Origin of the sequence: Glycomyces endophyticus (genome assembly GCF_039531525.1) — a bacterium.
Classification (GTDB): domain Bacteria; phylum Actinomycetota; class Actinomycetes; order Mycobacteriales; family Micromonosporaceae; genus Glycomyces; species Glycomyces endophyticus.
In genome coordinates this window covers 361,912-417,438 of record NZ_BAAAQF010000004.1, presented here as the reverse complement: position 1 = coordinate 417,438, position 55,527 = coordinate 361,912, and the positions used below count along the sequence as shown (strand labels likewise).

Below are 55,527 nucleotides of genomic sequence, written 5' to 3'. Positions count from 1 at the left end.
CTCACCCGCGGCGTCCACCGCCACCGCCGGCCCCCGCCCCGACCGCAGCGCCAGCTCCTCCAGCGCCGCCGCCAGCCGGAACGGCTCGGCGTCGGCCCGCATCGTCCGCACCGACGCCCGCACCTCCTCCAGCGCCCGCTGCGCCGAACGCCGCGCGTCCGCCACGGCCGCGTCGGCGACCGCCCCGTCGCGCTCCCGGTACGCCTCGGCCTTCTCCAGCAGCACGCTGATCGCCGTCAGGTGGTGCCCCAGCCCGTCGTGGATGTCCCGCGCCAGCCGCCCCCGCTCCGCGGCCGCGGACAGGTCCGCGACCTGGTCGGCGTAGGCCCGCAACCGCGCGTGCGAGGCCTCCACGCGCCCGCGCTGGCGCTGCTCCTCGACCGCGACCGACGCCATCGCGACCGCGAGCACCAGCCCGATCGCGAACATGAGCACGTCGGCGACGGCCTCGGTCCGGCCGTGCCAGTCCGGATCCGCGATCTGGAACCCGACCACCATGCCGCCCAGGCACACCGCACCGACGGTGACGCTCGCCGCCGGGCCCAGCACGAAGTACGCGCCGAACGGCAGCAGCAGGAGCAGCACCCGCGACAGACCCGACCCGTCCGCCGCCGCGACCACCAGGAACAGTCCCAGCCGCACGGCCAGCAGGAGCGAGCCGGGCAGCGCCGGCGACCCGGACGGCCAGCGGCGGCGCTCGAGCAGCTCGACCGCGACCAGCGCCGCCAGGGCCGCCGCGAACGGCACCGCGCGCGTGTCGCCCAGGCCCCGGGCGCCCGCGTAGGCGCCCGCGGCGGCGACGGCCGCGTACAGGGCCGGCGACACCCACGGCACCGGGACGGCGGGGAGCCCGTCGGGACGACGGAGCACTCGGGGGAGGGGCATGACCGCAGGATATGCAGCGCAACGGGACCGGTCAACCTGCCGGAGGGCACGTGCCGCCGGGCACCCCCGCCGGTGCCTCCTGGCCGCCGGTCCGGCCCCGCGGCACTGTCCCTGCGGCGGCGGCGTCCCTAGCGTCGAGGGCATGAACGCATCGCTTCGCATCGGCGCCGCCACCGGCGCCGCCTCCGGCATCCTCATCGCCGCCGCGTCCTCCGTGGAGGCCGTCACCGGCGAGATCCCCGCGACCGGCCTCGCCCTCGGCGTCGCCCCGGCGCTCGGCCTGCCCCTGATCGTCGCCCTCCACCTCGGCCACCGCGGCGCCGCCCGCACGCTCGGCTCGGTCGCTTACGGGCTCAACCTGGTCGGCCTCGGCCTGTTCGGCGGCGCGGCCTTCGCCCTCAACCTGGTCCTCGTCCACCTCGACCCCGCCGTCACCGCGGACCTCCCCGGCGCCGCGAGGGCCGCGCTCCTCGGCAGCGCCCTCGTCTTCAGCGCCGGAACGGTCCTGTTCGGCGTCGCGATGCTCAGGGCCGGGGTCTATCCGCGCGTGCCGGTCGCCGTGTACGCCTTCGCGTTCCCGCTCATCGCCCTGCTCGCGCCCCTGCCCGACACCCTGTTCGTCAGCGCCGTGCACGTCGTCAGCGGCGCCGCACTCGTCTGGCTCGCGCACGCGGTGCACGCCGGACCGGCGGCCGCGGGGAGCGATCCCGGCCGCGCCTGACCGGGGGGCCCGCGTCAGTCCGGGTGGGAATCGGTTTCGCTAGTATGTGCGGAACCGCCGCTCTCCGCAGAGGGACGGTACGTCTCCCGCACCCGTTGCCGCGTCGTCGTTCGCAGGCGAGTCGTCACCCGGTGCGCGATGGTCATAATCCTGTTAGGAAGGCGACGCAGTGGCGAAGAAGACCGTGGTCACGTTGTTCGACGACATCGACGGGAGTGAAGGGGCCGAGACGATCGAGTTCGGCATCGACGGCTACCTCTACAGCGTCGACCTCTCGAAGGCCCACGCCGAGGAGCTGCGGGACCGCCTCACGGCCTACCGCGAGTTCGGCACCGAGCTGGGCCGCTACCACGCCAGCAAGGTCCTCCCGGTCAAGAGCCGGGGCACCACCTCCCGCGACGACCGCGACCGCAACCGCGACATCCGCCGCTGGGCCGAGGAGCACGACCTCCCCGTCAAGGCCCGCGGCAAGCTCCCCGACGGCGTGGTCGCCCGCTACAACGAGGCCCACTCCTAGATCATCACCACTGGGCGAGGCTGAACGCGGCTAGGAAGCCGAGGACCGCGATCAGCCCCGTCCACAGCCTCGCGTCCTCGAACGCCTCGGGGATCATCGTGTCGGCGATCATCGCCAGGATCGCGCCCGCCGCGAGCGCGGTGATCGCCGCCAGCAGCGCGTCGGGGGCGTCGCCGAGGAACGCGTACCCCGCGGCGGCCGCGAGGCCGCTCGCGAGCGCGATCGCGCTCCACAGCCCGAACACGTAGGCGCGCCCGCGCCCGGCCCGCCGCATGCCCGCGGCGCTGGAGAGCCCCTCGGGCACGTTGCTCACGAACACGGCCGCGACGGTGGCGGCGCTGACCGGGCCCCCGCCGAGCAGGCTGGTGCCGATGACGATCGACTCGGGGACGCCGTCGAGCAGGGCCCCGAGCGCGATCGCGGTGCCGGAGCCTGGATGGTCGCCCTCGCCGGGCTGCTGCGTCCCCGAGCGCTTGCGGTGCCGCGCGCCGCGGCGCGCGAGGGCCACGTTCGACAGCGTGTACGCGAGCGCCCCGGCGACCGCCCCGAGCGCGGTCGGCGCGAGGCCGCCGCGCTCGTTCGCGTCGGCGATCAGATCGAACGAGACGGCCGACAACAGCACCCCGGACCCGAACGCCATGATCCCGGCGATCGCCGTCTGCGGCACCTTGACCAGGTAGCCGACGAGCGCCCCGGCGACCAGGGCCGCCCCGGCCAGCAGCCCCCACCCGCCCGCGCTCAGCCAGCCGGGCACCGGGACTCCGCTTTCGTCATGCGCGCCAGTCTAAGGCCGCGAGCGTCTGCGAGGGCTCCGTTCGGTGCCCGCCCTGCGACCCGCGGCGGCGGAGTCCCTGAATTGCCGTGCGGCCCCGATTCGGCGGCTGCCGCACGGTTCACCCCGGGCCGCTTCGGCATCGCGGGACTCGGCGCGAGCGCCGCCGGCTCGCGGCCGCAGAACGCCTCCGACGCCACCGCCGGCTTCCCGTCCACGCCGCGAGCGCGCACGTCAGCCCGACGCCAGCCATTCCAGCCCCGGACCCTCCAGTTCGGACAGCGCCACCCGCCTGCCCGAGGTCGCCAGCAGCAGCGCCAGAGCGGAGCCGCGCACCTCGGGGCCCTCGCCGATCACGAGGTCCGCGTCCGTCGCCCGCAGGCTGAGGCCCGCGACGAGCGCTTTCGCGCCGCCCATCGAGGCGGACATGCCGGTGTGGGTGCGCAGGGCCCCGACGACCGCGGCCGGGTCGTAGGCGTGCTCGATCCCCAAGGGCCGCCGGATGTCCTCGCCGTGCACGACCTCCTCGACCAGGCGCGTGCCGAGCGGTCCGGGCGGAGCCGTCGTGCGGGGCCCGGCCGCGCGGAGCCGCGCGAGCGTCTCCCGCGGGCTCGCGCCGCGCTCGCGCTCGATGCCGCGGGCGTTCTGGCGGTCGAAGTCGAACCGGGCCCGGACCATGTCGATGAGGAAGCCCGGCCGCGTGGCCCGCGCCGAGTCCGCCAGGTGGGCGGCCACGTCGCGGACCGTCCACCCCGCGCACAGGGACGGCTCGTCCCACTGCGCGTCGTCGAGCAGCGCCAGGTCCTCGGCGAGCGCCGCGCGCTCGGCGTGGACCAGCGGCCAGACCTCGCTCCTCATCGCCCGCCCCTACTGCTCGAGGACGTCGCGCAGAGCCGCGGCGAACTCATCGGGCTTGCCGGTCTGGCCGTACTCGCCGCCGAGGAACGCGCCGTGGTCGCCGGGGAGCACCGCGGGCTCCAGGCCGAGCCGGTCGGCGACGGCCCGGCCGCCGCGCGCGGCGAACGTGTCGCCCGAGTCGGCGCCGACCGCGACCACGATGCGGGTCGGGGCGGCGCGCAGCGCCTTGAAGTCGTGCTCGTACGCGCCGCACGTGACCATGTTCTGGCCAAGCAGCGCGTCGTCGCGGGCGCCGTCGTCGTCGGCGGGGAGCCCGAACGCGGCCGGGTCGGGCGCGGGCCGCTCCAGGTACTCGGGGGTCAGCGGCCCGTCGTGGGACACGAGGCCGAGGAACTTCGCCATGGCCGGGCCGAAGCCGGCGGCCAGGTACGTGTCGCGGATGTCCTTGGTGACCGCCAAGGCCACCTCGCGCTCGGGCAGGGCGCTCGCGGCGGGCGGCTCGTGCGCGACGAGGGTCCGCACCAGGTCGGGCCGGTTCGCGACCAGCACCAGGGCGTTCACCGCGCCACCGCTGCTCGCGAACACGTCCACCGGCCCGCCGACGGCCTCGATCACGCGCCGCAGGTCGTCGGCGTGCTCCTCGGGCGTCGACTCGGCGGCCCCGTCGGTGCGCCGGCTCCGCTCGGACCCGCGCGGGTCGTAGGTGACCACGCGCCGGTCGGGAAAGTGCGAGGCGAGCGTGGTGAAGCCCGCGGCGGCCATCGGCGAGCCGATGACCAGCAGGGTCGGCCCGTCGCCATCACGGACGTCGTAGTGCAGCTCGGCTCCGGGCGCGTCCAGTGTGAACGTCTTCGGCTCGGTCATGGCGTCTCCTCGATTCCAGTGGGTTCCTGGGGATAGGACGAGACTGGACGACTGGAATCATCGCCGTGCGGGAATCCCCGATCCGGGACGGGCTGACGGGGGGCGGCCCGCCCGGGCAGAATCGAACCGAGCCGAGGAGGGCGAACGATGAACGTCAACGTGGACCGCTCGAGCGTCGCGATGGGCGACGACGTGTACCCGCACGCCGAGACCGTGGACCTGCCGGAGTCGAGCACGATCGCGGAGGCCGTCGCCTACCTGCGGCAGCGCAAGTTCCTCGCGCAGATCGCCGGCGGCCGCGCCACCTGGGTCCTGGAGGTGAACGGCCGGCCCACCGCCGTCGTCGCGCAGCAGTGGGCCGAGCCGAAGTTCATCACCGAACCCGGCGAGCGGCTCGGCTCCCTGGGCACCGAGGTCGCGCTCATGTTCAAGTACCGGGCGCAGATCGACCCCGACGACCTCTACGACACCCTGTCGCAGTAGCCGCCGGGGCCGCGTACGATGGTGCTTGCGGGCCACCGTTTTGACCCGGCTCCGGTCGGCGAGCGGTGGCCCGTTTCGCATGCGCGGCAACCGCAGTCGCAGCCGCACCCCGGACGCCGTCACGAACGCGCTCGCGGCCGCCGCCCGTCTCCCGCCCTCAACCGGCGAGCACCACCAGCCGCCCGGTCGCGCGGGTCATCGCCACGTACCGGTCCACCGCCCCCTCGATGCCGTCCCCGAACGCGTCGGGATCGACCACGACCACCAGGTCGAACTCCAGTCCCTTCGACAGCTCGGGCGTGAGCGAGCGGACCCGCGGGCGCGCCGCGAAGCCCTCGCCGCCGATGACGCAGGCCGTGCCCTCCGGGTGCTCCTCCAGCCACTCCTCAAGCAGCCCTTCCAGATCGGCCAGCGTGCCGCGCCCGACCGGAACGCCGCCGCGGCGCACCGAGGTCGGCACGTTGGCGTCGGGCAGCGCGGCCCTGATGACCCGCTCGGCCTCGACCATGACCTCCTCGGGCGTGCGGTAGTTGATGCTCAGCGAGGCGGTCTCGATGCGGCCCATGCCGACCCGCTCCAGCCGCTCCGTCCACGACTCGGTGAAGCCGTGCCGCGCCTGGGCCCGGTCCCCGACGATCGTGAAGGACCGCGAGGGGCAGCGCTGGAGCAGCATCTGCCACTCGGCGTCCGTCAGCTCCTGCGCCTCGTCGACCACGATGTGCGCGAACGGGCCCGCGAGCAGGTCCGGGTCGGCGGTCTCGAGGTCCTCGTAGTGGACCAGGGCGTCCTGGAGGTCGGCGCCGTGGAGCATGACCATGCCCTCCACGTCGCCGTCGTCGGCTTCGAGGAGGTCGCCCACGACCTTGTCGATCACCTCCCGCTCGGCGGCGATCTCGGCCTCCCGGCGGCGGGCCCGGCGCGAGGACTCGGGGTCGCCGAGGCGCCGGCGGGCCGCGTCGAGCAGCGGGAGGTCGGACGCGGTCCACGCGAACGGGTCCTCGCGCTGGAGCCGCGTGACCTCGTCGTCGCCGAGGTGCGGGGCGCACCACTTGAGGAACTCCGGGGAGGCCCAGAACGCCGCGACGAGGTCGGCCGGCTCGATGAGCGGCCACGCCTTGTCGAAGGCCGCCACCAGCTCCCGGTTGCGGGCGAGGTCGCGGCGCAGCGGCCCCTCGGCGGCGTCCGCGTCCTCGGGGAGCTTCGCGAGCACGATCGCCGCGAGCTCCCGCCACACCAGGTCGCGCGCCTCGTTGTGCGCGGTCCCGGCCTCGGCCGCGCCGAACGCCTCGGCCCAGTCCGCCGCGCCGAGGTACACGTCGCCCCACGGGGTCCCGACCTCCATGCCCCGCTTCGGCGGCAGCTCGTAGCGGCGCGCGGCGGGCTCGACCGCCCGCACCAGCGCCGCCGACGCCTTGAGCCGCGCCGTCTCGGGGTCGTCCTCGGCGGGCGCGTCGGCGCCGCCGGGCACGAGGTCGCGCAGCGTGCAGGTCTGCACCCCCTCCTCGCCGAGGCTCGGCAGCACGTCGGAGACGTACGCCAGGTACGGGTCGCTGGGGCCGACCACGAGCACGTCGCCGCGGTGGTGGCCCAGGCGCGGATCGGAGTACAGCAGGTAGGCCGCGCGGTGCAGCGCCACCACGGTCTTCCCGGTGCCGGGCCCGCCGTCCACCACGAGCGCGCCGGCCGACCCCGCCCGGATGATCGCGTCCTGGTCGGACTGGATGGTGCCCAGCACGTCCCGCATCCGCTCGGACCGCTCGGTGCCGAGGCTCGCGATGAACGCGGACTGGTCGTCGAGCGCCGCGGCGTGGCCGGTGAAGGCGTCCGCGGTGAACGCCTCGTCCCAGTAGTCGGTGATCCGCCCGTCCGTCCACCGGAACCTGCGGCGGCTCTCCAGGCCCATCGGGTCGGCGTGCGTCGCACCGAAGAACGGCTCGGCGGCGGGGGAGCGCCAGTCGACCAGCAGCCGCCGGCCCTGGCCGTCGATGAGCCCGATCCGGCCGATGTAGACGGTGCCGCCATCGCGGTCGACCGCCTGGCCCAGGCACAGGTCGAGCCCGTACCGGCGCAGGGTCGCGATGCGGGCGGTGATCCGGTGGATCTCGCGGTCGCGGTCGGCCGCGTGCTGGCCCGTGCCGCCCGGTGCGCGGCGCGCGGCCGCGAGCTGGTCGGACAGGTCCGCGATCGAGGTCTCCAGGCTCGCGGCGATGGCCGCGAAGTGCCGCTCGTCAGCGGCGATGAGCGCCGGGTCCGCCTTGGCGGCCAGGCGTTCGGGCAGGTCGAAGGCGCTCTCGTGCGGTGCGTTCATACATCGGTCCCTTCGATCAGCATCTGCGCGGTCCTCGCCGCGCCGTCGGTCGTGATCCGCGCGCCGACCTCGGCGGCCCGCGCGGCCGTCTCGGGCGCGAGCGCCGTCGCCACGGCCCGCGCCATCGCTTCCGCGTCGGGCACGGCCCGGTCGAGGCCCGCGCCGATCCCGAGCGCGGCGACCCGGCCGGCCCAGTACGGCTGGTCGGCGATCTGCGGGACCACGATCTGCGGCGTACCGGCGAGCGCGGCCTTGTGAGTGGTGCCGGCGCCCCCGTGGTGCACGACGGCGGCCATGCGGGAGAACAGCTTCCGGTGGTTGCTCTCGCCGACGGCGAAGGCGTCGCCGCCGGTCGCGGCGAGACCGGCCCAGCCGCGCGAGACGACGACGCGGCGGCCGCGGGCGCGCACCGCCTCGATCGCCGTCGCGGCGGCGTCCTTCCCCGCCTGCCAGGGCATCGACCCGAAGCCGACGTACACGGGCGGGTCGCCCGCGTCGAGGAACGCCTCCAGGTCCGCCGGGAGCGGCCGCTCGTCCGGCACGAACCACGCGCCGGTCTGCACCGCCGCGTACCCCGGGGCCGGGGGCCACGGCCCCAGGACCGGGTCGGCGGCGAGCCAGGGCCGGTCGGTGAGGATGTAGCCGCGCACGTCGCGGACGGGCGCGAGGCCGAGTCCGGCGCGGCGGGCGTTCAGGGCCGGGCCGTACAGGGCCCGCAGGTTCTCGTCGTCGATCTCCCACAGCACCCGGTTGTCGGTCTCGCCCTCGGGGAACGGCTTCCCGGGGCGCCCGTGCGGCCGGATCAGCGGCGAGGGCAGCGCGCCGGGGACGTACGCCGCGAAGTGGTAGCGCACGCCGAGCCGCTCGGCGGCGAGCGCGGCCCCGGCCGGGGGCAGGCCCGTCGCCACGATCGCGTCGCAGCCGGCGCCCGCGCGCAGCACCGACTCGTACTGGGCGTCGACGAGTCCGGCCGCGATCTTCGGCGCGTCCGAGGGCTTGGGCGGGCCGTCCCCGTCGAGCTTGGGCCGCACCGGCTCCCCGAGGGGCGCCAGTTCGACGCCGAGGCCGTCGAGTCGGCGCTTGAACTCCTCGTCGGGCGGCGCGCACACCACCGCCTCGGCGCCCCGCGCCGCCAGTTCCGCGGCGAGTCCCGCGATCGGCTCGACGTCGCCGCGCGACCCGAAGGTCGTCATGAGCACTCGCATGTCCAGCTCCCGTCTCCGTGCGTTTCATGCTTGGAGGAGCCATTGTGCAGCAGGTCAGAGCGGGTGTGAGCACCCCGATGCACCCTTTGCCGGAACCGGTGCGATATAAACTGAAGTGGGAAGGAGCGATGGGCCCCTTCCCGTTCGCGTATTCAGGTCAGACCGTGACTTTCCGGCGGCCACCCTCTGAAAAGCACTCCGGAACATGTTCAGCGGCGCTCCACTTCGGGTACAGGACAGGCAGGCCGGGATCGCAGCCGCCAGTGCGGCGACGGGAGGAGCACCGGCCCTCCGCCCGCCGCTGGGAGGCCGACATGGCTACCTTCCAAGCCCTCTTCTACCTCATCGCGATCATCCTGCTCGTCATCGCGGCCCTGCCGCTCGGCGCGCGCCGGACCCGCGGCGTCGGACTCGGCCTGCTGGCCGCCGCCTTCGCCCTGACCGCGTTCGCCGCCCCGACGATCGACGCCGCCTTCTAGCGCCGACCCGGCCCCTGGAACCGTCCGCCCCGGCCGCCCGCCGGGGCGGACGCGTGCGTCAGACCGGTGTCAGCACCGTGTCAGCGCCCCCGCCCACAGTTCAGGGCATGACGAACCACAGCTCCTCCGCGAACTCCTCCGCCGCCACCGCCTGGTCCGGCATGGTCCCGGTCGACGACACCGCCCTCTACGTCACCGACACCGGCGGCGACGGCGTGCCGATCATCTACTGCAACGGCCAGTTCGCCACCCTCGGCTACTGGAAGCACACGGTCGCCGAGCTCGGCGACGGGTTCCGCCACATCAACTTCGACGAGCGGGCCCGCGGCAAGAAGTCGCAGACCTCCGCCGACTACTCGTTCGAGACCTGCGTGAAGGACGTCGACGCCGTCCTCGCCGCCCGCGGCGTCACCGGCCCGGTCGTCATCGCCGGCTGGTCCTACGGCGCCTTCGTGGCCGCCCACTGGGCCCACCGCAACCCCGAGCGGACCGTCGGCGCGGTCCTCGTCGAGGGCGCCGAGCCGCACGACTGGCTCACCGACGCCATGGAGGCGCGCATCCGCAAGCTCTTCAAGCGGCTGCGGCCCGTCACCGCGATCCTGCGGCCCACCGGCCTCACCCCGAACTTCAGCGCCGTCCAGCAGGCCGAGTGCAACATCGAGCTCGGGAGGATCTCCCTGGAGAAGAACCTCGGCCCCGTCATCGACGGCCTCGCCGTCCCCACCCGCTACGTCCTCGCCTCGGGCGCCTCGTTCGGCAGCAAGGGCGACGAGCAGGAGGTAATCCGCGCCGCCCTCGACAAGTACGTCGCCCGCAACGAGCACGTCGAGGTCTTCGCGAAGGTCGCCAGCAACCACGACCTGATCCTCAAGAAGGACTTCAAGGCGATCGCCGACGCCGCCCGCGACGTGGTCGCCGCCGCGGCCCGCTGACCGCTCACCGGCCGGGTGCGTCGCCGCGCACCCGGCCGGTCTCATACGCCCACATCGCGGCCTCGACCCGGTTTCGCAGCCCGAGTTTGGCGAGCACGCCGGCGATGTGGGTCTTCACCGTGCCCAGCGACAGGAACAGCCGCTCGCCGATCTCGCCGTTCGTCAAGCCGACCGCGAGGAGCGCCAGCACGTCCTCCTCGCGGCCGGTCAGCGGCGACGACGGCTCCCGCGCCTTGCGGACCGGCCGCGAGAACTCCTCCAGCAGCCGCGCGGTGACCTGCGGCGAGATGAGCGCGTCGCCGTTCGCGGCGGCCCGCACCGCCTCCCCGATGAGCTGCGGCCCGGACTCCTTGAGCAGGAACCCCTTCGCGCCGGCCCGGAGCGCGCCGTGCACGTACTCGTCGCGGTCGAACGTGGTGATGACGACGACCGCGACCGGTGCCGCCACGGCCGGGCCCGCGAGCATCGCCGTCGCCTCGATCCCGTCCAGGCCCGGCATCCGGATGTCCAGCAGCGCGACGTCGGGCCGCACCCGGCGCGCGAGCCGCACCGCCTCCAGCCCGTCGGCGGCCTCCCCGACGACCTCGACGTCGGGCAGCGAGGCCAGCAGCAGCCGCAGGCCCGTGCGCACCGGCTCCTGGTCGTCGGCCACGATCACCCGGATCATGGGTTCCCTCCCAACGGGATCACTGCCCGCAGCGTCCAGCCGCCGGCCGGATCGGGTCCGGCCGCCACGCTCCCGCCCAGCAGCGCCGCGCGCTCGGCCATGCCCTGGAGGCCGTGGCCCTCGCCCGAGTCCGGGCGCGCGGGCCCGCCGTCGTCGCGCACGACGACGCCCGCCTCCATTTCGTCCACAGTGACCTCCACCTTGATGGCGGTGGCGCCGCGCGCGTGCCGCCGCGCGTTCGTGACGCCCTCCTGCGCGATCCGGAACAGCGTCGTGGCGACGATGCTCGGCAGCTCCTGCGCCGCGTCCACCGCCACCGCGACCGGCGGCGGCCCCGGCTCGGCGAGCCGCGCCAGCTCCTCCAGACCCGGCGTCGGCTTGTAGTCGGCCGGTGCGCGCAGCGTGCGCACCAGCGCGCGCATGTCGGCGAGCACCGCCTGCGCCTCGGTCTCGATGACCCGCAGCGACTCCGCGACCTGCGCCGCGTCGGCCGGGTCCGCCCCGGCGACCTGCGCGCGGATCACGATGGCCGAGACGTGGTGCGCCACGGTGTCGTGCAGGTCCCTCGCGAGGGCCTCGCGCTCCCGCGCCCGCACCGCGTCGATCCGCCGCTCCCGCGCCTCGACCCGCTCGCGCCGCAGCGCCCCGAGCAGGCATGCGCCGCCCATGAACGCGACCCCGGCGGCGGTGTCGGCGATCGGGTCGGAGCCGAGGAAGCTCGACGCGAGCAGCCCGGCCGCCACGACCGCCGCGCCGACGATGCGGTCGCGCCCTGAGCCCCAACGGAACAGCGCGTACGGCACGGTCAGGAACGCGACCGTCGCCACGAGCGCGTTCGGCTCGATCCCGCCGATCACGTGCGCGAGCGCGAACCCGGTCGTCGCGCAGTTCACGGCCACGACCACCGCGAGCGGCCGCGTCCGCCGCCACAGCAGCACCGGCAGGACCGCCACCGTCACCAGGAAGGCGGCCGAGGGCCATACGAGGTCGGGCCGCACCAGGGCCTCGCCGACCGCGACCGCGGCGAAGGCGGCGACGAGCACGCCGTCGCGGGGCCGCGGACCGTCGGCGCCGGCCGCGCGCGGGCGCGACCACGCGGCGCCGATCCGGTGCCCGAGAGCGCTCATGCCGTTCACGCCCCGATCGTCGCAGGCCGCCGCGCGGCCGCGCGCCGCCGGGCGATCACCCACTCCGCGAACAGCGCGTTGATGATCCAGCCCGCGTCCATCTGGATGAGCCGGAACATCTCGTCCGGGGCCCCGAACAGGAGCAGCGCCGGCCCCGAGGTGAGCACCTGCGTGCCCGCGCCCATCGCGAGCGCGTACGCCCGGATCATCCACGAGCCGTGCGCGAAGTAGTCGCGGCGGGCGACTGCGGCGACCCCGAGGCCGATGAACGCCAGCATGAGGCCGCCCACGACGTACCGCGAGACCGCGACCGGGCCGTCGTCGGTGGCCGGCACGTCGTACACCGCGGTCATCCACAGGCCGGTGGCGCCGACGACGATCCCGGCCGGGACCAGCAGATACCGTCCGGCGAACCGGTGCCACCCGTTTCGTCTGCGCCGCAGGCCCGGCAGGAACTGGAACGCGCCCACGATCGAGTAGACGAGGGCGCCGACGATGTGCAGCACGACCGGCAGCGGCATCTGCACGAACCTTGCGTTCGCGGGCGTCTCGGCCGCGCCCGAGGCGATCTCGCCGACGCGGAACGCCCCGGCGATCGAGGGCACGAGCGCCAGGAGGATGAGGCCGGCCGCGATCATCCATTCGCGACTTCGGCGGGGGTGGGGAGTGTCCATACCGCAATCCTGGGCGCGGGCCCCGCGCCCGCGCTTCAGCCACATGGCCGGTTCCGGCGCGGACACGCCGCGGACCACGCTTGTTAGGTGTACCTAAGTTCATGTAGGCTCAGCTAACTTCAACGGCCCTGACGGAAGGAGTCGCCATGCGTCCATCGGCGGCCGAAACGGCGCGCACGCTGGCACGCGGCCGGCTGACCGGCCTCGTGCGCTTCGACGACGGGGTCGCCGTCACCGGCGTCCGCCACGCCACCGACCGCCTCGGGCGACCGCTCCTGCTGGCCCCGGCAGGGGAGGAGCTGGCGACCCGCCTCCGCGGACTCGACGCCCCGCGCGTCTCGCTCAGCGTCGACGACGTGCCGCCGCGCCCCGGCGCCCCCAGCCTCGGCCGGGTCCGCGTCGTCGGCGAGCTGCGCCCCGTGCCCGAAGACGAGGTGCGCGACGCCGTCCTCGAATACGCCCGCTCCAACCCCGACCCCGGCCTCTTCGACGTCGGCGACGGCGTCGCGATCCACCGGCTCTCGCCGTCCCGCGTGACGCTCGGCCGCGGCGGCGCGGTCGACCTCGTCGACCTCGACGCCTACGCCGCCGCCGAACCCGACCCGCTCCAGGAATGCGAGGAGGACCTCCTCGCCGACCTCGCCGACCACCACTCGCCCCAGCTGGAGGGCTACCTGTGCCGCCTCCTCGGCGAGGCGACCGCCTTCGCCGACGGCCCGCCGCAGGTCATGCGGCTGGACCGGTACGGCTTCGTCGTGGACCTCGGCGAACGCTCCGGCGAACTCGGCCGCGGCCGCTGGGTGCGCCTCGAGTTCGCGCGGGCGGTCACCGGCCAGCACGACCTCGCACACCTCATGCACCCGATCCTGTGCGCCCACCACCACTGCGGCGAGGACGACTAGGGCGGGGCCCGGCTTCAGAGGCCCCTGGTCGCATTCCCAGGTCACGGCCTTCAGGACGTGGTTCCCGAACTCGTCCTCTCCCGCGAGCACCCGGCCGACAATAAGCTCCCCGTCTCGACCCCGTTGCGTTGCAGCAGGTCACACAACAACCGTATGAACCGCCCGATACGCCCTTGCATCGCCGGTGCATGATGCACGCGACCGACGCGCACCGACCAAGGGAGCCGACATGGGCGCCGACGACCGGCGACGGCCGCACCCCGCCGTCACCGCCGTCCTCCTCACGGTGGTCGGCGCGATCCTCCTCGCGTTCCCCCTCGCCCTCCACGCCAACGTCACGGCCCTCGTCGACGGCTACCGCGCCGCACACGGCCAGGCCGGCGTCCCCGGCACCGCCCTCGTCGAGACCGCCTACAACGGCCGCGGCGAACGCGTCTGCACCGGCACCTTCACCCCCGACGACGGCGGCCCCGCCGTCGAGACCCGCATCGAAGTCGTCGGCGCCTGCGAAACCGGCCAGCAGGTCGAGGCCCGCCTCATGCCGGGCCGCCCCTCCCCGTTCATCGGCTACGACGACCCCCGCGCCTGGGAGACCGGCTCACGAGACTGGGCCATGTACGTCCCCCTCGTCATCCTCTTCGCCCTCCTCAGCCTCCCCCTCGTTCTCCTCATCGCCATGATCGCGACCCGCCTGACCAAGCGCCTCCTCCACGGCCCCGACGCGCCCAAGCGCTGACTCGACCTCCACCCCAGGTCAACCCCCGATTTCCCACCCCACCCCCACCCCACCGCCCACGCCACCGGGCAGCACCACGGGGCAGAGGTGCTGTACCCTTGCTGAGGCCGCGTTGCGGTCGGAACGGGACGTGGCGCAGCTTGGTAGCGCACTCGCTTTGGGAGCGAGGGGTCGCAGGTTCAAATCCTGTCGTCCCGACAGTGTATTAATAGTCATAAATATGATTTATGTGTGGGCAGTCGGTGACCGGCTGCCCAAACTTGCTGTTCAGGGTCTGGTATTCGGGTCTTCGCGCCTGGTGTCGTGCAGTAGCCGACTACTTGATAGGTGGTACGGCTGGAGTCATCGGGGTTGTGCGGGATGGGGTGCGAGGAGGATGCGCCGCCGCACGGGGTCGACCTCAATGATTGTCACGGACAGGATCGCACCAACTTCGAAGGCGACATCCGGCACCAGGCCCTCGAAGCCGTCGGGGCGGTCTTCCACGCGGACGAACACGCCGATCGGCACGGCCTTGGTGACCGGGCCCGTGATGACCTCGCCCACTCGCCGCACGAGCGCCGCCATTGGATCTTCCTGCAGGGCCTTCAATGAGAGCGAGACGCGCTGGCGTTGCTGGTCGACGTCGAGGATCAGGGCGGTGAGCTGTTGTCCAACGGAAACGATGTCGGAGGGGTGTCGCAGTGGCCGCCAGGAGAGCTCAGAGATGTTGATCATCGCAATGAAGCCGCCGATGTCGACGAAGGTGACGCCGAAACTCGCGATCTCGACCACGGTCCCGGTGCACACCTGCCCGCGGCGCAGGCGCTGCAATAGAGGTGCAGGGGTGTCCATCACCGGAAGTGTACCGACTCTGCCCGCCCCGAATCACCTGCTGAAGCATGGAGCGAACGGTTGCGAAGTCATGAGGAGAGCATTCGGATTGTCGGAGCGCAAGATTGTTGCCTACACCGTCTGCTCGGCTACCGACTCTCCCGTCAAGCCGAGCACGTTCGTCGCGCGCGGGCGCAGGTGGTTGGAGAACCTCAGTCCTGCCAGTAGAAAGGCAGGGTGCCGACGTTGAGCGGTGCGCGTTCACCGAAGTGGTAGACGCAGAGACCAGTCACGGTGATCGAACCGAGATCTCGATCAATCCAGCGGAAGCCCGCTGCCTCGAGCACTCCCCGCGCGGCAACGTCGTCGTCTTCGCCGGTGACGAATCGACCAAGCGTGCTGACCCAAATGCTGCCGTCCCGATACTCGATCACATGATAGGTGCCGCCGCCTTGACCGGCTTCCTCACCGCACGAGACCGGCCACTTCGGTTCAAGGTTCGCCGACACGAGTGCGGTTGTCACTCCTCGGAGTTGGTCGTCCTCGTCCGGCGGAGGCACCGGCCGGGCGCAGATCGCTTCGAGGCGCCAACGCGGGTCGGTCCGTGCTTGGCTGCGAGATGCGTACTCGCCGACGATTGCGCCGCGGATCTCGTCGTCGAGGCCGGTGACGTCAACACGAGGCCGTCCCAAGGAGTCGTCGATCGCCCGAACCTCGGCGACGCTGCAACCGAGACGATACAGCGTGCACGCGGCCCAGATCTTGGCATCGACTGTCGGTGCTCGATCAACATAGGCCCGAACCCTTTCTGCATCGTCGGCGAGGGAATGGGCGAGATGTGCAACGCCGACATCGGGATCCGCGAACGCTTCGGTCACGTCGCCTCCAGCGCGGTGGCGCACGCGCACGCGAAACGCACGGTCTTCGGGCCGTTCACCGAGATCAGCGAGGATCACCTCGACTCCGTATCGAGCCACCAGCGCGTTCAGTCCAGCCTCGGCGACCGCTCGGTGTCGCGGCCACGGACTATGTGCAAGCGTCGCCAGTTCGGACGCGGCGGTGCGATCACCGAGTACACCGCGGCCTTTCAAGATCGCCTCATGCATCCCGAACGACCTTTCGGCCTTTCCCTCGTGTCGAAGCCACGGCAGCAGCTCTTCTCGGTCTCCCAGGAGGTCGAGGAGAGCGATACGCACCTCGCTCACGTCACCACGATCGCGCAGGCGTTCCATCAACGCCGGTACGAACGCTGAGGGAATGCGTCCTGCGAGCGCGAGCACGCAAGGCTTGCGACGCCACCACGGGTGTGCCGTGTCGATCACGTATCGGGCAAGCTCGTCAACGTCGACCTCGAGCAGGCCAACCGCGTCGGCCTGACGGGCGGCCGGGATCAGTGCATCGATGGCTTCCACACTCGCACATCCTAGGTCGTGTTCGCGAACTTAGGAATTCTTCTGTTGAATCTGTTGCGCTGCAACGGATTACGATGATCAGTGGGTCGGCCCGTGCTCATCGAGCTGCAGTAAGCTGCAACCGGTCTCCTTCTCAGTGCCCGGCTGCTCCTCATTTCGGGCCCTGGCCCAATGCTGGTTCATGGCCGCGCGGTGGGTGTCAAGGGGCGCTCAGAATGAGCACTCCACGACGCGACTCGCCTCACCGGCGGGTATTCGATATGGGAAGAGAAATGGCGATGGATTTCTTCTTCGAGCAGGGAATGAACTACTACACCTCTCCTCCTCTTGACGTGGGAATGGTCGAATCGGCAGAACGTCAGCTGGGAGTGAAGTTGCCGCGGGCGTACCTGGAGATACTTCGTGTTCAAAACGGCGGTGTGCCGTTCAGGAGATGCTGCTACACCGATTTCCCGACATCGTGGAGCGAAGATCACTTTGCGATCGCTGCAGTTCGAGGAATCGGTGGATCATGGGGGATTGATGCGCAAGTCGGAGGGAGTCGGTATCTCATCAAGGAGTGGGGTCTCCCGGACATAGGGGTGGTCGCCTTTCGTACTCCCTCGGGCGGTCATGACGCGGTGATGCTCGACTATTCATCGGCGGTTCAGCCGGATTCGCCGAGAATCGTATACCTGGACGACGACAGAGTGGTCCACCCCATTGCGGACAGCTTCGAAGCGTTCATAGACCGGCTTGTACGGTGCGAGGATTGCCTCGATGTCGCCCGTTTAGCGTGGCTGGCCATCCGGCTGTCAACAAGGTGACCTTCGGCGGACAAAGAGGGGGAGTGGCATGGCGCCGACGTGGGTGGACGAGCTCGGGGATCCGTCAGGGACTCGAAGCCTTGCGGCCTCGCTGGCGGCGATCGCCAGCGGTTGGTGCCTGGAGATGCCGGCCGCGGCGGGCTGTTCGGCGGTAGAGCTTGAAGCCGCCGAATCGCGCCTCGGAACGCGGCTGCCGGCCCCTCTGGCCGAAGTGCTCCTCTCCTGGGGGCGTGTCGATGCGTTGATTCGGAGCCAGGATCGGTTCAGGAGCGTTGAGGAACTCGAAGGAACGATGCCGGCCTATATCTGCATGCCGCCGCGAGCAGCATGAAGGTGCTAGAGGCGTACTGCGCGGAGACGGCGCTGGATTGGCAGCGTTTGGAGCACTGAGCGCGGGGCGCGTAGGAAGCGGAGTTGACTCCACGGGAGCCGCGGGAGGCGGCCGCGATGCTGCGTATCATGCCCGGCGTGGGTCGCGGTTCTGAGTGGATCGGGGCCGGATTCATTCTCTACGCAGATGGAGTGGCCCTGTGGACATCGCACGTTCGATTCCGTTGTTTCTGCTGGCCGCGCTCGCTGAGATCGGCGGGGCCTGGCTGGTGTGGCAGGGGGTGCGCGAGCACCGGGGCGTGCTGTGGATCGCCGCGGGGATCATGGCTCTGGGCGCGTACGGGTTCGTCGCCACGTTTCAGCCCGACGCGAACTTCGGGCGGGTTCTGGCCGCGTACGGCGGGATCTTCGTGGCCGGTTCGCTGGCGTGGGGGATGGTCGTCGACGGCTTCCGCCCCGACCGGTGGGACGTGATCGGCGCGGCGGTGTGCCTGGTCGGCGTCGCGGTCATCATGTACGCGCCCGCGGGTGACACGACCGCTCGCCGCGGCACTTCCCTGTTCGCGGTCGGTGCGGCTCCCGCGGGCGCATAATCAATCCACACCGGACTGATATCGGCCGGTCGCGGGAGGAGCCTGGGATGTCGAAGCCGCGTTCCCTGGGAGGCCCGGCGGTGGCGCTCGTCGCCGCGGCGGGCCTGGTGGTCACCGCGCTGGGGGTGCATGCGGCGGCGTGGATCGTGGCGCCGACGGCGCTGGCGGGCGTTCTGGTGCTCGTGGTCGATCCGCTGCGCCGCACCCTGATCGCGCGGGGCTGGCCCGGCTGGACCGGCGCGCTTGCGGTCTACCTGACGCTGGCCGCGCTTCTGGCGGCCTTCGGCTTGACCGTCGCCGTGTCGATGGTCGAGCTGGCCGAACTCGCGCCCCAGTACGCCGAGGAAGCGTCCGAGCTGGGACAGCGGGCCGCCGCGGCCTTCGAACGGCTGGGCCTGGGCAGCACGGAGGCCGCCGCCCTCGGCGCCCGCATCGACCCGGTCGCCGTCGTCCGCAGCCTCGCGTCGGCGCTCGGGTCCGCCGTCAGCGTCGCAGGCGGCCTGGTGCTCCTCGTCTCGCTACTGCTCTTCATGACTGTGGACGCGGCACGCGTCGGCCCCCGCCTCGCGGCGATCGGCGAGACCCGACCGGAACTCGCGGACGCCTTGCGCGCCTTCGCCTCCGGCACGCGCCGCTACCTCCTGGTGGCGACCGTCTTCGGCCTCGCCGTCGCCGTGCTCGACGGTGTCGCGCTCTGGCTGCTCGGCGTGCCGCTGCCCCTGCTGTGGGCGCTGCTGGCGTTCGTCACCAACTACATCCCCAACATCGGCTTCGTGATCGGCCTCGCCCCTCCCGCGCTGCTCGCGCTCCTCGACGGCGGCGTCGGCACCATGCTGTGGGTGGTGGCGGTCTACTGCGCGGTCAACTTCGTGCTCCAGTCGATCGTCCAGCCCAAGATCGTCGGCGACGCCGTGGACCTGTCCGTCACCGCGTCGTTCGCCGCCGTCCTCGTGTGGACCTGGCTCATCGGCGGCCTCGGCGCGGTGCTCGCCATCCCGCTGACGCTGCTGGTCAAGGCCCTCCTCGTCGACGCGCCCAAGAACCGGCCGTGGACAGCCGTCCTCGCCGCGAACGGCTCCCTGCCCGAGCGGTGAGCGCCGCCCCGGCGACACGCGGCCGCGATCCTGCGCTGATCCGGGGCGCGCGCCCGCTCGCGCCGCTACCCTCGGCACCAGCGGTACGAGGAGGGGCGGCGGAATGGGCGACGACTGGAAGCTGCCGTCCTGGATGGACCTGGTGCTGACGATCGTGATGGCGCTGGCGGCCGTCGGCACCGCCTGGGCGGGGTTCCAGAGTGCGAAGTGGAGCGGCTTCCAGGCGATCGCGTTCGCCGAGGCCGGGGCCGCCCGGACCGAGTCGGCGAAGGCCGCCACCGACGCCGGGCAGGACCGGCTCAAGGACCTCGTCGCGTACACCTCCTGGATCGGGGCCCTCCAGGAGGAGATCATCGCCGGGACCTCGCCGCGGCCCGAAGGCGACTACGTGCCGGACTCCGACGAGGTCTCCGGGTTCCTGTACGAGCGGTTCCGGCCCGAGTTCAAGCCGGCCGTGGACGGCTGGGTCGCCACGCATCCGCTCGTGAACGCCGCCGCGCCCGCCACGCCGTTCGACATGCCCGAGTACACGCTCGAATCCGAGGCGCTCGCGGACGAACTCGTCGCGAAGGCCGAGGCGGCCACCGCCGAGGCGCACGCGAACAACCAGCGCTCCGACAACTACGTGTTCATGGCCGTGGTCCTGGCGCTCGCCCTGTTCTTCGCGGGCGTCGCGGGCCGGATGCGCACCCGCCGGTCGCAGTGGATCCTCTCGGGCGCCGCGGTGGCCACCTTCCTCGGCGCCGCGGTCGTGATCCTCGCGCTGCCCAAGACGTTCTGACCGCTGTCCGCGAATCCCGGCCGCCCGGCCTGGGGCGCGCCGGAGGTCCGGCGCGGTGGCCTTTCAGCGGTCGGCGAGCCGGTCGCGGATCGAGCGGTCGCCGGCGTTCAGGAGCGACCAGACGACGAGCACGTCGAGGGCGATCACCAGCACCGACCACCAGGGCTCGAACGGGATCCACAGGAAGCTGGAGACCAGTGAGCAGCACGCGAGGGCGATGCCCAGGACGCGCCACACGACGGCCCCGGTGAACAGCCCGACGCCGACGACGACGGCGAACGCGCCGACGATCAGGTGCACCCAGCCCCAGGCGGCCACGCTGAACGCGAACGGGTAGTCGGCGGGGGCGGTGAAGTAGCCGCCGCGCACGACCGCGGCGAAGCCGGTGAGGACCTGCCACACTCCGGCGACGACGAGCAGCAGTGCCGCCAGGACCGTGCCGGCCGTGGCGGACGGACGCGATGCCATGCCTCCTCCTTCCCACGGGGACGCTGCCTCGATCTTGCCCGCCGCGGCGCCGTGCCGCACCCGTCTCGCCCGAATTCGAGTCGCCGCCCGGGGCGGAGGCGCAGCGGCCCGGGTCGTGACGTCGAACTCGGCGACGGCAGGGGTCGTCGGGTAGGGTGGGCCGCGGTGTGCCGGGAAGGCTGGTCGGCGAGTCCTGTCAGCGACCCGAACGGAGCCCGTCCCCGTGCCCACCGCCTCCAAGGAGCCCTGGAAGTCCTCCATCTGGCGAGCCCGCCCGTCGTTCCTCTACTCGCGCAGACCGCTGGCCCGATACGTCGGGCGCCCGGCCGCGGAGTTCCTCACGATCGAGCCGGCCGCCGGCGTGGTCCTCGTGGTCTGCGCGGTCGTGGCGCTGGCCTGGGCCAACTCGCCCTTCGCGCCCGCCTACGACGCGCTCTGGGGTCTCGACGTCACGATCCACGCGGGTGACTTCGAGCTCCACCACACGCTCCGGGAGTGGATCAACGACGGCCTGATGGCCGTGTTCTTCTTCGTGGTCGGCATGGAGATCAAGTCCGAGATCGTCGCCGGGGAGCTCTCCAGTCCGCGGAACGCGGTCGCGCCCGTGGCCGGAGCGATCGGCGGCATGGCCGTCCCCGCGCTCGTCTACGCCGTCCTCAACGCCGGAGGCGAGGGCGCCCACGGCTGGGGCGTCCCCATGGCGACCGACATCGCGTTCGCCGTCGGCGTGCTCGCCCTGTTCGGCTCCCGCATCCCTTCGGCCGCGAAGATATTCCTGCTGACCCTCGCCATCGTCGACGACCTCGGCGCGATCGCCGTCATCGCGGTGTTCTACACCGACGACCTGTCCCTGCCCTGGCTCACCGCCGCCGGGGCGCTGCTGGCCCTCGCCGTGCTGCTGCGGGTCCTCGACGTCTGGTCCGGCCCGGTGTACCTGGTGGTGGGTGTCGCCCTGTGGCTCGCGGTCCTCGAATCGGGCATCCACGCGACCGTCGCGGGCGTCGCCATGGGCCTCATCGTGGCCGCCAAACCGCTCCTCGACCCCCGCCTCGCCCACGAGCAGGCGCAGGAGCTGGCGAAGGACGGCCTGACCCTCCACGAGACCGAGCGACTCGTCAAGCTCACCCGCGACGCCCAGCCGCCCGCGCAGCGGCTCCAGCACGCCCACCACCCGTTCGCCTCGTTCGTGGTGCTGCCGCTGTTCGCCCTCGCGAACGCCGGGGTCGCACTCTCGGGCGACCTGCTGGCGACCGCGGCGGCCTCGACCGTGACGCTCGGGATCGTCCTAGGGCTGGTCGCGGGCAAGACCGTCGGCATCACCGCGGCCGTGTGGATCGCGGTCAGGACGGGAGCCGGACGGCTGCCGACCGGTGCCGCCTGGCCGCTCATGGCGGGCATCGCCGCGGTGGCCGGGATCGGGTTCACCGTGGCGCTGTTCATCACCGAGCTCGCCTTCGAAGGGACCGGGCCGCTCGCCGACGAGGCCAAGATCGGCGTGCTCGCCGGGTCGCTCCTCGCCGCCCTCGCGGGCGCCGGACTGATCGCCCTCAGCCTGCGCAGGCGCGGCAGCACCGCTCCGACGCCGGACGCCGAGGCCCGCCTTCTCGCGACCGAGGCGGGGTGAGGTGAACCGGGCCGCCGAGCGCCGCTGCGGCACAATGCTGTCGTGCTGCATGTTCGAGTCATCACCCCGGCCGACCTCTCCGACGCGGTCGTGCGCATCGCCGTCGAGGACGAGGGGGTCGCCAACGTCATCCGGCTGCCCGGCGTCGCCTACTCGCCCGCAGGCGACTGCGTCGAGTTCGACGTCGCCCGGGAGGGCGCCAACACGGTCCTGAGCCGGCTGCAGGCGCTGGGGCTCAAGGAGACCGGCAGCATCAGCATCGAGGAGGTCGACCTGTCGATCTCCGACGCCGCCGCCGAGGCGGTCGAGGCCGCGCCCGGGGACCCCGAGGACGCCGTCGTGTGGGAGGAGCTCGCCGCGCGCACCGCCGCCGAGACCCGCCTGACCTGGTCGTACCTGGTGTTCCTCGTGCTCGCGGTGCAGATCGCCTCGATCGGGGCGCTGCTGGACCAGCCGATCCTCATCGTCGGCGCGATGGTCCTGGGCCCGGACTTCGGGCCGGTCGCCGCCCTGTGCTTCGGGGTGCTCCAGCGGGATCTGCGCCTGGTCGGCGCCGCGGTCCGCACCCTGCTCGTCGGCTTCGCGGTCGCGATCGCGGTGACCCTGGTGTTCGCATACGGCAGCTACCTGATCGGCTGGATCGAGCCGTCCATGCTGGACGACAGGCCGCTGACGAGCTTCATCATCCACCCCGACCGCTGGTCGTTCGTGGTCGCCGTCCTCGCCGGCGTGGCCGGGATCCTCTCCATGACCGCGAGGAAGTCCTCGACCCTGGTCGGCGTCTTCATCTCGGTGACCACGGTGCCCGCGATCGGCAACCTCGCCGTCGCGATCCCGCTGCGGCATTGGGAGGAGGTCGGCGCCTCCGCGATCCAGCTCGGGGCCAACCTCGCGGGCCTGCTGCTCGCCGGGATCGCCACCCTCGCCGTACAGCGCTTCCTGTGGGCCCATCCCGACACGCCGCTCCAGCGCCTGGCCCGCGCGCTCCCCGGCAGCGTCTCGGGCGGCCGGGCCTGACGGATCGGCCGCCGCGCTCGCGCGCGGCCGGACCGAACAGGCCCGATAGCGGACGCTCCGACCCCGAGGACGGGCCCCGGCGCGGCGTCCCGCCATGCGCTGCGCCCGCCCCGGAGTGCCGTGCTGTACCCGGCACCCCTCGCCCATCGCTATGCATCTGCCCAGTTCAAGGGCCCGTCGTCCGGATCGCGAGGCCGAACCGCCTTGGATCGGAGCGCGCTGTCAAGGCCTCATCAAGGTTCACATCCGGGTCGTATCGATGACGTCAAGCGGTCTGTGCAACCGGCCAGGAACGGCGTTCACTCGGTCCCAGGCGACCTAACCCCAGTCGTCGGCGCGGCGGAGTCCGCGCCTCCCCAGTCCATTGAGAAGAAGGATGCAATGCCCGATCTTGCCTATCTGGCGCTGACGGTGGTCTGCTTCATCGTCCTGGGCCTGCTCGTGAAGGCGGTGGAGAAGCTGTGAGCGCCGTCAACGCCATCGGCCTCGTCCTCGCCGTCCTCATCGGGGTCTACCTGGTGATCGCACTGCTGAAACCGGAGCGCTTCTGATGAGCTCCACGACCGCAGGCGTGCTCTTCATCGCCGCGATGCTCGTCGCGCTCGCCGCGACCTACAAGCCGCTGGGCGACTACCTCTACCGGGTCGTCACCCGCGAGCGCCACTACAAGGTCGAGCGCGGGATCTACCGCGTCATCGGCGCCCGCCCGGACACCGAGCAGAACTGGGCCGGATACGCGCGCAGCGTCCTCGCCTTCTCCGCCGTGAGCATCGTGCTGCTCTTCCTGTTCCAGCGAGCCCAGGGCGCGCTGCCGCTGGACAACGGCTTCGCCGGGGTGGACCCGTACGTCTCGTGGAACACCGCCGTCAGCTTCGTGACCAACACGAACTGGCAGGCGTACTCCGGCGAGTCGACCATGGGCATCCTCGTCCAGGCCGCCGGCCTGGCGGTGCAGAACTTCGTGTCGGCCGCGGTCGGCATCGCCGTCGCGGTGGTGCTCGTGCGCGGCTTCGCCCGCAGGGCCACCGACAAGCTCGGCAACTTCTGGGTCGACCTCACCCGCATCACGCTGTGGGTCCTCCTGCCGCTGAGCTTCGTCGCCGCGATCGTCCTCGTCGCAGGCGGCGCGGTCCAGAACCTCACCGACTTCACCAGTGCCATCACCACCGGCGGCGACACCCAGACCGTCACCGGCGGGCTCGTCGCCACCCAGGAGGCCATCAAGAACCTCGGGACCAACGGCGGCGGCTACTACAACGCCAACGCCGCCCACCCGTTCGAGAACCCGACCGCCTGGACGAACTTCGTCATCATCTACCTGCTGCTGGTGATCCCGTTCTGCATGCCGCGCACCTTCGGGCGCCTGGTCGGCCAGAACCGGCAGGGCTACGCGATCGCCGCGGTCATGGGCGTCATCGCCCTGGTCTCGACGACCCTCGTCGTCGGCTTCGAGTCGATGGCGAACGGGACGGTCCCGCAGGCGGTGACCGCGGCCCTCGAAGGCAAGGAGGTCCGCTTCGGCGTGGCCGACTCCGGCCTGTTCGCCGCGGCGACCACGCTCACCTCGACGGGGTCGGTGAACTCGTTCCACGACTCGTTCACGTCCTTCGGCGGCGGCGTCCTGATCCTCAACATGATGCTCGGCGAGGTCGCGCCCGGCGGCGTCGGCGCAGGACTCTACGGCATGCTCGTGCTCGCGGTCATCACCGTGTTCATCGCCGGCCTCATGGTCGGGCGCACCCCCGAGTACCTGGGCAAGAGGATCGGCGCGCGGGAGATCAAGCTCGCGAGCATGTACTTCCTGGTGACCCCCGCACTGCTGCTCATCGGGGTGGCGACCTCGTTCGCGTTCCCGGTCAACCTGGACTCCATGCAGGACTCCGGTCCGCACGGGCTCTCCGAGCTGCTGTACGCCTTCGCCTCGGCCTCGAACAACAACGGGTCCGCGTTCGGCGGCTTCGGCGCGAACACGCCGTGGTTCAACACCGCGCTCGGCCTGTGCATGCTGTTCGGCCGGTTCATCCCGATCATCCTGGTGCTCGCCCTGGCCGGATCGCTCGCGAAGCAGAGGCCGGTGCCGGCCACCGCGGGCACCTTCCCCACCCACCAACCGCTGTTCGTCGGCATGGTCGTCGGCGTGACCGTCATCCTCGTCGCGCTGACCTTCCTGCCCGTCCTCGCCCTCGGCCCGCTGGCCGACGGGCTCCAATAGGAGTTCCCCGCGATGTCCTCTATGGCAACTGTGGCTCCACGCGGCAAGGAGACGCGGCCCCGCAACGGGCTGCTCGACCCCAAGCAGTGGATCACGTCCGCACCCGCTGCGTTCCGCAAGCTCGACCCGCGCGTCATGTGGCGCAACCCGGTCATGTTCATCGTCGAGATCGGCGCGGTCTTCACCACCGTCCTCGCCGCCCTCGAACCGTCGCCGTTCGCATGGACGATCACCGTGTGGCTGTGGCTGACGGTGCTGTTCGCGAACGCGGCCGAGGCGATCGCCGAAGGCCGCGGCAAAGCCCAGGCCGACAGCCTGCGCAAGGCCAAGACCGACACGGTCGCGAGGAAGCTCGCGAAGCAGGACCCGGCCATCGCCTCCCCGAAGGTCGAGACCGTCGAGATCCCCGCACCGGAACTGGTGCGCGGCGACCTCGTGCTGGTCGAGGCCGGTCAGACGATCCCCGGCGACGGCGACGTCGTCACCGGGATCGCGAGCGTGGACGAGTCGGCGATCACCGGCGAGTCCGCGCCCGTGATCCGCGAGTCCGGCGGCGACCGCTCGGCGGTCATGGGCGGCACCAGGGTCCTGTCCGACTGGATCGTCGTCAGGATCACCGCCGAACCCGGCAAGTCCTTCCTGGACCGCATGATCGCCCTCGTCGAGGGCTCGGAGCGGCGCAAGACGCCGAACGAGATCGCCCTGAACATCCTGCTCGCGGCGATGACGATCATCTTCATCCTCGCCGTCGTCACCATGCAGCCGGTCGCGATCTTCTCCAAGGACTACATGGCCGCCGCGCCCGACACCGCCGTCCTCGACGGGAACGGCGTCACCGGCATCGTCATGGTGTCCCTGCTCGTGTGCCTCATCCCGACCACCATCGGGGCGCTCCTGTCGGCGATCGGCATCGCCGGCATGGACCGGCTGGTGCAGCGCAACGTGCTCGCCATGTCGGGCCGGGCCGTGGAGGCCGCCGGCGACGTCGACACGCTCCTGCTCGACAAGACCGGCACGATCACGTACGGCAACCGCCGCGCGTCATCGTTCCTGGCCGTCCCGGGCGTCGCCGCCGCGCACCTCGCGAACGCCGCGCAGCTCTCCAGCCTCGCCGACGAGACCCCCGAGGGCCGCTCGATCGTCGTCTACGCCAAGGAGGCGTACGGCCTGCGCGAACGGGACACCGGCGAGCTCACCGGCGCCGAGTGGATCGAGTTCACCGCCCAGACCCGCATGTCCGGCGTCGACACCACCGAGCACGGCTCCGTCCACCGCATCCGCAAGGGCGCCGCGGTGCAGGTCATCGAGTGGGTGAAGACCGCCGGCGGCGAACCCGACCAGCGTGTGCACGACCTGGTCGACCAGGTGTCCCGCGAGGGCGGTACACCGCTGGTCGTCGCCGAGCACCAGGACGGCGAGACCGCCCGCGTCCTCGGGGTGATCTACCTCAAGGACGTCGTCAAGGAGGGCATGGCCGAACGCTTTAGTCGCCTGCGCGCCATGGGCATCCGCACCGTCATGGTCACCGGCGACAACCCGCGCACCGCCAAGGCCATCGCGGCCGAGGCCGGCGTCGACGACTTCCTCGCCGAGGCCAAGCCCGAGGACAAGATGGCGCTCATCAAGCGCGAGCAGGACGCCGGGCGCATGGTCGCCATGACCGGCGACGGCACCAACGACGCGCCCGCGCTCGCCGCCGCCGACGTCGGCGTCGCGATGAACACCGGCACGTCCGCGGCCAAGGAGGCCGGGAACATGGTCGACCTCGACTCGGACCCGACCAAGCTCATCGAGATCGTCGCCATCGGCAAGCAGCTGCTCATGACCCGCGGCGCCCTGACGACCTTCTCGATCGCCAACGACATCGCCAAGTACTTCGCGATCATCCCGGCGATCTTCGCCGTGATCTACCCCGGACTGGACGCGCTCAACGTCATGCGCCTCGCCAGCCCGGAGTCGGCGATCATCTCGGCGGTGGTGTTCAACGCGCTCGTCATCATCGCCCTGGTCCCGTTGGCGCTCAGGGGCGTCGCCTACAAGCCCGGGCCGGCTTCGGCGCTGCTGCGCCGCAACCTCCTGCTCTACGGCGTAGGCGGGATCATCACGCCGTTCATCGGCATCAAGCTCATCGACCTCGTCGTCGCTCTCATCCCAGGGATCGCATAGCCATGGCACGTCTCCCTCGCTGGATCTCCCAGCACCTCGCCGCGCTGCGGGCACTGCTCGTGCTCACCGCGATCACCGGCATCCTCTACCCGCTCGCGGTCCTCGCGGTCGCCCAGGTACCGGGCCTGAACGACAAGGCCGAGGGGTCCCTGCTCTACGACGACGCCGGGAACGTGATCGGCTCCTCGCTGCTGGGCCAGTCCTTCACCGACGACGACGGGAACGCGCTCGGCGCGTACTTCCAGTCCCGCCCGTCGATGGCCGCCGGCGAGACCGGCGACTACGACCCGCTCGTCACCGGCGCCTCGAACCTGGGGCCCGAGAACGTCGTCGACACGCTCCCCGACCCCGCACTGGGCCGGGACGGCGACGAGAACGCCGCCAAGAGCCTGCTCACGCAGGTGTGCGAGCGCTCGTACGCGATCGGCGAGCGCGAGGGCGTCGACGGCTCGCGGCCGTACTGCACCGAGTCCGGCGACGCCGCGGTCGGCGCGGTCCTGGGCGTGTACTACTCCGAGGGCACCACCGGCACGGTCACCCGTGTCGTCAGCCTGAACGAGGAGTGCGGCGCGGTCGAGGCACCGTTCCTCGCCGAATACGAAGGCGTGCAGGTCGAATGCGCCGCATACGGCGACGACCACGCCGCCGCGATCATCACCCCGATCGAGGGCGACGCGCCCGGCGAGCCGGCCGTGCCGGCCGACGCGGTCACCGCCTCCGGCTCCGGGCTCGACCCGCACATCAGCCCCGAGTACGCCGAGCTGCAGACCGCCCGCGTCGCCGCCGAGCGCGGCGTGAGCACCGAGGACGTCGAGGCGCTGGTCGAGGACCACACCACCGGCCGGTTCCTCGGGTTCATGGGCGAGCCCGCGGTGAACGTCGTCGAGCTCAACCTCGCCCTCGACGAGGCGGCGCCGCTGGACTGACCGGAAGCGCGCGAGTCGTCATCGGGGAGCGGAGCGCCATCGGGCCTCCGCTCCCTCATCGCGGGAGATTGACAGGCGTCGACGTCGTGCATATCATGGCCCCACCCTCACCTGAAAGTTTCATGAAGATACCGAAACTTTCGGAGCCTCTGTATCCCTCCTCCGCGATGGAGCCTGCAAGTCATGAATCTTCAAGCACGCGAACGGCGTCGGCGGTTGCCCGCGCTGGTGGGCGGGGCGCTGCTCCTGCCCGCGGCGGCGTTCGTGTTCGCCCCCGCCGCCGCCGCCCAGGACGACGTCGTCTACGCCTCCGACTTCGAGGACGGCACCCCCGGGGACTGGGTCCCGCGCGGGCCCGTCACGCTCGCCGTCGAGGACGGCGCGCTGCTCACGACCGGGCGTTCGGCCGAGTGGCACGGGCCGTCGGTCGACCTGACCGATGTCGTCGAACCCGGTGGCGTCTACGGGATCTCGGTCTCGGTGCGGTTCGCCGACGGGAGCGCGGGCGACGCGCTCACCGCCACGGTGCAGCGGGAGACCGCCGACGGCACCTCCTACGACAGCGTCGTCTACCAGGCGCCGGCCGGCGCCGACTGGACGTCGCTCTCGGGGGAGTACTCGATCGCCTCCGCCGCGACGAACCTGACGTTCTACATCGAGTCGCCCACTGTGGACGCCTCGTACTGGATCGACGACTTCACCGTCACCGAACTGGAGCCGCCCGGGATCGAACCCGACATCCCGAACCTCAAGGACGTCCTCGCCGACGACTTCCGGATCGGGGCCGCGATCGACGACCGCGACCTGGTCGAGTCCTCGGGGCAGCTGCTGAGCAAGCACTTCAACCAGGTCACCGCCGAGAACCACATGAAGCCGGACGCGATCCAGCCGACCGAGGGCGAGTTCACGTTCGGCGCGGCCGACGAGCTGGTGGAGTACGCCGAGGCCAACGGCATGGAGGTGTACGGCCACACCTTCCTGTGGCACACCGGGCAGGTCCCCGAGTGGTGGTTCCAGTACCCCGAAGGGCACCCGAACGCCGGTGCGCCCCTGGGGAACTCCGACGAGGACCGGCAGATCATGATCGAGCGGCTGGAGGCCCACATCGGGGCCCTGGCCGAGCACTACGGCGACCGGATCCAGGCCTGGGACGTGGTGAACGAGGTCATCAGCGACAACAACGCCGAGGTCTACCGGCACAGCCGCTGGTACGAGATCTTCGACGGGCCCGAGTACGTCCACGAGGCGTTCCGCATCGCCCGCGAGGCCTTCGACGCCGCGGGCGCACCCGACGTCAAGCTCTTCATCAACGACTACGGCACCGAGAACCCCGGCAAGCGCGACAACCTCTACAACCTGGTCGAGGACATGCTCGCCGCGGGCGTGCCGGTCGACGGCGTCGGCCACCAGACCCACATCAACCTGAACACCTCGATCGACCAGATCGAGGAGAGCCTGCTCAAGTTCGCCGGCCTCGGTGTCCTGCAGGCGGTCACCGAACTCGACGTCGCCATCGGCGCGCCCGGCGAAGGGGAGGAGTTCCCGCAGCTGGAGGCCCGCCTCATCGAGCAGGGCCACTACTTCCGCGACCTGTTCGCCATGTACCGCGAGCACGGGGACCTCCTCGAGTCGGTCACCGTGTGGGGCCTGCACGACGGCCGCTCCTGGCTGCGATCGGAGACCCGGCCGCTGGAGAGCCCGCTGGTCTTCAGCGACACGCTCCAGTCGAAGTGGGCGTACTGGGGCATCGTCGACCCGAGCGCGCTGCCCGAGATCCCCGACGAGGAGGAGCCCGAGTACGCGCGCGTCCAAGTGCCGCTGGCGGACACGGCGCCCGAGATCGACGGGGCGAGGGAGGCCGCCTGGGACGAGGCGTCCACTGTGGCGACTGAGGTCAATGTGGAGGGTTCTGCGGACGGCGCGAAGGCCGACGTCTCGCTGCTGTGGGACGAGGCCGGCCTGTACGCGCTCTTCGAGGTCACGGACCCGAGCCTCGACGAGGCCGGCGCCAACCCGTGGGAGCAGGACTCCGTGGAGGTGTTCCTCAACCCCGGCAACACCCGCGGCGGCGGCTACGAGGAGGCCGACGGCCAGTACCGCGTCAGCTTCACCAACGCGGTCTCGGTGGGCGGCAACGGACCCGACGCGGGTGTGCTCACCAGCGCCGCCGCCGCGACCGACACCGGCTACGTCGTCGAGGTCGCCGTCGCGATGGCCCCCGAGCAGGCCGCGGTCGGCACCGAGCACGGTCTCGAACTCCAGGTCAACGACGGCACCGACGGTGCCCGCACCGCCGTCCACACCTGGTACGACCCGACCGGCCTCTCTTGGAACACCAACGCCAACTGGGGCATCGCCGAGTTCGTGGAGGACGTCGAGGAGCCGGGCGGCGGCGGGAGCCTGCCGACCACCGGCGCGGCGCTCACCGCGGCGATCGCCGGGGCCGCCGCGCTGGCGGTCGCCGGCGCGGTCACCGTGTTCGCGGTGCGGCGGCGCAAGGCCGCCGCGAACTGGGGCGACTAGCCCCTGCGCGCATACGCCGTCCCGGGCGCGCCACCGCCCGGGACGGCGCCGTCTCAGGTCACGGGTGCATCGTCGCGCCCTTGACGACCCGGTCGACCGCGTTCTTCGGGCCGTAGAGCCCGATCCCGGCGAGGTCGAGCTTCCCGGCCGCGCGGACCGCGGCGCGGTTGTCGCGGTCGTTGCCGGTGGTGAACAGCTCGGTCGTGAACAGCGACATCCGCAGTCCGCGCGAGAGCGCCTTCGCGTGCGAGGCCGCGAGCTGCTCGGCGGTCGCCTCCATCACCATCACCGGCTGGCGGAACATCGACAGGTACGCGTTGCCCTCCGCGTCCTCGTACGGCTCGCCGACGACTTCGGGTTCTGCCGTGCCGAGGCCGCTGACCAGGAACGCCGTGACGTTCAGGCGCTGCCACACGGCGAGGTCGCCGCGGAGCAGGACCGCGATCTTGGTGTCGAACCGGACGGGTGCTTCTTGATCCATGCGGGCAACGCTACGAACCGGCGCGGCCCGGTGTCTTGTACGTTCTAAGCGTGGTGGCCGAGGTCCGGGCGTGGCGGCCCGCCGTGGGCGGGGTCGCGGAGGCGTTCCATGCCCGCTTCACCGACCACGCCTACCCGATGCACGTCCACGACACGTGGACCCTGCTCATCATCGACGAGGGCGCCGTCCGCTACGACCTGGACCGGCACGAGCACGGCGCGCTCGCGCCGATCGTGACCCTCCTGCCGCCGCACGTGCCGCACGACGGCCAGTCCGCGACCCCGCACGGATTCCGCAAGCGCGTCCTCTACCTCGACGGCACCCTCCTGGACGACGCCCTGATCGGTTGCGCGGTCGACGGCCCCGAGATCGCCGACGCCCCGCTGCGCGACCAGATCCACCGCCTCCACGAGTCGCTGCGCCTGCCCGGCGACGAGCTGGAGGCCGAGAGCCGCGTGGAGCTCGTCGCCGACCGCCTCCGCAGGCACCTGCGCCGCCGCGACCCGGTCGCCGAGCCGATGCGGGACCGGCGGCTCGCACACGCGATGCGCGACCTGCTCGACCGCCGCATCGACGCCGGCCTGAGCCTCCGCGAGGCCGCCGCCGAGCTGCACGCCCACCCGGCCCATCTCGTGCGCGCCTTCGGCCGCGAGTTCGGCATCGCCCCGCACCAGTACCTGGTCACCCGCCGCGTCGACCGCGCCCGCCGCCTCCTGCTGGCCGGGCGGCCCGTCCACGCGGTGGCCGCGGCCACCGGGTTCTACGACCAGTCGCACCTGACGCGGCACTTCAAGCGCGTCGTCGGCACGACCCCGGCAAGATTCGCGGGCTCGATCGGCGGACCGGCGGCCTGATCGGCGGGTCCGGCGATCGATCTCCAATACACGAAATCGAAGATGTTGACTGTTTCAATGTGTTGATGTTAGCCTTCACATCACCTGTTCCGGCTGCCTAACCCCTATTGGAGTGGCCATGTCAGCATCCCGTTCCGCGCGCCTCAGCCGCCGCGGACTGTTCACCGCGGCCGCCGCCGCGCCGCTCGTCGCCGCGTTCCCGGAGCTCGCGGCGGCCCAGACCGCCTACACCGGCTACCTCATGGCCCACTTCATCGGCGAGGGCACCGGCGGCGAGCAGATCTACCTCTCCCACAGCGACAACGGCCTCAACTGGACCGACCTCAACCGCAGCCAGATCGTCCTCCGCAGCCCCATCGGCACCCAGGGCGTGCGCGACCCCATCATCGTTCGCAACCAGGCCGGGAACCGCTACTGGATCGTCGCCACCGACCTGCGCATCGGCTCCGGCACCTCCTGGGGCGACGCCGCCAACAACGGCAGCCGCAACCTCGTCGTCTGGGAGTCCACCGACCTCGTCAACTGGTCCACCCCCTGGCTCCTCGGGGTCGCGAACTCGATCGGCGACGCCGGCAACGCCTGGGCCCCCGAGGCGATCTGGGACGCCGCCGCCGGGAACTTCCTCCTCTACTGGGCCACCAACTCCACCCTCAACGGCGTCAAGAAGCACCGCATCTGGAGCGCCCGCACCACCGACTTCCGCACCATCACCGCACCGCAGGTGTACATCAACCTCGCCGGCACCGAAGGGCTCATCGACACCCAGATCGTCGAGGTCCCCGCGAGCACCGGCGGCTACCGCTACTACCGCGCCTCCAAGACCACCCAGATCGTCATCGAGGGCAGCAACGCCCTCACCGGCACGTGGACCCGCCTCGGCGACCTCGCGAACCTCACCGGCGGCGGCGTCGAAGGCCCCATGTGGCAGAAGTTCAACGACCGCACCGAATGGGCCCTCTGGCTCGACCAGTACGCCACCGGCCGCGGCTACATGCCCGTCCTCACCACCAACCCCGCCGCGGTCTCCGGCTACCGCACCACCAGCGGCTACAGCCTCGGCGCCAACCTCAAGCGGCACGGCTTCGTCCTCAACCTCACCCAGGCCGAGGAGACCCGGGTCCTGGGCCGCTACCAGGCCCCCACCTGGAACCGCCTCCAGTCCTACAACTTCCAGGACCGGTACGTGCGCCACGCCAACCTCGACGTGCGCATCGACCCCGGCGTCAGCCCCGCCGCCGACGCCCAGTTCCGCCTCGTCCCCGGCCTCGCCTCCTCCAGCGCCGTCTCCTTCGAGTCGGTCAACTTCCCCGGGTACTACCTGCGGCACGTCAACTACGACTTCGTCCTCGCCCCCCGCGAGACCACCGCCCAGTACAGCGCCGACGCCACCTTCAACCGCGTCGCCGGCCTCGCCGACGCCTCCTGGAGCTCGTTCACCTCGTACAACTACCCGACCAGGTACCTCAGGCACTACAACTACCTGCTCCGCCTCGACCCGGTCTCCACCGCCACCGAACGCGGCGACGCCACCTTCCGCGTCACCTCCTGACCCGCGGCTCCGGGACGGGCGCCGAAGCGATCACGAATCGAGAAGCGCCGGGACCCGTCCCGGAAATAGCCTTGGAGCATGACTTACATCGAGGACATCACCATCGAGGCCGCCGACGCCCAGGCCGCCGAGGACTTCTACACCGCCGCCTTCGGCCCGGACCTCCCGCTGAAGTTCCGCGCCTCCGAGGAGCCCACCACCGGCTTCCGCGGCTTCACGCTCGACCTGATCGCCGCCCAGCCCGCCGACGTCGACCTGCTGTTCGCCGCGGCCGTCGACGGCGGCGCCGAGGTCGTCAAGGCCCCCGTCAAGTCCTTCTGGGGCTACGGCGGCGTCCTGCGCACCCCCGACGGGGTCGTCATGAAGCTCGTCTCCTCCTCCAAGAAGGACACCGCGCCCGCCCGGAAGGCCTACGACGAGGTCGTCCTCCTCATGGGCACCACCGACATGAAGGCCTCCAAGAAGTTCTACGAGGAGCACGGCCTCGAGGTCGCCAAGAGCTACGGCGGCAAGTACACCGAGTTCGCCGCCGGGAAGGGCGCCGTCAAGTTCGCCCTCTACCCGCGCAAGGCCTTCGCCAAGACCGCGTTCGTCGACCCCGCCGGCACCGGCTCGCACCGCATCGCCGTCGGCGGCACCGGCGGGACCTTCACCGACCCCGACGGCTTCGCCTGGGAGGGCCCCGCCGCCTGACGGCCCGTCCCCGATGCGTCCACCGCGCCCGGCCCCGGCCGGGCGCGGCGCACCTCAGCCCAGGTCCCCGGCCGTCCGCACGACCACCCCGTACAGGTCCGCGACCGTCGCCAGCGCCGCCTCGTGCAGCGCCGCCGCACCCGTCTCGGCGACCGCGGTCCCCAGCGGCCGCGTCGCGCACGCGTCCGCCACCACCGTCGGCCGGTTCCCGCGCAGGAACGCGCCCTGGGCCGTGAACTGGACGCACATGTGCGTCATGAACCCCGCGACCACCACGTCCCCGTGCCCGGCGGCGTCCACCACCGCGCCCAGCTCCGTCCCCACGAACGCGTCGGGCACCGACTTCACCACCACGGCCTCGCCCTCGGCCGGCGCGACCCGCGGATGGATCTGCCCGATCTCCGCGCGGTAGTCGTACGGTCCCGGGCCGCCGTCGTTCACGACGTGCACCACCGTCGCCCCGGCCCGCCGGGCCCGGTCGAGCAGGTCCGCCGCGGCGTCGAGCGCGGGCTCCCAGCCCTCCAGCTCCATGACGCCGCGCGTGTAGGTGTTCTGGTAGTCGACCAGGATCAGCGTCGCGTCCGACAGCGACGCCGGGGCCTGGTCCAGGCCGATGATCTCGCGCAACGTGGTGGCGCCCATGGGTTCCTCCTAGCGGTTCCGGCCGCCCCCGCGGCGACCGGAGTCCACGCTACGACCGGCCGGGCGTGTCCGCAATGTCGTGCGACTTGCAGATCCGGACATCGGCGGTTAGGGTCGCAGCCGTGGACCGAACCGAACGCCTGGTCGTGATCGTGCTCTTCGACGGGGTCGACCTTCTCGACGTGACCGGCCCGCCCGAGGTGTTCGCGCTGCTCGAGCGCGATATCGGGGACGCGGCCGGGTACCGGGTCGTGCTCGCGGCCGCTACCGACGCGCCCGTGACCACGTTCGCCGGTGTCCGCGTGCTGCCCGACACGACGTTCGCGGCGCTGGCCCGGGAGCGGATCGACACCCTGATCGTCCCCGGCCGCGTGGAGGCCGAGCCCGGCGGCCGGGTCCGCGCCGTCACCGACCCCGACGTGGTCGAGCACGTGAAAGCCTTGGCGCGCAACACGAGGCGTGTCGCATCGGTGTGCGTGGGCGCCCACCTCCTCGCCGAGGCCGGGCTCCTCGACGGCCGCCGCGCTACCACGCACTGGTCGACGGCCGAGCAGCTCGCCGCCGAGCACCCGGCGGTCGAGGTCGACGCCGACCCGATCTCCATCCGCGACGGGCACGTGTGGACCGGCGCGGGCATCACCGCCTGCCTCGACCTGACGCTGGCCCTGGTCGCCGAGGACCACGGCGAGGCCGCCGCGCTGCGCGTGGCCCGCCAGCTGGTGATGTACCTGAAGCGCCCGAGCGGCCAGAGCCAGTTCAGCGTGCCGCTCGAACCGGTCTCGACCACGCGCCGCGTCGAGGAGCTGCGCCACCACATCGCGGGCCACCTCGCCGACCCGCTCGCTATCGGCGACCTCGCGCGCACGGCGCACCTGAGCGAGCGCCAGCTCACCCGCGTCTTCAAGGCCGAGCTCGGCCGCACGCCCGCCGCGTACGTGGAGGAGGCGCGCGTCGAGGCCGCCCGCCACCGCCTCGAAGGCGGCGACGACACCCTCGACCGCATCGCGGGCGCGTGCGGCTTCAACACCGTCGACACGCTGATCAGGGCGTTCCGCCGCCGCCTCGGCACCACGCCGACCGAGTACCGCAACCGCTTCCGCACCGCGGCCCGCGACTGAACCCCGCCGGCTGTCGCACCCCGGTGGCAGGATGGCCCGATGGCGTACGACGAGGGACTGGCCGACAGGATCAGGGACGCGTTCGACAACCGGCCGTACGTGTTCGAGCGGAAGATGTTCGGCGGGCTCGGCTGGATGGTGCACGGCAACATGGCCGCCGCCGCGCTCGGCGGCGGCGGGGCGATGGTCCGCGTCGGCAAGGACGACTACGAGGACCTGCTCGCCGAGCCGGGCGCCGGGCCCATGGTCATGGGCGGGCGCACCGTCACCGGCTGGATCAGGCTCGGCGACGACATCTGCGCCTCCGACGTCGAGCTCCGCACGTGGATCGACCGCGGCACGGCCTTCGCCGAGACGCTCCCGCGCAAGTAGCGGGCACCGCCGCTCGCGAACCCGGTGGCCCGTCGCAGCGGTCCGTGCGCCCGCCGCTGCTCCCGGTCCGGCGGTGCTCCTGAAAGGGCTGCGCCGGAACGGGAGCGTCGTGCGCCCGCCGCCGAGCGGCACCGCCTCCGGTCCGGCGGTGGCACTCCCGAAGCGGCTGCGCCGGAACGGGTTCACCATGCGCGGCGCGCCGCGCGGGCCTTATGCCTCGTCCTCCGCGGTGCGCTCGCGCGCGTCGTCGAGGTGCCTGCGCAGCGCCCGCCGCGGGCCCTCGTGGCCGTCGGCGTCGAGGCGGGCGGTGACGCGGTCGACGAGGGCTTCGGCGGCGTCGAGGTCGCCGAGCTCCTCGTGGGCGGCGATCATGCCGTGCGCGGTCTGGACGCCGATCTCCACCAGGAAGTCGCCGTCCTCGGCGACGGCGAGCACCGCGGCGCCCGAGTCCAGGGTGCGGCGCGCCCAGGCCTCCTCGGACTCCTCCTCGTCGCCGAGCATCCGCGACTCCTGCGCGAGGGTCTTCGCGTACTCGTGGCGGCACGAGTTCCGGTACTCCGGGTTGTGCTCCTCGTCGCGCCAGTCGGCTTCGAGCTCGGCGGCGAGCGCGCGCATCTCCGCGACCACGGCGCCGGCGTCGGCGTCCTCCCCGCGCAGGCGGGCCCACAGGGCGGCGCGGATCGGGTTGGCGGCGGCCGAGAGCGAGCCGAGCTCGCGCCAGGCCTCGGCCGAGCGCCCGTAGGCGTCCAGCGCCGACCGCTCCTCGCCGGTGCGCTCCAGGAGTTCGCCCGCGAGGTGCGCGGACTGGGCGTAGAACGCCGGGTTGGGGTGCGCGAGGCCGCCGTCCATGAGCCGCAGGGACTCCAGTATGTGCGTGACCCCGACGCGGGCGTCGTTGGTCCGCTGGTAGTTCTCGGCGAGCAGGTAGCGGGCGTCCACGAGCCGCCAGTGCTCCTCCTCGTGCATCTCGGGCAGGTCCGCCAGGGCCGCTTCGAGGATGACGACGGCCTCCTCGCCGCGCCCCTGCATCGCGAGCGCCTTGCCGAGCAGGTGCCGGGCCACGCCCGCGCAGCCGGTCTCGCCGGCGCGGTCGTACCAGTGGGCGGCCTGGACGGCGTAGTGCTCGGCCGAGCGGGCGTCGCCGAGGTTGATCGAGCACTCGGTGGCGGTCAGGTGGAGCGCGGCGACGGGGAACGCCGGGTAGTCGCCCTTGACGGCGGCGATGCCGGTCTCGGCCACCGCGAGCGCGTCGGCGAGGCGCCCCGCCTGGTTGAGCATGGAGCCGTACTGGAACGCGCTGATGAACGTCTCGTAGCGGAACCCGTTGCCCGAGGCCAGCTCGAAGGCCTTGCACAGGGCCGCGATCCGGCCCTCGGGCTCGGTCTCGAACTCGGGCAGCATCATCGCGAGATGCGTGCGCGCGAGGGCGGCCCGGCGGTGCCCGGTGATCGCCGCGAGCTCGGCGTCCGTCGCCGCGAACGCGGCGGCGAGGTCGTCGCCGGGCCGCTCGCCGAGCATGAGCCCGGACTGGAGCTGCGCCATGAGCACCTGGGCCCGGGCGCGGGCGGCGTCGGCGGGCGAGGACTCCGCGAGCGCGTCGGCCTCGTCGAGGAGGCCCGGCGCGAGGGGCGCGAAGACGGCGGGATCGGATCGCATCCCCCAGGCGGCCTTGGCGATCCGGCACAGCAGCGCCCGGCCGGGCAGGCCCGCCTCGGCGAAGAGGGTCCCGGCGAGCGCCGCGAGGTCCTGGGCCGCTTCGAGCCCGTCGTCCGGGTCGGCCTTCGCGAGCAGCGTCTCGGCCTCGTCGGCGGGGTCGAGCGAGGCGCCGAGCGCGTCGGCGAGGAGGGCGACCTCGAGCCACCGCTCCTCGCGGTCCTCGGCCGCGTCCTCGACAGCCCTGCGGGCCGCGACCAGGGCGGCCTCCAGCGCCGCAGGACCGGCGTCCGCGGCGGCCGGCTCGTCCTGCGGCTCCTCCACCTGCGGGAGCGCCTTGAGTCCCAACGGGACGTACGGGTGCCGCACGGCGGGCTCGACGCGCTCCTGCGACCGGTCGGAGTGGACGGTCGACCCGTTGCGGCGGTCGTAGCGGGCGCACAGCTCGCGGCGCTCGGCGTCGGCCCAGGCGTGCAGGTCGTCGGCGGTCCAGTCGCGGCCCTCGGGCCCGGCCAGGAGGGTGCCGCCCATGCCGCGGGCGCGCAGGGCCGCGGCGAGGGCCTGGACCCCTTCGAGCCACTCCTGGCGCGTGTCGGGGCTGAGCGCCATCTCGTACGCGCGCCGGTCGGCGGCGAGGATCTCGATCCCGCGGGCCTCGTTCCCGGTGAGCGCGCAGAACCGGAGGTGCCGGGCGATGTACCCGAGCATGTCGTCCTTGTCGCGGCTGATCCGGTAGCCGTGGTGGTGGTTGGCGCGGGCCTCGTCGAGGCGGCCCAGCCGCGCGAGCGGCAGGAGCGAGTCGGCGAGGGTGTTGTGCGGCTCGTGCGCGCACCGCAGCTCGCCGTCGAGGAGCGGACGCCAGGCCGCGACGGCGGCCTCGTCGTCCCCGGCGCAGGCGGCCATGTCGCCGATGTCGTTGACGCGGCACGCCTCGCAGTCGCTCATGCCGTCGGGCTCGGTCGCCGCGACGAGCGCCGCCGCGCGGGCCGCCCGCTCGTCGTCGCCCACGTAGTACGCGAACCAGTGCTCGGCCTCGTAGTACGGGTGCAGCGAGTGCCCCGCCTCCGCGTACCGCTCCCGGAACTGCGTCAGCGCGTCCTCGATGGACGCCAGCGGCACGTCCGGGTGGTCGCGCAGCTTGTACACGATCCACTTGAACTGCCAGTACACCGACCGCAGCAGCGCGCCGTCGAAGTGCTCGGGCGCGGTGTCGAGGTGGTGGAGGAGCCGCGCGTACGGCACGAGCAGCCGCGTCGAGTCGGTCGAGTACTCGTAGCAGTCGACCAGGGCCGACAGGGTCGCGTTGAGCAGCGGCCGGTCGCCGTCGGCCTCGACGGCCGCCAGGTGCTCCTCCAGGGCGGCCAGGCGGGCCTCGCCCCGGAGCTGCCATCGGATCTCGTTGAGGCGCTTGCGAAGTGCGTCGGTGTCGCTCATGGGGCTTCCGTCTGGTGAGGGATCGTCGGTGCCAGCATTGTGCCAGTGTGCGGGCCGTTACCGGCCCGTGCCCCCTGCCCCGGCTACCCGTGCCAGCGCCTCCACAGTGCCGCGTACGACCCGTCCCGGGCGATCAGCTCGTCGTGCGAGCCCAGCTCGGTGATCCGGCCCCGCTCGACCACCGCCACCCGGTCCGCGTCGTGCGCCGTGTTCAGCCGGTGCGCGATGCTCACCACCGTGCGCCCGGCCAGGATCCGGTTCAGACCCTGCTCGATGTCGCTGGCGGCGTTCGGACTCAGCATCGAGGTCGCCTCGTCGAGGACGATCACCTCCGGCGCCGCGAGGATCACCCGCGCGAGCGCCACCTGCTGCACCTCCGCCGGAGTCAGCGCGTGGTCGCGCCCCCCGACCTTCGTGTCCAGGCCCCCGGCCAGCCGCCCGGGCAGGTCGCCAGCGCCGACCACCGCGAGCGCCTCGAGCAGCTGCTCGTCGGACGCGCCGGGCGCCCCCAGCCGCAGGTTCGACGCCAGCGTGTCGTTGAACAGGTGGTACTCCTGCGTCGCCAGGATCACGAAGCGCCGCAGGGCGGCCTCGCCGATCTCGCCCGCGTCGGCCCCGCCGATCCGCACCGCCCCCCGGTCCGGCCGGTGGATGCCCGCCATCAGACGCGCCAATGTGGACTTGCCCGCTCCGGTCGGCCCCACCAGCGCCAGCCGCTCCCCGCGCCGCAGCGCCAGGTCCACGCCCTTGAGCACCGGCTTCGCCGGGTCGTACCCGAACGTGACGCCCTTGAGCTCCACGATCTCGGCCGCGTCCCGCTCCGGCTCGGCCGCGCCCGCGGCCGCCTCCCCGCCGCGCACGCCGATGAGCCGCGCCAGCGAGATGCTCCCGTTCTGCACCCACTCCAGCGACAGGATCATCTCGATCGCCGGCGCCACCGCGAGCTGCATGATGAGCACCACCGTCGTCGTCTGCGCGATCGTCAACTGCCCGTTCGCCGTCAGGACCCCGCCGAGCAGCAGCGTCGTCAGGCACGGCAGGAACGCCGAGAAGTCCAGCACCGGGAACAGCCTGCCGCGCAACCGCATCGACACGAACTGCGCCTCCAGGAGCCGGTCGATCGCCCGGTCGGTGTGCGCGACGCGCCGCGCCTGCCAGCCCAGCGCCTCCACCGTCTTCACGCCGTCGATCGTCTCCGCGACCGCCGACGTCAGGTCCGCCCGCGCCGCCTGCACCGCGTGGAAGATCCGGAACGCCCGCTTGAAGTACCAGCGCATGACGACCACGATCGGCGGCACCGCCACCAGGACCGCCGCGCCCAGCACCGGCGACACCGCGAACGCGCCGGCGACGTACACCGCCACCGTCACGAACCCCGTGAAGAACTGCGGCGCGGCCTGCACCAGCGAGTGCTGCACCTGCCCCACGTCCAGGCTCGTGCGCGACAGCAGCTCCCCGGTCCCGGCCGCCTCCACCTGCGCCGGCGGCAGCGCGAGCGTGCGCTCCATGAACTCTTCGCGCACGTCGGCCACGATCCGCTCCGACAGCACGGCCAGGTTCCGGTACGACGCCCACGTCAGGACCGCCTGCGCCAGCACGGAGACGAGGATGAGCGGGATCTGCCACGGCAGGTCCGCGCCCGGGTCGCCGCCGTCGCCGCGCGCCCACGCCGCGAACGCGTCGGTCATGCGGCCCACCACCCACGGGGTCGACATGCCCGCCAGGGCCGCCGCGACCGTGAGCGCGACGACGAGCGCGAAGCGGCCGCGGTGGCGGCCGACGAGGGCCCGCAGGTACGCGCGGGTCTCGGCCGGGGTCGCGATCGGGAGGGTGCTCATCGGGCGACCGCCTCCCGGTACGCGTCGCGGGCGAGGAGCTCGGCGTGGGTCCCGGAGACGACGCCGTCCCCCAGGAACTCGACCCGGTCGCACACCGCGAGGAGCTGCGGCGCGTTCGTGACGATCACCGTCGTCCGTCCTTTCCTGTGCCGCGCCAGGCGTTCGGCGATGCGGGCCTCGGTCTGCGCGTCGCAGGCGCTGGCGGGGTCGTCGAGGATGAGGATCTCCGGGTCGGCGAGGAGCGCCCGCGCGAGGATGAGGCGCTGGCGCTCGCCGCCGGAGAAGTTGCGGCCGCGCTCGCCCGCGACGGCGCCGAGGTCGTAGCCGTCGGAGGGGACCTCGTCGCTCTCCAGGAGCGAGCGGTCCACGCCGACGATGTCCACAGCGGACGCGGTGTGCAGGGCCCGCATGATGTCGGCGTCGGTGCGCCTCCCGTCGACGTCGAGCTGGTCGCGCAGGGGGCCGCTGAACAGCTGGGCCCGCGCCTCCATGAGGTGCACGCGGGAGCGGACCTCCGCGGTGTCGAAGGCCGCCAAGGGGACCGCGCCGATGTGCGCGGTCTCGTCGCCGTAGCCGCCGAGCCGGTCGAGGACGCCCGTGGCGCCGAGGCCGTCGGCGGTGACGACGCCGGTGGTCAGGCCCGGTTCGATCCGGACCCCGCTCACCGGGTCGTGGAGCGCCTCCCCTGCGGGCCAGGGGATCGCGTTCGCCGGGGCCGGACCGGGGTGCTCGTCCTGGAGGCGGCGGAACCGCGAGGAGGCCACGACGGCGCGCGTGAACGCGTCGACGCCCTGGATCGTGTACCCCAGCGGCCTGGTCAGCGCGATGAGGTAGCCGAAGAGGGCCACGAACTCGCCGGCGGTGACGGTCCCGTCGAGCGTCATGACCGCGCCCGTCCACAGCACGGCGACCAGCAGGGTCCCCGGCAGCGCCAGGCGCGCGAGCTCGAGGAGCGCGACGGTGCGGCGGACCCTGACGCCCGCCTCCATCGACGCCTGCGAGGCCGTCCGGTAGCGGCCGTTGAAGTGGGCCTCGCCGCCGATGCCGCGCAGGACCCGGAGTCCGGCGACCGCGTCGGTGCCGATCCCGGTCTGCTCGCCGATGCGCCCGCGCAGGTCCCGGCCGCGCGCCTCGAGCCGGAAGAACAGCGGCCGCAGCGTCGCGAACATGGCCGGGACGCCGACGCCGACGGCGAGCACGAACCACCACGACATGCCCGCGAGGATGGTGAGCGCCAAGGCGAACGCCAGGAGCGCCGAGGCGAGGCGCCCGAACATCATCGACAGGGACGCCAGGGCGTGCGAGTCGGCCGCGGAGATCGCCACCAGCTCGCCCGCGTCGGCGCGGGTCCGCAGGCGCGAGCCGACCGCGACGACGGTGTCGACCAGCCGCCGCTGGACCCGGAAGTCGGAGTCCATCTGGTTGTACATCATGTACACGAAGCTCGCGACGCCCGTGACCGTGGCGATGCCGATGCACACCAGGAGCGCCGCCGACCACCGGTAGAGCGCGGCGCGGTCGCCGCCGACGAGGCCCTCGTCGACGGCCCTGCCGACCACGTACGGCACGAACTGCTGGCAGCCGAGGAACGCGAACGAGACGAGGGTGCTCGCCAGGAGCATCCGCCACTGGGACCTGAAGAGCCAGCCGATGACGGCCGCGGCGTCGTTCGGGTGCGCGAGGGGCCCGCCGGGGTCGCGCGGGGGAGCGAAGCGTGCCATGCGGCGTGCCTTTCACGGGGTCTGCGGCTGCGGGGGGCAGCGAGAGGCACACTAGCGCGCGGGGGACACGATTCGGAACCTATTTTCCAACGGTTGGAATAAGCATTCGAGTTACGGTGCCATGTGACATGTGATGTACCACCGGTATCGCGGGCCCCCCGCTGCAACCCTGCATCAGGGGTCCGACACGGCCGCAACATGATGGAGACTCGCGAGTCTGCCGCCCGTCGCGATCTCCGCCGAGCGTCAGCCGGTGACGCGGCCGCGCGTCCCGTGCCGGCGCCGCGCCCGGCTCGCCGGTCCGGTGCGTCGGCGAGCAGTCAGCTCGCGAGGTCGGCGTCGTTGACCAGCAGGGCCAGCTGCACCCGGTTGTTCAGGCCCAGCTTCGCGAGGGCCGCCGAGACGTGGGTCTTCACCGTCGGCACGCTCAGGTGCAGGGCCGACGCGATCTCCGCGTTCGAGCGGCCCCGGCCCACCTCCGCGGCCACCTCGGTCTCGCGGGTGTTCAAGGCCCGCAGGCGCTCCCGGGCGGCCGCGCGCCGGTCGCCCCCGCCGCCGCCCGCCCCGACCGCCAGGCCGATGAGGCGACGCGTCACCTCCGGCGACAGCACCGGCTCCCCGGCCGCGACCCTCCGCACCGCCGCCACGATGTCCGCGGGCGGCGTGTCCTTGAGGAGGAACCCGCCCGCGCCCGCGCGCAGGGCCCGGCGCACGTGGCCGTCCGCCTCGAACGCGGTGAGCACCAGCACCTCCGGCGCGCCCGGGACCGCGCGCAGCCGCTCGGTCGCCGCGAGCCCGTCGACGCCGGGCATGTGCAGGTCCATGAGCACCACGTCCGGCCGCACCTCCGCCACCAGCGCCGGCACCTCCGCGCCCGAACCCGCCTCGCCGACCACCTCGACGCCCGCGCCGCCGCCGAGGATCATCCGCAGACCCGCCCGCACCAGCGGGTCGTCGTCCACGACCAGGACCCTCACACGCTCGCTCATGCCGTCCAGGGTAGCCACGCCCGCACCCGCCATCCGCCGTCCTCGGCCGGCCCGTACTCGAGCCGCCCGCCCGCGAGCGCCGTCCGCTCCTCCAAGCCGATGAGCCCGTGACCCGACCCCGGCCCGCCGTCCCGGCCCGGACCGCTCACGACCTCCACCTCCAGGCCCTCGCCCGGCCCGCCCGACACCGTCACCGCGACCGCCGCGCCCTCGGCGTGCCTGCGCGCGTTCGTGAGCGCCTCCTGCACGATCCGGTACGCCGTGCGCCCCGACCGCTCCGGCGCCTCGCCCTCCGCGGTCTGCGCGAACGCGATCCGCGACCCCGGCCGGGCCTCCTCCACCAGCGCCCGCAGGTCCGCCATCGACGGCTGCGGCAGCTCCCCGATCGGGGCCCGCAGCACCGCGATCACCTCCCGCAGGTCCCGCATCGCCAGATGCGACTGCTCCCGCACCACCCCCGCCGCGCCCGCCAGCTCCTGCGGCGACAGGTCCGCCCGGTACTCCATCGCACCCGCGTGCAGGCTCAGCAGCGACAGCCGGTGCCCCAGCAGGTCGTGCAGCTCCCGCGCCAGCTCCTCCCGCGCCCGCGCCCGGGCGCGCTCCCGCTCGTCGCGCTCCTGCTCGGCCGCGCGCGCCCGCAGCGCCCGCCGGTACCGCGTGAACATGCCCCAGCCCGCGACGCCGCCGTACAGCACCACCGCGAACACGAGGCTCCCCAGGACGCCCATCTCCGCGGGCCGGAGCACCGCGTACACCGCCGCCGCGGCCACCGCCCCGCCGAACACCCACGCCGCCGTCCGCAGCGGCCGCCGCACCACGACCCCGAACAGCAGCACCACCAGCGGGAACGCCGTCGTCTCCGAGAACGTCGACAGCACCACCGCGACCACCGCCGCCTGCGTCGGCCACCGCCGCCGCAGCCACAGCAGCCCCAGCGCCGCGATCCCCGCGAGCTGGTCCAGCTCGAACAGCCACGGCGGCGACGGCAGGCCCAGCCGCATCCGGTCCCCGCTCAGGTACAGCCACGAGAACACGCCGAACGCGAACAGCGCCGCGTCCACCGCCCACCCGCGCGCCCCGCGCCGCTCCGCACCCATGCGCCGAACCTAGCCCCCGCGCGCCGCCCGGCCAACCGCTCCCGCCCGATCCGAGACCGAAGTAGGCGCACCCCATCCGAAGGTCGCGCCGACCGCGTTCCGGAGGACTAGGGTTGACCGGCATCGACCGAAGGGGGAGAACCGTGCTCGACCAGATCCCCGCCCCGCCCGTGATCGCCCTCCGCCCCATCGCGCCCGAGGACGCCGAGGACATCGCCGCGCTCCGCACCGCCAGCCGCGACCACCTCGCCCGCTGGGAGCCCGACGAGGACGACTCCACGTACGGCCTCCCCGGCGTCCGCGACGCCATCGACGCCGCCCTCGCCCGCACCGCCGCCGGCACCGGCCGCTCCTACGTCATCCTCGAACAGGGCCGACCGGTCGGCGGCCTCCTCCTCAACACCATCGTCCAAGGCCCCTACCTGCGCACGTGCAGCGTCGGCTACTGGGTCGCCGCCGCCGAGACCCGCCGCGGCATCGCCACCGAGGCCGTGCGCCTCGCCAAGTACGTCGCCTTCGGCGAACTCGCCCTCGACCAGCTCCGCGCCGAGACCCTCCCCGACAACCTCGCCTCGCAGAAGGTCCTGGCCCGCAACGGCTTCCGCCGCATCGGACTCACCCCCTGCTACTCCCTCGCGACCGGCCGCCTCCGCGACCACGTCCTCTTCGAGGCCCCCAACCCCCGAACGGAGCACCCGTGGACCTGAAGGTCAACTACCCCGAGGTCGGCGCCACCCGCGGCGGCGACCTCCCCCCGGGCTACCGCCACCTCAGCCGCGAGACCGTCCTCGACGCCCCGCTCCACCGGCCCGCCGAGATCCTCATGACCTGGGGCCTCCACGAGCGGTGCGGCCTGCGGCCGCGCGCCTCCGCGCCCCGCGCGGCCCCCGGCGTCGAGGTCGCCCTCCGCTTCGCCGGCGTCCTCGCGATCCCCTGCCAGGTCGTGTGGGCCGAGGAGACCCCCGACCGCGCCGGCTTCGGCTACGGCTCCCTGCCCGGCCACCCCGAACGCGGCGAGGCCGCGTTCCTCCTGGAGGCCCGGGGCGACCGCACCCGCTTCACCGTGCGGTCCTTCTCCGTCCCGGGCACCCTCGCGAGCCGGCTCGCGGCGCCCGCCGCCCGGCTCGTCCAGACCCGCGCGACCGGGCGGTGGCTCACGGCCATGGCCGAAGCGCTCCGATAACGTCCGATTCGTCCGAAACGCTGAGCGTAGTGGGCAGGGGCCGTTAGATTGCGGTTCCGGGGGAGGTGCGTCATGGACATCGCGATACTCGGCGTCGGCCATCTCGGCGAGGCCGTGCTCATCGGCCTGCTCGAATCGGGGCTGCCGCCGGCCCAGATCTGGGCCACGGCCCAGCCCGCCGAGCGCGCCGCGGCGCTGGCCGGGGCCTACGGGATCGAGGTCGGCACCGACAACGCCGGCGCCGTCTCCGAAGCGGACCTGGTGCTCGTGGCCGTGCGGCCCGGCGTCGTCCCGGGGCTCCTCGACGAGATCGCCCCCGCCCTCGAACCCGACGCGGTCGTCGTCTCCCTCGCGGCCGGGGTGACGCTGAAGGCCATGGCCGAGCGCCTCCCCGAGGGCGTGACCGCGGTGCGTGCCATGACGAACGTCGCCGCGCGCTCCCGCGAGGCCGCGACCGCGCTCGCCGCCGCCGAGGGCACCGACCTCACCGAGGTCGAGGACCTGTTCGACCGCGTCGGCGTCACCGTAGCCGTGGAGGAGTCCCTCATGGACCTCATCACGGCCGTCGGCGGCTCCGGGCCGGCCTTCCTGTACTTCCTCGCCGACGCGATGACCGGCGCCGCCGTCGAGGGCGGCATGGAGCCCGCCGCCGCCCGCGTCATGGTCGACCAGATGCTCCTCGGCGCCTGCCTCAACCTGCACGCCAGCGACGAGCCCGCGGCCGAGCTCCTCGACGGGGTCACCACGCCGGGCGGCACCACCGCCGCGGCGCTGGACGTCCTGCGGACCGGAGGCGTCGACGACACGGTCAAGCGCGCGGTCGTCGCGGCCGCCAGGCGCGGCCGCGACCTCGCGCGGTTAACGCCGCGGGCTCGGGCTCGGGCTCGCGCGGTTAACGCCGCGGGCTCGGGCTCGGGCTCGGCCCGCCTGCGCCGAAGCAGCAGCGCGACGACGGCCGCCACGGCGACGACGAGCGCCGCGACGAGCATGACCAGGTAGGCGGCCTTGAGGCCGGAGGTGAACGCGTCGTACGTCAGCGGCGCGAAGGACGCGTCCCCGGCCTGCGCGATGAACTCCTCGCGGGCCGCCGACAGCGCGACGAGCGCGACCCCGGCCAGGACCGCGGCGAGGACGCCGACGACGAGCGCCGCGACCCACCGGCGCGGGGCGACGACCACGGCGACCACCAGGAGCGCCAACGCGATCCACGGCAGCCAGGTCGCGGCCCACCGCAGCTGCCCGGTCCGCTCCTGCAACTCGGGGACCTGCTCGGAGTCGAGGAGCACGTACTGGGCCTCGACCGCGGGGATGTCGGAGGCGTACGCGAAGTCGTTCTCCGCCAGGCGCTTCTTGACGACCTCCACGACCTTGCCGAGGTCGAGCGTGAGCGTGGTCCCCTCGGCCGTGAGCGACCCGGCGTTCTCGCCCTCCAGCGCCGACACGAGCGAGGAGTGCGCCTCGGTCACCGCCGCGTCCCACACCGTCACGAACTGCGGGCTCGCGACGAACTCGTTCACCTCGGTCTCGATGTACGCGCGCAGGGTCTCGGCCGCGGAGGCGACGAGGTCCCGGATGTACGCGGGCGGGTTCTCGACGCCGACCCAGCCGGCGGCCCGGCTCGCGATGGCGTCGACGTCGAGGGACTCCTCGATCTTCGCGGTGATCATCTGCGCGACGGCCGCCTGGACCTGCTCGTCCTCGGCGATCGGCTGCGTGCGCTCCACGAACTGGTCGGTCGTCAGGAGTTCGAGGCGCGCGTAGTAGGCCGCCACGGCCCCCGTCACGGCCACCACGGCGAGGACGCACGCGAGCATCGCCACGATCCAGCGCACCAGGCGCCCGATCCCGCCGCCCTCGCGCTCCTCCTGCGGTCCGGCGGCCTCGGCCGCCTCGCTCGGCGTCTCGCTCGGCGTCTCGCTCACGGGCACCTCCACATCGGCTTGAATCCACTGTAACCAGCGCAAACGCCCTGCGCCGGGAAACGGAACGGGCGGCGGGGGAGTGCCCCGCCGCCCGTCCTCGCGAACCTAGAAGTCCCACTCCAGATACGGCGCGATCATCGGGTAGACCAGGTCCATCCGGACCGCGCTGTTGGGGCACCCGCCGAGGTGGTGCAGGCCCACCACCGCGCCCGTGGTCCGGCTGACCACCGGCGAACCGGAGGACCCGCCCTCGGTGTCGCAGTAGTAGGCCAGGTCGGTGGCGTAGCCGCGGCCGTAGGCCCGGTCGTCGTCGATCCGGCACTGGCCGGCGACGGCGGCCCGGCTGTCCTCGCTCGCGATCCGCTTGGGCTTCCCGCCGGGGTGCCCGGGGATGAACACCTTCTCGCCGATCTCGGCGTGCCGCGGGTCGATCTCCAGGTGCGGCAGGTGGGCGATGGCCGCGTAATCGTCCACGGTGAACAGCGTGAAGTCGTACGTGTAGTTCGTCGCCAGCACCTCGTCGCCGCGCACCTTCAGCGGCACGGCGGCCTCGCCGCCGGCGCACTCGGGGCACTCGTACCCGAACTGGACCTCGGTCGCCTTCGCCTCGCCGGCCGTGTCGATGCAGTGGTTGTTCGTCATGATGCGGTTCGAGTCGTCGGCGATCCACGCCGTGCAGTAGTACTCGTCCTTGATGATGAGCCGCGCCACCGACAGGCTCGCGTCCCACGCGACCGGGTCGGTCTCGCGGTAGCAGGCGGCGTGCTCGGAGTCGTCGCGGCCGCAGACGCTCTCGGGCCCGGCCCCGGGCCGGGACGCGAGCTCGGCCCCGCTCAGGCCCCGCGCGTAGGCGGCGAGGCGGGCGGCGGCCGCCGTGCCGTCGTCGGCGTCGCGCAGGACGACCTCCGCGGTGTCGCCCTCGATCGACAGGGCCCGCAGGCCGCCGTCCTCGACGTCGTCCGGGCCGTACTCATAGGACTCGGTCCCGTCGGGGCTCGCGACGACGAGGCGGTCCCGCGCGCCGAGCACGACGCCGTCGAAGCGGGCCTTGATGAACGCGGCGCCCGCATGGGCGACCTCATGGGCCTCGCCGGCCTCCAGCGGCACGTCGGCGGTCTCGAGCTGCGCGATCTGGTCGGCGCGGTACTGCGGGGCCGCCGCCGCGGGGGCGGGTACGGCGGTGAGCGCGGCCGCGGCGAAGGCCCCGGCCGCGAACGCGAGTACTGTCCTCTTTGTCCTGTCTCCCATGGCCCCGAAGCGTAGGGGACGGCCGCGGGGCGGGCGGGGGATCGGGGAAATCGGGCGGGGCCGCGGCCCCGCCCGGGCGACCTAGTTGTTGTACTGGTCGTTCCAGTCCTGGCGCCACTCGTCCCAGTTCGCGAACATGCCGCCCGCGATGCCGGCGATGAGGATGATCACGAACGCGATGATCGAGATCCAGCCGAGGATGATCGCGGCCCGCGCGAGCCCCTCGCCGGAGTTGTTTCGCCGCACGATCTGCCCCTTGGCCACGTAGCCGAGGATCAGCGCGAGGATGCCGATCGGACTGCACCAGCCCACGATGGCGAGCACGAAGGCCGCGATCGCGAGCCCGTTCATCTCCCGGGGCGCCCTCGCCGGAGCTCCGGGCTGCCCGTATTCCTGCGTCATGATGCCCTCCATTGGAGACGGAAATGAGCGCAGTGTACGAAGCCCTGAGACCGGTATGTGGCGTTTCGGCCGAATCAGCCCTGGGTGCGGAACCAGGCGAGCGTCGCCGCGATCGCGTCCTCGTGCGGCGTCAGGCGCGGCTCGCCGAACGCCGCGCGGAACGCGGTGTCGTCGACGACCCAATCGCGGTCGCGCTGGTACCAGGTCTCGCCCAGCTCCTTGACGACCGGGTCGAACAGCCCGAGGACCCGCTGCGCGCCGCGGCCGATCCCGGCACTCCGCCCGGTCGCCCCCGCGGCGTCCCACACCATGTCCAGGAACTCCCGGCCGGTCGGCGCGGTGAGCACCGGCAGGTGCCAGGCGCGGCCGTCGGCCTCGGGGCGCTCCCCGAGCGTGACCAGGCCGGCCGCGACGTCCGGCAGGTACGAGACGGTATGCAGGACGTCCATGTCGCCGACCCAGCGGGCGGTCCGCCCGGCCGCGGCCGCCGCGAACACGTTCGGCCCCAGGATGGTGCTGCGCCCGCCGGGTCCGAAGTAGTCGGACGCCCGGCCGAGGGTCGCGCGCACGCGGCCCTCGCGGTGCGCGTCCAGGATCAGCTTCGCGACCTCCGCGCGGGCCCGGCCCTTCGGGTTCCGGGCCGCGTACGGCAGCGCCTCGGTCAGCGGGCCCCGCACCGGCCCGTACATGTACAGGTTGTCGGCCATGACCAGGCGGGCCCCGGCCGCCGCGACCCCGCTGAGCACCGCGTCGGTGAACCCGGGGAACTCCGCGGGCCAGTCCGCGTACGGCGGCTGCGCGCACTGGTAGACCACGGCGGCCCCCTCGCACGCGGCGGCCGCCCCCTCCGGCGTCGTCACGTCGGCGGCGAAGCCTCCCGGGCCCGCGTTCCGCGACACGGCCCGCACCCGGTGCCCGCGCGCGGCCAGCTCGGCGGCGACGGCCGCCCCGACGGCGCCCGTGGCGCCGAGGACGACGTGCAGATCGGTCATCGGATCGCTCCTTCTCGTTGCGTCCGTTCGTTATACAGCGGCCGCGCTCCAGACGGTCCGACGCCGCCGCGCCGGGCCCAGTCCGCTTCGGGCACTTGACCGTGCGGATCGGTAGCGGCTCGGGGCGCCGCCGCTCACGGGGCCGGATCGGCCGCGCGGTGCCGCTCGGCCAGGGCCTCGACGCCGTCGAGGAAGACGGCGAGGTCGAGGGCGAAGAGGGCGTCCAGGTCCATGTCGTAGCCGTCGGGCATGGCCCCGGTGCGGCCGAAGAGCTTCGCGAAGTGGGGGACCGAGGCCATGAACGAGTCGTCGCCGAACTTCGGGAGGTACTGGAGGTCGGTCCACTCCTCGGAGGAGACGCCGGTGAGCGAGACGGCCTCGTCCTCGCGCTCGAAGTTCGCGGCCAGGCCGGTGATGTGGCTGTAGACGAGCACGTGCACGTCGAAGTGGAGGCGCGGCGGCAGGCCGAGCCCTTCGAGGGCGCCGAGCATCCGGTCGCCGAGGCGGACGACGCTGGGGAGCGGCAGCGGCCTGGTCAGCGGCTGGATGCGGCCGAGCCACGGGTGGGCGCGGTGCAGGTGCCACAGGGTCCGCGCGATCGACTCGACCTGCTCGCGCCACGGCGCCGAGGGGTCCACGTCGAACGGCTCGGAGCCGTACACGCCGTCGGCGATGAGGTGCACCAGCTCCTCCCTGTCCTCCACGAAGCGGTACAGCGACATCGGCGCGACCCCGCAGCGGCCGGCGACCGCGCGCATCGAGACCGCTTCCAGCCCTTCGGCGTCGGCGATCGCGACGGCCTCGGTGACGACGCGCTCGCGGGTGAGCTCGGCGGGCCCGGCGTCCTTCGCGGCCCGCCGCGGGGCGACCACGGTGCCCGAGCGGGGGCGGGTGATGACCAGGCCGTCGGTCCGCAGCACGTCCAGCGCCTTCGCGGCTGTGGCGAGAGCCACACCGAATTCCTGGGCGACCTGGCGCGTGGACGGCACCCGGTCGCCCGGCGCCAGCTCCCGGTCGGCGATGCGCCTGCTCAGCTCGGCGGCGATGCGCGCGTACGGCGGCTCGGTCGTCTCGGCCACGTCGGCCCCCTCCTCGGTCTGTCCTACGACAGATCCTAGTGCGGACCGGTCCCGGCGGGGCCGGCTGTCCTAGCGCAGTTTCCGGGCGTATTTGCAGGTCAGAGCTGATTTTTCTACGGTGGTCCCAGTCAAGGAAGCATCACGCATCTCGGAGGAACCCCATGAAGACCGTCCTGATCTCCGGCTCCAGCGTCGCCGGCACCGCCCTCGCCTACTGGCTCCGCGAGCAGGGCCTCACCCCCGTCGTCGTCGAGCGCGCCCCGGCGCAGCGCCGCGGCGGCCAGGCGATCGACGTCCGCGGCGCCGCCCTCACCGTCCTGCGCCGCATGGGCCTGGAGGACCAGGCCCGCGCCCTGAAGAACCACTCCAACGGCATGTCGATGCTCGACCCCGAGGGCAACGAGCTGTTCCGCTCCGAGGAGTTCGCGCTCTCCTCCGGCAGCCTCGACTCCGACGACGTCGAGATCCTCCGCGAGGACCTCGTGGACCTCGTGCACGCCAGGAACGACGGCGTCGAGTACCTCTACGGCGACTCGATCGCCGCGATCCACCAGGAGGACGACGCGGTCACCGTCGAGTTCGAGCACGCCGCCCCGCGCCGCTTCGACCTGGTCTTGGGCGCCGACGGCCTCCACTCCAACACCCGCCGCCTCGCGTTCGGGCCCGAGTCGGCGTACATCAACCACCTCGGCACCTACCTCTCGGTCTTCAGCTCCGACAACTACCTCGGCATGGACCGCTGGCAGACCTGGTTCAACGACGGCACGAACGGCGGCGCGGTGATGACCGTGCGCGACAACGCCGAGCTGCGGATCTACCTCGGCTTCGCCTCAGACCCCGTCGAATACGACCACCGCGACACCGAGGCGCAGAAGCGGCTCGTGGCCGAGCGCGTCACCGGCTTCAGCTGGGAGGTGCCGACCTTCCTGGAGCGCATGGCGACGGCCGAGGACTTCTACTTCGACTCCATGGCGCAGATCGAGATGGACGCCTGGTCCACCGGGCGGGTGGCCCTGGTCGGCGACGCCGCCCACTGCGCCGCCCCGCTCTCGGGCCAGGGCACCAGCCTCGCGCTCGTCGGCGCGTACGTCCTCGCCTACGAGCTGGGCCGCACCGACGACCACGCGGTCGCCTTCGCCCGCTACGAGTCCCGCATGCGTCCCTTCGTCGAGGCCAACCAGCAGCTCGCCTTCATCGACCGCCAGACCGTCGACCCCGAGGAGGCCACCCGCCGCGTGGACGCGGTCAAGAACCTCATCGACCTCGACGAGGACGTCGACTAGACCCTCGATCGAGGACGGACGAGGCCGCGCCCCCCCACGGGGGCGCGGCCTTCCGGCGCCTCACGCGTCGATGCGCTCCAAGATCTCCTCGGTCAGCCGGTACAGGCGGTCGGCGCGGTCGGGGTCGAAGGCCTCGCCCTCCAGCGGGAGCCGAGTGGTGCGGCGCCAGGCGCTGACCGGCTCCGGCGGGGGCGAGTCGATGAGGGCGGCCATGGGGACGATCGCCCGCTCCACGCGCTGGGCGAACAGGGTCGCGAGCCCGTTCGTCGCCGCCCGCTTGACCGGGCTCAGCGGGGCGGCCATGCCGGTCTTGACGAAGAGCGGGTTGTAGACCGCGTACTTGACGCGCGAGTCCGGGTGGCGGCGCGGGAAGTCGACGGCGAGGAGGTCGATCGCGCGCGACGCCTGGGTCGCGGCCTTCATGCCCTTGTACGGCTCCCGGTCGAACCGCAGGTCGTCCCAGAAGACGGTGCCGGGGAACCCGCCGGGCGCGCCGAGGTTGAGGACCACGGGTCGCGGCGCGCGGTCGAGCAGGCCGACGAGGCCGTGGCCGATCACGAAGCGGCTCAGGTAGGACAGCGCGAACGTGTACTCCAGGCCGTCGGCGGTGAGGGTCCGGGTCTGCTGGAAACGCTGGGTCGCGAAGACCATGCCGTCGAGGCGCTCCTCGGCCGCCGCGACGTCGGCGACGACCGCGTTCATCCCGGCGACCGTGCTCAGGTCGGCCCGCAGGAACCGGGCCCGGTCGGCCGCGCCGAGCCGCGCGGCCGCCTCCAGGAACGCCCGCCCCTTGGCCTCGCCGCTGGAGACGGCGGTGACGCGGTCGCCGCGCTCCAGGAAGTGCAGGCCGAGCCCTCGGCCCATGCCGTCGGTGCCGCCGGTGATCAGGTACGTGCGCACGGGGTGCCGCCTCTCGAGAGATAAGTCATCGATCGATGACTACGCTAGCGCGGACCGCCCGCTATGTCAACAAGTGATGACTTATGCTGACTTCATGAACGCGCCCAAGCGCCGCGACCGCGCGGCCACCCGCTCCGCCCTCCTCGACGCCGCCCGGCGGCGCTTCGCCGAGCACGGCTACGACGGGACCGGGGTGCGCGAGATCGCCGCCGACGCCGGAGTCGACGCGACGCTGATCTTCCGCTACTTCGGCTCCAAGCGGCACCTGTTCGACGAGGCCGCGAACGGCGAGGTGCCCGAAGGCCTCGGCGCGCCCGGCGCCGGACCGGCCGAGCTCGCCGACGCGCTCGTGCGCGAGGTCGTCCTCGGCGACGCCCCCGCCGGCGGCGGCGAGCACCCGCTGCTGCTCATGCTCCGCTCCGCCGGGCGCCCCGAGGTCCGCGCCCGCCTCCACGAGGAGGTCTGCGACCGCTACCTCGCCGACATGGCCGACCGCTTCGCGGGCGAGGACGCCGCGCTCCGCGCCGAACTCGTCGGCGCGCTCCTCCTCGGCATGGGCGTCATGCGCGACGTCGTCGGCTCCCCGGTCCTCCCCGGCGCCGACCCCGACCGCGTCCGCGCCCTCGTCGCCGCCATGGTCGCCGCCCTCGAAGCGGGCGGCCGGCCCGCCGACCCGACCGGGCCCTAGGGCCTGTCCTGACCGGTGTTCACGGGCCCCTCCGCCCTGCGGGCGAACCGACGGACTCGGGTTCCGCACCGCCGGGACGCACCGGACCGGCCCTAGCCCCGGTCGCCTCGCACCGCGATCGCCTGGCGCCGTTCGAACTCGGCCTCCACGCGGTCCAGGAACGCGTCCACGTCCTCCATCTCGTAGCCGTCGCGCATCCGCGTGGTCGTGAACTCCGCGGTCCTGACGTCGTCCGCGCCGAGCCGCTGCGGCCCCGCGGCCGGCTCCAGCAGCGCCAGCACGACCCGGTCCAGGAACGCGTCCACCTCGTCCTCGTCGTAGCCCTCGACCAGGTGCACCACCCTGAACCGGACGTCCCGCACCTCCTCGGCCGAGATGAGCTCGCCCGCCGGGACGTGCGACTCCGGCTCGATCGGGTCCGGTTGCGGCGCAACGGTTTCAGGTGGCGGCGCGCCGACCGGCTCGGCCGGGCGGTGCCGGTTCGCCGCCAGGGC

General features: G+C 72.8%; 55 protein-coding genes and 1 tRNA gene (2 of these 56 cut by a window edge). 31 read left to right on the top strand and 25 right to left on the bottom strand.

Annotated elements, in window-relative coordinates; genetic code table 11:
- Positions 1-885 carry the 5' portion of a sensor histidine kinase gene (locus tag ABD419_RS05075; RefSeq protein WP_344482610.1) on the bottom strand. 300 nt of this gene lie to the left of the window's left edge, so the window shows 885 of its 1,185 coding nt (coding positions 1-885); the start codon lies at positions 883-885; the stop codon falls past the left edge of the window.
- A gap of 142 nt (positions 886-1,027) precedes the next feature.
- Between ABD419_RS05075 and ABD419_RS05070 the strand changes: the two genes are divergently transcribed.
- Entirely contained in the window at positions 1,028-1,606 is a 579-nt protein-coding gene (locus ABD419_RS05070; protein ID WP_344482607.1) for a hypothetical protein, read from the top strand.
- Positions 1,607-1,775: 169 nt separating this feature from the next.
- On the top strand, positions 1,776-2,123 hold the full coding sequence (locus ABD419_RS05065) for a histone-like nucleoid-structuring protein Lsr2 (RefSeq protein ID WP_344482604.1): 348 nt from the start codon (positions 1,776-1,778) through the stop codon (positions 2,121-2,123).
- Positions 2,124-2,127: 4 nt separating this feature from the next.
- On the opposite strand, the gene ABD419_RS05060 is transcribed toward ABD419_RS05065, so the two are convergent.
- From ABD419_RS05060 to ABD419_RS05050, 3 genes are all read right to left on the bottom strand, one after another.
- Positions 2,128-2,877, bottom strand: a complete 750-nt coding sequence (locus tag ABD419_RS05060; RefSeq protein ID WP_344482601.1) for a ZIP family metal transporter — start codon at positions 2,875-2,877, stop codon at positions 2,128-2,130.
- Between the two features lie 252 nt (positions 2,878-3,129).
- A complete protein-coding gene (locus ABD419_RS05055; RefSeq protein ID WP_344482598.1) occupies positions 3,130-3,753 on the bottom strand; it encodes a maleylpyruvate isomerase family mycothiol-dependent enzyme in 624 nt (207 codons plus the stop codon).
- A 9-nt stretch (positions 3,754-3,762) separates the two neighbouring features.
- Entirely contained in the window at positions 3,763-4,617 is an 855-nt protein-coding gene (locus ABD419_RS05050; RefSeq protein WP_344482595.1) for an alpha/beta fold hydrolase, read from the bottom strand.
- 147 nt (positions 4,618-4,764) lie between these two features.
- On the opposite strand from ABD419_RS05050, the gene ABD419_RS05045 reads away from it, so the two are divergent.
- Complete coding sequence (locus tag ABD419_RS05045) at positions 4,765-5,100, top strand: hypothetical protein (protein ID WP_344482592.1); 336 nt, start codon at positions 4,765-4,767, stop codon at positions 5,098-5,100.
- A 157-nt stretch (positions 5,101-5,257) separates the two neighbouring features.
- Here the strand turns inward: ABD419_RS05045 and helR are convergent, their stop codons facing one another.
- Together helR and ABD419_RS05035 are read right to left on the bottom strand one after the other, a co-directional pair.
- Positions 5,258-7,408, bottom strand: coding sequence for an RNA polymerase recycling motor ATPase HelR (gene helR / locus ABD419_RS05040; RefSeq protein WP_344482589.1), 2,151 nt, complete (start codon positions 7,406-7,408; stop codon positions 5,258-5,260).
- Positions 7,405-8,613: a glycosyltransferase gene (locus ABD419_RS05035; RefSeq protein WP_344482587.1), complete on the bottom strand. Its 1,209-nt coding sequence runs from the start codon at positions 8,611-8,613 to the stop codon at positions 7,405-7,407. Before ABD419_RS05035 ends, helR begins: the two co-directional genes overlap by 4 nt.
- Positions 8,614-8,927: 314 nt before the next feature.
- On the opposite strand from ABD419_RS05035, the gene ABD419_RS05030 reads away from it, so the two are divergent.
- Complete coding sequence (locus ABD419_RS05030; protein ID WP_344482584.1) at positions 8,928-9,092, top strand: hypothetical protein; 165 nt, start codon at positions 8,928-8,930, stop codon at positions 9,090-9,092.
- Between the two features lie 107 nt (positions 9,093-9,199).
- A complete protein-coding gene (locus ABD419_RS05025; protein ID WP_344482581.1) occupies positions 9,200-10,024 on the top strand; it encodes an alpha/beta hydrolase in 825 nt (274 codons plus the stop codon).
- 4 nt (positions 10,025-10,028) lie between these two features.
- On the opposite strand, the gene ABD419_RS05020 is transcribed toward ABD419_RS05025, so the two are convergent.
- The 3 genes from ABD419_RS05020 to ABD419_RS05010 are packed head-to-tail and all read right to left on the bottom strand — an operon-like array spanning position 10,029 to position 12,492.
- A complete protein-coding gene (locus tag ABD419_RS05020; protein ID WP_344482578.1) occupies positions 10,029-10,691 on the bottom strand; it encodes a response regulator in 663 nt (220 codons plus the stop codon).
- Positions 10,688-11,818: a sensor histidine kinase gene (locus ABD419_RS05015; RefSeq protein WP_344483440.1), complete on the bottom strand. Its 1,131-nt coding sequence runs from the start codon at positions 11,816-11,818 to the stop codon at positions 10,688-10,690. Before ABD419_RS05015 ends, ABD419_RS05020 begins: the two co-directional genes overlap by 4 nt.
- A 5-nt stretch (positions 11,819-11,823) precedes the next feature.
- A complete protein-coding gene (locus ABD419_RS05010; protein WP_344482575.1) occupies positions 11,824-12,492 on the bottom strand; it encodes a DUF2306 domain-containing protein in 669 nt (222 codons plus the stop codon).
- A 146-nt stretch (positions 12,493-12,638) separates the two neighbouring features.
- Between ABD419_RS05010 and ABD419_RS05005 the strand changes: the two genes are divergently transcribed.
- The 3 genes from ABD419_RS05005 to ABD419_RS04995 all read left to right on the top strand — a co-directional run bounded on the left by ABD419_RS05005 (position 12,639) and on the right by ABD419_RS04995 (position 14,328).
- Positions 12,639-13,394 (top strand): DUF2470 domain-containing protein, encoded by a 756-nt coding sequence (locus ABD419_RS05005; RefSeq protein ID WP_344482572.1) that lies wholly within the window; start codon positions 12,639-12,641, stop codon positions 13,392-13,394.
- A gap of 229 nt (positions 13,395-13,623) precedes the next feature.
- Positions 13,624-14,130: a hypothetical protein gene (locus tag ABD419_RS05000; RefSeq protein ID WP_344482569.1), complete on the top strand. Its 507-nt coding sequence runs from the start codon at positions 13,624-13,626 to the stop codon at positions 14,128-14,130.
- 124 nt (positions 14,131-14,254) lie between these two features.
- Positions 14,255-14,328, top strand: a tRNA-Pro gene (locus ABD419_RS04995).
- A gap of 144 nt (positions 14,329-14,472) precedes the next feature.
- Here ABD419_RS04995 and ABD419_RS04990 read toward each other — a convergent pair.
- Entirely contained in the window at positions 14,473-14,964 is a 492-nt protein-coding gene (locus ABD419_RS04990; protein ID WP_344482567.1) for a S1 RNA-binding domain-containing protein, read from the bottom strand.
- A gap of 191 nt (positions 14,965-15,155) precedes the next feature.
- Positions 15,156-16,355: a hypothetical protein gene (locus tag ABD419_RS04985; protein ID WP_344482564.1), complete on the bottom strand. Its 1,200-nt coding sequence runs from the start codon at positions 16,353-16,355 to the stop codon at positions 15,156-15,158.
- A gap of 215 nt (positions 16,356-16,570) precedes the next feature.
- On the opposite strand from ABD419_RS04985, the gene ABD419_RS04980 reads away from it, so the two are divergent.
- From ABD419_RS04980 to ABD419_RS04960, 5 genes are all read left to right on the top strand, one after another.
- A complete protein-coding gene (locus ABD419_RS04980) occupies positions 16,571-17,161 on the top strand; it encodes an SMI1/KNR4 family protein (protein ID WP_344482561.1) in 591 nt (196 codons plus the stop codon).
- Between the two features lie 28 nt (positions 17,162-17,189).
- Positions 17,190-17,492: a hypothetical protein gene (locus ABD419_RS04975; protein ID WP_344482558.1), complete on the top strand. Its 303-nt coding sequence runs from the start codon at positions 17,190-17,192 to the stop codon at positions 17,490-17,492.
- 199 nt (positions 17,493-17,691) lie between these two features.
- Positions 17,692-18,084: a YnfA family protein gene (locus tag ABD419_RS04970; protein WP_344482555.1), complete on the top strand. Its 393-nt coding sequence runs from the start codon at positions 17,692-17,694 to the stop codon at positions 18,082-18,084.
- A gap of 47 nt (positions 18,085-18,131) precedes the next feature.
- On the top strand, positions 18,132-19,178 hold the full coding sequence (locus ABD419_RS04965) for an AI-2E family transporter (RefSeq protein WP_344482552.1): 1,047 nt from the start codon (positions 18,132-18,134) through the stop codon (positions 19,176-19,178).
- A 103-nt stretch (positions 19,179-19,281) separates the two neighbouring features.
- Entirely contained in the window at positions 19,282-19,959 is a 678-nt protein-coding gene (locus tag ABD419_RS04960; protein WP_344482548.1) for a hypothetical protein, read from the top strand.
- 63 nt (positions 19,960-20,022) lie between these two features.
- On the opposite strand, the gene ABD419_RS04955 is transcribed toward ABD419_RS04960, so the two are convergent.
- Positions 20,023-20,427, bottom strand: coding sequence for a DUF7144 family membrane protein (locus tag ABD419_RS04955; RefSeq protein WP_344482545.1), 405 nt, complete (start codon positions 20,425-20,427; stop codon positions 20,023-20,025).
- A 223-nt stretch (positions 20,428-20,650) separates the two neighbouring features.
- On the opposite strand from ABD419_RS04955, the gene nhaA reads away from it, so the two are divergent.
- From nhaA to ABD419_RS04920, 7 genes are all read left to right on the top strand, one after another.
- Positions 20,651-22,051: a Na+/H+ antiporter NhaA gene (nhaA, locus tag ABD419_RS04950; RefSeq protein ID WP_344482542.1), complete on the top strand. Its 1,401-nt coding sequence runs from the start codon at positions 20,651-20,653 to the stop codon at positions 22,049-22,051.
- A gap of 42 nt (positions 22,052-22,093) precedes the next feature.
- A complete protein-coding gene (locus ABD419_RS04945; RefSeq protein ID WP_344482539.1) occupies positions 22,094-23,068 on the top strand; it encodes a DUF389 domain-containing protein in 975 nt (324 codons plus the stop codon).
- 461 nt (positions 23,069-23,529) lie between these two features.
- Positions 23,530-23,619 carry a K(+)-transporting ATPase subunit F gene (kdpF, locus tag ABD419_RS04940; protein WP_112136207.1) on the top strand — a complete coding sequence of 30 codons (90 nt, stop codon included), beginning with the start codon at positions 23,530-23,532 and terminating at the stop codon, positions 23,617-23,619.
- Positions 23,619-25,280, top strand: coding sequence for a potassium-transporting ATPase subunit KdpA (gene kdpA / locus ABD419_RS04935; protein WP_344482532.1), 1,662 nt, complete (start codon positions 23,619-23,621; stop codon positions 25,278-25,280). Before kdpF ends, kdpA begins: the two co-directional genes overlap by 1 nt.
- Before the next feature lie 12 nt (positions 25,281-25,292).
- Positions 25,293-27,446, top strand: a complete 2,154-nt coding sequence (gene kdpB / locus ABD419_RS04930; protein WP_344482529.1) for a potassium-transporting ATPase subunit KdpB — start codon at positions 25,293-25,295, stop codon at positions 27,444-27,446.
- A gap of 2 nt (positions 27,447-27,448) precedes the next feature.
- Entirely contained in the window at positions 27,449-28,372 is a 924-nt protein-coding gene (locus tag ABD419_RS04925) for a potassium-transporting ATPase subunit C (protein ID WP_344482526.1), read from the top strand.
- Positions 28,373-28,555: 183 nt separating this feature from the next.
- Entirely contained in the window at positions 28,556-30,895 is a 2,340-nt protein-coding gene (locus ABD419_RS04920) for an endo-1,4-beta-xylanase (protein ID WP_344482523.1), read from the top strand.
- 58 nt (positions 30,896-30,953) lie between these two features.
- Here the strand turns inward: ABD419_RS04920 and ABD419_RS04915 are convergent, their stop codons facing one another.
- On the bottom strand, positions 30,954-31,376 hold the full coding sequence (locus tag ABD419_RS04915; RefSeq protein WP_344482521.1) for a DUF2000 family protein: 423 nt from the start codon (positions 31,374-31,376) through the stop codon (positions 30,954-30,956).
- Positions 31,377-31,429: 53 nt separating this feature from the next.
- Here ABD419_RS04915 and ABD419_RS04910 point away from each other — a divergent pair, with 53 nt between their 5' ends.
- From ABD419_RS04910 to ABD419_RS04900, 3 genes are all read left to right on the top strand, one after another.
- Complete coding sequence (locus ABD419_RS04910; protein WP_344483438.1) at positions 31,430-32,230, top strand: helix-turn-helix transcriptional regulator; 801 nt, start codon at positions 31,430-31,432, stop codon at positions 32,228-32,230.
- 118 nt (positions 32,231-32,348) lie between these two features.
- A complete protein-coding gene (locus ABD419_RS04905) occupies positions 32,349-33,779 on the top strand; it encodes a glycoside hydrolase family 43 protein (protein ID WP_425555927.1) in 1,431 nt (476 codons plus the stop codon).
- A 78-nt stretch (positions 33,780-33,857) separates the two neighbouring features.
- Complete coding sequence (locus ABD419_RS04900; protein ID WP_344482518.1) at positions 33,858-34,472, top strand: glyoxalase; 615 nt, start codon at positions 33,858-33,860, stop codon at positions 34,470-34,472.
- A 54-nt stretch (positions 34,473-34,526) separates the two neighbouring features.
- Here the strand turns inward: ABD419_RS04900 and ABD419_RS04895 are convergent, their stop codons facing one another.
- Positions 34,527-35,114 (bottom strand): isochorismatase family protein, encoded by a 588-nt coding sequence (locus tag ABD419_RS04895; RefSeq protein WP_344482515.1) that lies wholly within the window; start codon positions 35,112-35,114, stop codon positions 34,527-34,529.
- Positions 35,115-35,188: 74 nt separating this feature from the next.
- On the opposite strand from ABD419_RS04895, the gene ABD419_RS04890 reads away from it, so the two are divergent.
- Together ABD419_RS04890 and ABD419_RS04885 are read left to right on the top strand one after the other, a co-directional pair.
- The gene (locus ABD419_RS04890) at positions 35,189-36,232 is read left to right on the top strand and encodes a GlxA family transcriptional regulator (protein WP_425555926.1); all 1,044 of its coding nucleotides are present in this window, start codon (positions 35,189-35,191) and stop codon (positions 36,230-36,232) included.
- 39 nt (positions 36,233-36,271) lie between these two features.
- On the top strand, positions 36,272-36,604 hold the full coding sequence (locus ABD419_RS04885; protein WP_344482509.1) for a TfoX/Sxy family protein: 333 nt from the start codon (positions 36,272-36,274) through the stop codon (positions 36,602-36,604).
- A 210-nt stretch (positions 36,605-36,814) separates the two neighbouring features.
- Here ABD419_RS04885 and ABD419_RS04880 read toward each other — a convergent pair whose 3' ends face one another.
- The 5 genes from ABD419_RS04880 to ABD419_RS04860 all read right to left on the bottom strand — a co-directional run bounded on the left by ABD419_RS04880 (position 36,815) and on the right by ABD419_RS04860 (position 45,336).
- On the bottom strand, positions 36,815-39,691 hold the full coding sequence (locus ABD419_RS04880) for a hypothetical protein (protein ID WP_344482506.1): 2,877 nt from the start codon (positions 39,689-39,691) through the stop codon (positions 36,815-36,817).
- An 83-nt stretch (positions 39,692-39,774) separates the two neighbouring features.
- Positions 39,775-41,529, bottom strand: coding sequence for an ABC transporter ATP-binding protein (locus ABD419_RS04875; protein WP_344482503.1), 1,755 nt, complete (start codon positions 41,527-41,529; stop codon positions 39,775-39,777).
- Positions 41,526-43,250 (bottom strand): ABC transporter transmembrane domain-containing protein, encoded by a 1,725-nt coding sequence (locus ABD419_RS04870; protein ID WP_344482500.1) that lies wholly within the window; start codon positions 43,248-43,250, stop codon positions 41,526-41,528. Before ABD419_RS04870 ends, ABD419_RS04875 begins: the two co-directional genes overlap by 4 nt.
- Positions 43,251-43,570: 320 nt before the next feature.
- Positions 43,571-44,239 carry a response regulator transcription factor gene (locus tag ABD419_RS04865; protein ID WP_344482497.1) on the bottom strand — a complete coding sequence of 223 codons (669 nt, stop codon included), beginning with the start codon at positions 44,237-44,239 and terminating at the stop codon, positions 43,571-43,573.
- On the bottom strand, positions 44,236-45,336 hold the full coding sequence (locus tag ABD419_RS04860) for a sensor histidine kinase (protein ID WP_344482494.1): 1,101 nt from the start codon (positions 45,334-45,336) through the stop codon (positions 44,236-44,238). Before ABD419_RS04860 ends, ABD419_RS04865 begins: the two co-directional genes overlap by 4 nt.
- 143 nt (positions 45,337-45,479) lie before the next feature.
- On the opposite strand from ABD419_RS04860, the gene ABD419_RS04855 reads away from it, so the two are divergent.
- The 4 genes from ABD419_RS04855 (at position 45,480) to ABD419_RS04840 (ending at position 48,280) form a co-directional block, all read left to right on the top strand.
- Positions 45,480-46,043 carry a GNAT family N-acetyltransferase gene (locus tag ABD419_RS04855; RefSeq protein WP_344482491.1) on the top strand — a complete coding sequence of 188 codons (564 nt, stop codon included), beginning with the start codon at positions 45,480-45,482 and terminating at the stop codon, positions 46,041-46,043.
- The gene (locus ABD419_RS04850) at positions 46,034-46,519 is read left to right on the top strand and encodes a DUF1990 domain-containing protein (RefSeq protein ID WP_344482488.1); all 486 of its coding nucleotides are present in this window, start codon (positions 46,034-46,036) and stop codon (positions 46,517-46,519) included. The genes ABD419_RS04855 and ABD419_RS04850 overlap by 10 nt, the downstream gene beginning before the upstream one ends.
- Positions 46,520-46,591: 72 nt before the next feature.
- Complete coding sequence (proC, locus tag ABD419_RS04845) at positions 46,592-47,518, top strand: pyrroline-5-carboxylate reductase (protein WP_344482485.1); 927 nt, start codon at positions 46,592-46,594, stop codon at positions 47,516-47,518.
- An 18-nt stretch (positions 47,519-47,536) separates the two neighbouring features.
- Positions 47,537-48,280: a hypothetical protein gene (locus ABD419_RS04840; protein WP_344482482.1), complete on the top strand. Its 744-nt coding sequence runs from the start codon at positions 47,537-47,539 to the stop codon at positions 48,278-48,280.
- A 266-nt stretch (positions 48,281-48,546) separates the two neighbouring features.
- Here the strand turns inward: ABD419_RS04840 and ABD419_RS04835 are convergent, their stop codons facing one another.
- The 4 genes from ABD419_RS04835 to ABD419_RS04820 all read right to left on the bottom strand — a co-directional run bounded on the left by ABD419_RS04835 (position 48,547) and on the right by ABD419_RS04820 (position 52,162).
- On the bottom strand, positions 48,547-49,689 hold the full coding sequence (locus tag ABD419_RS04835) for a trypsin-like serine peptidase (protein ID WP_344482479.1): 1,143 nt from the start codon (positions 49,687-49,689) through the stop codon (positions 48,547-48,549).
- An 81-nt stretch (positions 49,690-49,770) separates the two neighbouring features.
- Positions 49,771-50,091 carry a DUF4190 domain-containing protein gene (locus tag ABD419_RS04830; RefSeq protein WP_344482476.1) on the bottom strand — a complete coding sequence of 107 codons (321 nt, stop codon included), beginning with the start codon at positions 50,089-50,091 and terminating at the stop codon, positions 49,771-49,773.
- A gap of 74 nt (positions 50,092-50,165) precedes the next feature.
- Complete coding sequence (locus tag ABD419_RS04825; protein WP_344482473.1) at positions 50,166-51,083, bottom strand: NAD-dependent epimerase/dehydratase family protein; 918 nt, start codon at positions 51,081-51,083, stop codon at positions 50,166-50,168.
- Between the two features lie 134 nt (positions 51,084-51,217).
- Positions 51,218-52,162, bottom strand: coding sequence for a GntR family transcriptional regulator (locus ABD419_RS04820; protein WP_344482470.1), 945 nt, complete (start codon positions 52,160-52,162; stop codon positions 51,218-51,220).
- Positions 52,163-52,323: 161 nt separating this feature from the next.
- On the opposite strand from ABD419_RS04820, the gene ABD419_RS04815 reads away from it, so the two are divergent.
- Positions 52,324-53,445, top strand: coding sequence for an FAD-dependent monooxygenase (locus tag ABD419_RS04815; RefSeq protein WP_344482467.1), 1,122 nt, complete (start codon positions 52,324-52,326; stop codon positions 53,443-53,445).
- Positions 53,446-53,505: 60 nt separating this feature from the next.
- On the opposite strand, the gene ABD419_RS04810 is transcribed toward ABD419_RS04815, so the two are convergent.
- Positions 53,506-54,345, bottom strand: coding sequence for an SDR family NAD(P)-dependent oxidoreductase (locus tag ABD419_RS04810; protein WP_344482464.1), 840 nt, complete (start codon positions 54,343-54,345; stop codon positions 53,506-53,508).
- A 94-nt stretch (positions 54,346-54,439) separates the two neighbouring features.
- Between ABD419_RS04810 and ABD419_RS04805 the strand changes: the two genes are divergently transcribed.
- The gene (locus ABD419_RS04805) at positions 54,440-55,033 is read left to right on the top strand and encodes a TetR/AcrR family transcriptional regulator (RefSeq protein ID WP_344482461.1); all 594 of its coding nucleotides are present in this window, start codon (positions 54,440-54,442) and stop codon (positions 55,031-55,033) included.
- A 92-nt stretch (positions 55,034-55,125) separates the two neighbouring features.
- On the opposite strand, the gene ABD419_RS04800 is transcribed toward ABD419_RS04805, so the two are convergent.
- Positions 55,126-55,527, bottom strand: the 3' portion of a protein-coding gene (locus ABD419_RS04800; protein WP_344482458.1) for a caspase, EACC1-associated type. It continues 693 nt past the right edge of the window; the window shows 402 of its 1,095 coding nt (coding positions 694-1,095); its start codon lies off the right edge, out of view; the stop codon is at positions 55,126-55,128.

Coding starts and splice junctions, on each gene's coding strand:
- ABD419_RS05070 (WP_344482607.1), top strand. CDS start 1,028: ATGAACGCATCGCTTCGCATCGGCGCCGCCACCGGCGCCGCCTCCGGC.
- ABD419_RS05035 (WP_344482587.1), bottom strand. CDS start 8,613: ATGCGAGTGCTCATGACGACCTTCGGGTCGCGCGGCGACGTCGAGCCG.
- ABD419_RS04990 (WP_344482567.1), bottom strand. CDS start 14,964: ATGGACACCCCTGCACCTCTATTGCAGCGCCTGCGCCGCGGGCAGGTG.
- kdpA (WP_344482532.1), top strand. CDS start 23,619: ATGAGCTCCACGACCGCAGGCGTGCTCTTCATCGCCGCGATGCTCGTC.
- ABD419_RS04965 (WP_344482552.1), top strand. CDS start 18,132: ATGTCGAAGCCGCGTTCCCTGGGAGGCCCGGCGGTGGCGCTCGTCGCC.
- ABD419_RS05000 (WP_344482569.1), top strand. CDS start 13,624: ATGGGCGCCGACGACCGGCGACGGCCGCACCCCGCCGTCACCGCCGTC.
- ABD419_RS04870 (WP_344482500.1), bottom strand. CDS start 43,250: ATGGCACGCTTCGCTCCCCCGCGCGACCCCGGCGGGCCCCTCGCGCAC.
- ABD419_RS04880 (WP_344482506.1), bottom strand. CDS start 39,691: ATGAGCGACACCGACGCACTTCGCAAGCGCCTCAACGAGATCCGATGG.
- ABD419_RS04915 (WP_344482521.1), bottom strand. CDS start 31,376: ATGGATCAAGAAGCACCCGTCCGGTTCGACACCAAGATCGCGGTCCTG.
- ABD419_RS04860 (WP_344482494.1), bottom strand. CDS start 45,336: ATGGGTGCGGAGCGGCGCGGGGCGCGCGGGTGGGCGGTGGACGCGGCG.
- ABD419_RS05030 (WP_344482584.1), top strand. CDS start 8,928: ATGGCTACCTTCCAAGCCCTCTTCTACCTCATCGCGATCATCCTGCTC.
- ABD419_RS04835 (WP_344482479.1), bottom strand. CDS start 49,689: ATGGGAGACAGGACAAAGAGGACAGTACTCGCGTTCGCGGCCGGGGCC.
- ABD419_RS04920 (WP_344482523.1), top strand. CDS start 28,556: ATGAATCTTCAAGCACGCGAACGGCGTCGGCGGTTGCCCGCGCTGGTG.
- helR (WP_344482589.1), bottom strand. CDS start 7,408: ATGAACGCACCGCACGAGAGCGCCTTCGACCTGCCCGAACGCCTGGCC.
- ABD419_RS05045 (WP_344482592.1), top strand. CDS start 4,765: ATGAACGTCAACGTGGACCGCTCGAGCGTCGCGATGGGCGACGACGTG.
- ABD419_RS04825 (WP_344482473.1), bottom strand. CDS start 51,083: ATGACCGATCTGCACGTCGTCCTCGGCGCCACGGGCGCCGTCGGGGCG.
- ABD419_RS05020 (WP_344482578.1), bottom strand. CDS start 10,691: ATGATCCGGGTGATCGTGGCCGACGACCAGGAGCCGGTGCGCACGGGC.
- ABD419_RS05010 (WP_344482575.1), bottom strand. CDS start 12,492: ATGGACACTCCCCACCCCCGCCGAAGTCGCGAATGGATGATCGCGGCC.
- ABD419_RS04925 (WP_344482526.1), top strand. CDS start 27,449: ATGGCACGTCTCCCTCGCTGGATCTCCCAGCACCTCGCCGCGCTGCGG.
- ABD419_RS04895 (WP_344482515.1), bottom strand. CDS start 35,114: ATGGGCGCCACCACGTTGCGCGAGATCATCGGCCTGGACCAGGCCCCG.
- ABD419_RS04805 (WP_344482461.1), top strand. CDS start 54,440: ATGAACGCGCCCAAGCGCCGCGACCGCGCGGCCACCCGCTCCGCCCTC.
- ABD419_RS04815 (WP_344482467.1), top strand. CDS start 52,324: ATGAAGACCGTCCTGATCTCCGGCTCCAGCGTCGCCGGCACCGCCCTC.
- proC (WP_344482485.1), top strand. CDS start 46,592: ATGGACATCGCGATACTCGGCGTCGGCCATCTCGGCGAGGCCGTGCTC.
- ABD419_RS04890 (WP_425555926.1), top strand. CDS start 35,189: ATGTCGTGCGACTTGCAGATCCGGACATCGGCGGTTAGGGTCGCAGCC.
- ABD419_RS04975 (WP_344482558.1), top strand. CDS start 17,190: ATGGCGCCGACGTGGGTGGACGAGCTCGGGGATCCGTCAGGGACTCGA.
- ABD419_RS05015 (WP_344483440.1), bottom strand. CDS start 11,818: ATGAGCGCTCTCGGGCACCGGATCGGCGCCGCGTGGTCGCGCCCGCGC.
- ABD419_RS04955 (WP_344482545.1), bottom strand. CDS start 20,427: ATGGCATCGCGTCCGTCCGCCACGGCCGGCACGGTCCTGGCGGCACTG.
- ABD419_RS05005 (WP_344482572.1), top strand. CDS start 12,639: ATGCGTCCATCGGCGGCCGAAACGGCGCGCACGCTGGCACGCGGCCGG.
- ABD419_RS04980 (WP_344482561.1), top strand. CDS start 16,571: ATGAGCACTCCACGACGCGACTCGCCTCACCGGCGGGTATTCGATATG.
- ABD419_RS05055 (WP_344482598.1), bottom strand. CDS start 3,753: ATGAGGAGCGAGGTCTGGCCGCTGGTCCACGCCGAGCGCGCGGCGCTC.
- ABD419_RS04960 (WP_344482548.1), top strand. CDS start 19,282: ATGGGCGACGACTGGAAGCTGCCGTCCTGGATGGACCTGGTGCTGACG.
- ABD419_RS04900 (WP_344482518.1), top strand. CDS start 33,858: ATGACTTACATCGAGGACATCACCATCGAGGCCGCCGACGCCCAGGCC.
- ABD419_RS04875 (WP_344482503.1), bottom strand. CDS start 41,529: ATGAGCACCCTCCCGATCGCGACCCCGGCCGAGACCCGCGCGTACCTG.
- ABD419_RS04830 (WP_344482476.1), bottom strand. CDS start 50,091: ATGACGCAGGAATACGGGCAGCCCGGAGCTCCGGCGAGGGCGCCCCGG.
- kdpB (WP_344482529.1), top strand. CDS start 25,293: ATGTCCTCTATGGCAACTGTGGCTCCACGCGGCAAGGAGACGCGGCCC.
- ABD419_RS05025 (WP_344482581.1), top strand. CDS start 9,200: ATGACGAACCACAGCTCCTCCGCGAACTCCTCCGCCGCCACCGCCTGG.
- ABD419_RS04865 (WP_344482497.1), bottom strand. CDS start 44,239: ATGAGCGAGCGTGTGAGGGTCCTGGTCGTGGACGACGACCCGCTGGTG.
- ABD419_RS04905 (WP_425555927.1), top strand. CDS start 32,349: ATGTCAGCATCCCGTTCCGCGCGCCTCAGCCGCCGCGGACTGTTCACC.
- ABD419_RS04885 (WP_344482509.1), top strand. CDS start 36,272: ATGGCGTACGACGAGGGACTGGCCGACAGGATCAGGGACGCGTTCGAC.
- ABD419_RS05050 (WP_344482595.1), bottom strand. CDS start 4,617: ATGACCGAGCCGAAGACGTTCACACTGGACGCGCCCGGAGCCGAGCTG.